46 protein-coding genes and 1 pseudogene (1 of these 47 running past the window's edge) are annotated in these 56,639 nt (G+C 63.6%); 16 read left to right on the forward strand and 31 right to left on the reverse strand.

Translation table 11 applies throughout. The annotated features are described in order from the left end of the window. Positions 1-28: 28 nt before the first annotated feature. The 11 genes from tolB to ruvA all read right to left on the reverse strand — a co-directional run bounded on the left by tolB (position 29) and on the right by ruvA (position 10,077). A complete protein-coding gene (gene tolB / locus ACWPWQ_RS18410; RefSeq protein WP_025325804.1) occupies positions 29-1,354 on the reverse strand; it encodes a Tol-Pal system beta propeller repeat protein TolB in 1,326 nt (441 codons plus the stop codon). 93 nt (positions 1,355-1,447) lie between these two features. Then, the gene (gene tolA / locus ACWPWQ_RS18415; RefSeq protein ID WP_454010465.1) at positions 1,448-2,557 is read right to left on the reverse strand and encodes a cell envelope integrity protein TolA; all 1,110 of its coding nucleotides are present in this window, start codon (positions 2,555-2,557) and stop codon (positions 1,448-1,450) included. A gap of 5 nt (positions 2,558-2,562) precedes the next feature. Further along, complete coding sequence (gene tolR, locus ACWPWQ_RS18420) at positions 2,563-3,009, reverse strand: protein TolR (RefSeq protein WP_005331545.1); 447 nt, start codon at positions 3,007-3,009, stop codon at positions 2,563-2,565. Then, a complete protein-coding gene (gene tolQ / locus ACWPWQ_RS18425) occupies positions 3,010-3,699 on the reverse strand; it encodes a protein TolQ (RefSeq protein WP_025325802.1) in 690 nt (229 codons plus the stop codon). Further along, entirely contained in the window at positions 3,689-4,096 is a 408-nt protein-coding gene (gene ybgC, locus ACWPWQ_RS18430; protein WP_005331541.1) for a tol-pal system-associated acyl-CoA thioesterase, read from the reverse strand. The genes tolQ and ybgC overlap by 11 nt, the downstream gene beginning before the upstream one ends. Before the next feature lie 208 nt (positions 4,097-4,304). Beyond that, positions 4,305-4,616, reverse strand: coding sequence for a cyd operon YbgE family protein (locus tag ACWPWQ_RS18435; RefSeq protein ID WP_454010466.1), 312 nt, complete (start codon positions 4,614-4,616; stop codon positions 4,305-4,307). Beyond that, a complete protein-coding gene (gene cydX, locus ACWPWQ_RS18440; protein ID WP_005331536.1) occupies positions 4,603-4,719 on the reverse strand; it encodes a cytochrome bd-I oxidase subunit CydX in 117 nt (38 codons plus the stop codon). Before cydX ends, ACWPWQ_RS18435 begins: the two co-directional genes overlap by 14 nt. A 14-nt stretch (positions 4,720-4,733) precedes the next feature. Beyond that, on the reverse strand, positions 4,734-5,870 hold the full coding sequence (gene cydB / locus ACWPWQ_RS18445; RefSeq protein WP_454010467.1) for a cytochrome d ubiquinol oxidase subunit II: 1,137 nt from the start codon (positions 5,868-5,870) through the stop codon (positions 4,734-4,736). A gap of 12 nt (positions 5,871-5,882) precedes the next feature. Next, positions 5,883-7,439: a cytochrome ubiquinol oxidase subunit I gene (gene cydA / locus ACWPWQ_RS18450; RefSeq protein WP_454010468.1), complete on the reverse strand. Its 1,557-nt coding sequence runs from the start codon at positions 7,437-7,439 to the stop codon at positions 5,883-5,885. A 937-nt stretch (positions 7,440-8,376) separates the two neighbouring features. Next, positions 8,377-9,387 carry a Holliday junction branch migration DNA helicase RuvB gene (gene ruvB / locus ACWPWQ_RS18455; protein WP_043128861.1) on the reverse strand — a complete coding sequence of 337 codons (1,011 nt, stop codon included), beginning with the start codon at positions 9,385-9,387 and terminating at the stop codon, positions 8,377-8,379. Positions 9,388-9,462: 75 nt separating this feature from the next. Then, positions 9,463-10,077, reverse strand: coding sequence for a Holliday junction branch migration protein RuvA (gene ruvA / locus ACWPWQ_RS18460; protein ID WP_454010469.1), 615 nt, complete (start codon positions 10,075-10,077; stop codon positions 9,463-9,465). A gap of 256 nt (positions 10,078-10,333) precedes the next feature. Here ruvA and ACWPWQ_RS18465 point away from each other — a divergent pair, with 256 nt between their 5' ends. Continuing rightward, the gene (locus ACWPWQ_RS18465) at positions 10,334-12,058 is read left to right on the forward strand and encodes a proline--tRNA ligase (RefSeq protein WP_454010470.1); all 1,725 of its coding nucleotides are present in this window, start codon (positions 10,334-10,336) and stop codon (positions 12,056-12,058) included. Positions 12,059-12,253: 195 nt separating this feature from the next. Continuing rightward, positions 12,254-12,883 (forward strand): 3'-5' exonuclease, encoded by a 630-nt coding sequence (locus ACWPWQ_RS18470; protein WP_371159738.1) that lies wholly within the window; start codon positions 12,254-12,256, stop codon positions 12,881-12,883. A 201-nt stretch (positions 12,884-13,084) separates the two neighbouring features. On the opposite strand, the gene ACWPWQ_RS18475 is transcribed toward ACWPWQ_RS18470, so the two are convergent. From ACWPWQ_RS18475 to ACWPWQ_RS18485, 3 genes are all read right to left on the reverse strand, one after another. Beyond that, positions 13,085-13,765, reverse strand: coding sequence for an SDR family oxidoreductase (locus ACWPWQ_RS18475; protein WP_454010471.1), 681 nt, complete (start codon positions 13,763-13,765; stop codon positions 13,085-13,087). Between the two features lie 66 nt (positions 13,766-13,831). Next, positions 13,832-14,461 carry a TIGR04219 family outer membrane beta-barrel protein gene (locus ACWPWQ_RS18480; RefSeq protein ID WP_139439071.1) on the reverse strand — a complete coding sequence of 210 codons (630 nt, stop codon included), beginning with the start codon at positions 14,459-14,461 and terminating at the stop codon, positions 13,832-13,834. Between the two features lie 92 nt (positions 14,462-14,553). Further along, the gene (locus ACWPWQ_RS18485) at positions 14,554-14,994 is read right to left on the reverse strand and encodes a copper chaperone PCu(A)C (RefSeq protein ID WP_454010472.1); all 441 of its coding nucleotides are present in this window, start codon (positions 14,992-14,994) and stop codon (positions 14,554-14,556) included. An 89-nt stretch (positions 14,995-15,083) separates the two neighbouring features. On the opposite strand from ACWPWQ_RS18485, the gene ACWPWQ_RS18490 reads away from it, so the two are divergent. Further along, complete coding sequence (locus tag ACWPWQ_RS18490) at positions 15,084-15,839, forward strand: enoyl-CoA hydratase-related protein (protein ID WP_454010473.1); 756 nt, start codon at positions 15,084-15,086, stop codon at positions 15,837-15,839. Here the strand turns inward: ACWPWQ_RS18490 and ACWPWQ_RS18495 are convergent. Next, a complete protein-coding gene (locus ACWPWQ_RS18495) occupies positions 15,832-16,260 on the reverse strand; it encodes a DUF2753 family protein (RefSeq protein WP_106884927.1) in 429 nt (142 codons plus the stop codon). The genes ACWPWQ_RS18490 and ACWPWQ_RS18495 overlap by 8 nt on opposite strands. A 291-nt stretch (positions 16,261-16,551) precedes the next feature. On the opposite strand from ACWPWQ_RS18495, the gene ACWPWQ_RS18500 reads away from it, so the two are divergent. Continuing rightward, the gene (locus ACWPWQ_RS18500) at positions 16,552-17,217 is read left to right on the forward strand and encodes a CatB-related O-acetyltransferase (RefSeq protein WP_454010474.1); all 666 of its coding nucleotides are present in this window, start codon (positions 16,552-16,554) and stop codon (positions 17,215-17,217) included. 35 nt (positions 17,218-17,252) lie between these two features. Here the strand turns inward: ACWPWQ_RS18500 and ACWPWQ_RS18505 are convergent, their stop codons facing one another. Further along, a complete protein-coding gene (locus ACWPWQ_RS18505) occupies positions 17,253-17,960 on the reverse strand; it encodes a ParB-like protein (protein ID WP_454010475.1) in 708 nt (235 codons plus the stop codon). Positions 17,961-18,134: 174 nt separating this feature from the next. On the opposite strand from ACWPWQ_RS18505, the gene ACWPWQ_RS18510 reads away from it, so the two are divergent. The 5 genes from ACWPWQ_RS18510 (at position 18,135) to ACWPWQ_RS18530 (ending at position 24,179) form a co-directional block, all read left to right on the forward strand. Next, positions 18,135-19,739: a peptide ABC transporter substrate-binding protein gene (locus tag ACWPWQ_RS18510; protein ID WP_454010476.1), complete on the forward strand. Its 1,605-nt coding sequence runs from the start codon at positions 18,135-18,137 to the stop codon at positions 19,737-19,739. 109 nt (positions 19,740-19,848) lie between these two features. Further along, positions 19,849-20,148 (forward strand): hypothetical protein, encoded by a 300-nt coding sequence (locus ACWPWQ_RS18515; RefSeq protein WP_454010477.1) that lies wholly within the window; start codon positions 19,849-19,851, stop codon positions 20,146-20,148. 167 nt (positions 20,149-20,315) lie between these two features. Then, entirely contained in the window at positions 20,316-21,875 is a 1,560-nt protein-coding gene (locus ACWPWQ_RS18520; protein ID WP_454010478.1) for a methyl-accepting chemotaxis protein, read from the forward strand. A 205-nt stretch (positions 21,876-22,080) separates the two neighbouring features. Beyond that, a complete protein-coding gene (locus ACWPWQ_RS18525; protein ID WP_454010479.1) occupies positions 22,081-23,397 on the forward strand; it encodes a sphingomyelin phosphodiesterase in 1,317 nt (438 codons plus the stop codon). Next, complete coding sequence (locus ACWPWQ_RS18530) at positions 23,394-24,179, forward strand: hypothetical protein (protein ID WP_404837761.1); 786 nt, start codon at positions 23,394-23,396, stop codon at positions 24,177-24,179. Before ACWPWQ_RS18525 ends, ACWPWQ_RS18530 begins: the two co-directional genes overlap by 4 nt. A gap of 73 nt (positions 24,180-24,252) precedes the next feature. Here the strand turns inward: ACWPWQ_RS18530 and ACWPWQ_RS18535 are convergent, their stop codons facing one another. Beyond that, complete coding sequence (locus tag ACWPWQ_RS18535) at positions 24,253-25,755, reverse strand: alkaline phosphatase D family protein (protein WP_454010480.1); 1,503 nt, start codon at positions 25,753-25,755, stop codon at positions 24,253-24,255. 88 nt (positions 25,756-25,843) lie between these two features. After that, on the reverse strand, positions 25,844-27,064 hold the full coding sequence (locus tag ACWPWQ_RS18540; protein WP_454010498.1) for a DEAD/DEAH box helicase: 1,221 nt from the start codon (positions 27,062-27,064) through the stop codon (positions 25,844-25,846). Between the two features lie 184 nt (positions 27,065-27,248). Between ACWPWQ_RS18540 and ACWPWQ_RS18545 the strand changes: the two genes are divergently transcribed. Both ACWPWQ_RS18545 and ACWPWQ_RS18550 read left to right on the forward strand, forming a co-directional pair. Further along, complete coding sequence (locus ACWPWQ_RS18545) at positions 27,249-29,231, forward strand: alkyl/aryl-sulfatase (RefSeq protein WP_454010481.1); 1,983 nt, start codon at positions 27,249-27,251, stop codon at positions 29,229-29,231. Positions 29,232-29,242: 11 nt separating this feature from the next. Beyond that, entirely contained in the window at positions 29,243-29,773 is a 531-nt protein-coding gene (locus tag ACWPWQ_RS18550; protein ID WP_265436898.1) for a hypothetical protein, read from the forward strand. Positions 29,774-29,850: 77 nt separating this feature from the next. Here ACWPWQ_RS18550 and tpx read toward each other — a convergent pair whose 3' ends face one another. Beyond that, a complete protein-coding gene (gene tpx, locus ACWPWQ_RS18555) occupies positions 29,851-30,354 on the reverse strand; it encodes a thiol peroxidase (RefSeq protein ID WP_113069638.1) in 504 nt (167 codons plus the stop codon). Between the two features lie 223 nt (positions 30,355-30,577). Here tpx and ACWPWQ_RS18560 point away from each other — a divergent pair, with 223 nt between their 5' ends. Beyond that, positions 30,578-32,974, forward strand: a complete 2,397-nt coding sequence (locus ACWPWQ_RS18560; RefSeq protein ID WP_454010482.1) for a zinc/cadmium/mercury/lead-transporting ATPase — start codon at positions 30,578-30,580, stop codon at positions 32,972-32,974. Between the two features lie 197 nt (positions 32,975-33,171). On the opposite strand, the pseudogene pulA reads toward ACWPWQ_RS18560, so the two are convergent. Then, positions 33,172-37,233 (reverse strand): annotated as a pseudogene (pulA, locus tag ACWPWQ_RS18565) (pullulanase-type alpha-1,6-glucosidase). A 266-nt stretch (positions 37,234-37,499) separates the two neighbouring features. Between pulA and ACWPWQ_RS18570 the strand changes: the two are divergent. Beyond that, the gene (locus ACWPWQ_RS18570; RefSeq protein ID WP_247627867.1) at positions 37,500-37,913 is read left to right on the forward strand and encodes a hypothetical protein; all 414 of its coding nucleotides are present in this window, start codon (positions 37,500-37,502) and stop codon (positions 37,911-37,913) included. A 22-nt stretch (positions 37,914-37,935) separates the two neighbouring features. Here ACWPWQ_RS18570 and dmeF read toward each other — a convergent pair whose 3' ends face one another. After that, complete coding sequence (gene dmeF, locus ACWPWQ_RS18575; protein ID WP_454010483.1) at positions 37,936-38,925, reverse strand: CDF family Co(II)/Ni(II) efflux transporter DmeF; 990 nt, start codon at positions 38,923-38,925, stop codon at positions 37,936-37,938. Positions 38,926-38,996: 71 nt separating this feature from the next. Here dmeF and ACWPWQ_RS18580 point away from each other — a divergent pair, with 71 nt between their 5' ends. After that, on the forward strand, positions 38,997-39,272 hold the full coding sequence (locus ACWPWQ_RS18580; RefSeq protein WP_106884936.1) for a metal/formaldehyde-sensitive transcriptional repressor: 276 nt from the start codon (positions 38,997-38,999) through the stop codon (positions 39,270-39,272). Positions 39,273-39,300: 28 nt separating this feature from the next. Here the strand turns inward: ACWPWQ_RS18580 and bcsC are convergent, their stop codons facing one another. From bcsC to bcsG, 7 genes are read right to left on the reverse strand one after another with little or no spacing between them, the layout of a single operon-like run. Further along, positions 39,301-42,744, reverse strand: coding sequence for a cellulose synthase complex outer membrane protein BcsC (gene bcsC, locus ACWPWQ_RS18585; RefSeq protein ID WP_454010484.1), 3,444 nt, complete (start codon positions 42,742-42,744; stop codon positions 39,301-39,303). Further along, positions 42,729-43,838 (reverse strand): cellulose synthase complex periplasmic endoglucanase BcsZ, encoded by a 1,110-nt coding sequence (bcsZ, locus tag ACWPWQ_RS18590; RefSeq protein WP_454010485.1) that lies wholly within the window; start codon positions 43,836-43,838, stop codon positions 42,729-42,731. The genes bcsC and bcsZ overlap by 16 nt, the downstream gene beginning before the upstream one ends. 3 nt (positions 43,839-43,841) lie before the next feature. Further along, positions 43,842-46,067 carry a cellulose biosynthesis cyclic di-GMP-binding regulatory protein BcsB gene (bcsB, locus tag ACWPWQ_RS18595; RefSeq protein WP_454010486.1) on the reverse strand — a complete coding sequence of 742 codons (2,226 nt, stop codon included), beginning with the start codon at positions 46,065-46,067 and terminating at the stop codon, positions 43,842-43,844. Then, a complete protein-coding gene (gene bcsA / locus ACWPWQ_RS18600) occupies positions 46,064-48,625 on the reverse strand; it encodes a UDP-forming cellulose synthase catalytic subunit (RefSeq protein WP_454010487.1) in 2,562 nt (853 codons plus the stop codon). The genes bcsB and bcsA overlap by 4 nt, the downstream gene beginning before the upstream one ends. Then, positions 48,619-49,287, reverse strand: a complete 669-nt coding sequence (gene bcsQ, locus ACWPWQ_RS18605; RefSeq protein WP_429110424.1) for a cellulose biosynthesis protein BcsQ — start codon at positions 49,285-49,287, stop codon at positions 48,619-48,621. The genes bcsA and bcsQ overlap by 7 nt, the downstream gene beginning before the upstream one ends. Next, positions 49,284-49,484: a cellulose biosynthesis protein BcsR gene (bcsR, locus tag ACWPWQ_RS18610; protein WP_041998134.1), complete on the reverse strand. Its 201-nt coding sequence runs from the start codon at positions 49,482-49,484 to the stop codon at positions 49,284-49,286. Before bcsR ends, bcsQ begins: the two co-directional genes overlap by 4 nt. Positions 49,485-49,498: 14 nt before the next feature. Next, on the reverse strand, positions 49,499-51,151 hold the full coding sequence (gene bcsG / locus ACWPWQ_RS18615; protein WP_454010488.1) for a cellulose biosynthesis protein BcsG: 1,653 nt from the start codon (positions 51,149-51,151) through the stop codon (positions 49,499-49,501). A 396-nt stretch (positions 51,152-51,547) separates the two neighbouring features. Here bcsG and ACWPWQ_RS18620 point away from each other — a divergent pair, with 396 nt between their 5' ends. Then, a complete protein-coding gene (locus ACWPWQ_RS18620) occupies positions 51,548-52,744 on the forward strand; it encodes an amino acid aminotransferase (protein WP_454010489.1) in 1,197 nt (398 codons plus the stop codon). 115 nt (positions 52,745-52,859) lie between these two features. Next, the gene (locus ACWPWQ_RS18625) at positions 52,860-53,786 is read left to right on the forward strand and encodes a LysR family transcriptional regulator (RefSeq protein WP_454010490.1); all 927 of its coding nucleotides are present in this window, start codon (positions 52,860-52,862) and stop codon (positions 53,784-53,786) included. Positions 53,787-53,800: 14 nt separating this feature from the next. Here ACWPWQ_RS18625 and ACWPWQ_RS18630 read toward each other — a convergent pair whose 3' ends face one another. The 3 genes from ACWPWQ_RS18630 to ACWPWQ_RS18640 form a co-directional block, all read right to left on the reverse strand. Then, the gene (locus ACWPWQ_RS18630; RefSeq protein ID WP_139439607.1) at positions 53,801-54,124 is read right to left on the reverse strand and encodes a DUF1820 family protein; all 324 of its coding nucleotides are present in this window, start codon (positions 54,122-54,124) and stop codon (positions 53,801-53,803) included. Positions 54,125-54,242: 118 nt separating this feature from the next. Continuing rightward, on the reverse strand, positions 54,243-55,145 hold the full coding sequence (locus ACWPWQ_RS18635) for a YjjW family glycine radical enzyme activase (protein WP_454010491.1): 903 nt from the start codon (positions 55,143-55,145) through the stop codon (positions 54,243-54,245). Then, positions 55,135-56,639: the 3' portion of a YjjI family glycine radical enzyme gene (locus ACWPWQ_RS18640; RefSeq protein WP_454010492.1), read on the reverse strand. Its footprint extends 22 nt past the window's final position; 1,505 of the gene's 1,527 nt are visible here — the last part of the coding sequence; its start codon lies beyond the right edge, outside the window; its stop codon occupies positions 55,135-55,137. Before ACWPWQ_RS18640 ends, ACWPWQ_RS18635 begins: the two co-directional genes overlap by 11 nt.

A 56,639-nucleotide genomic window follows, 5' to 3' on the forward strand; every position in this document is an offset into this window, starting at 1 on the left:
ACAAAACAAAAAACAATCGATTTTTTTATCAATTCAAGAAGGGCGACCAAGCTGGTGCACGAATTTCACCGCTACTGGTCGGAAGCACTGCCTTGAAGCGACCATCGGTCGATACCAACGCAAGACTCTTACGACCCTGATAGATGGTGGCATAAATGATCATGCTGCCATTGGGTGCCACACTTGGCGACTCGTCCAGAGCACTCTGGGTCAGTACCAACATGGCTCCGTTCTCCATATCCTGGCGAGCGATGCGATATTGTCCCTGAACCCGGGTCACCATCACCATGGACTTGCCGTCCGGCGTGATGGATGCCCCCTGGTTGGAATCCCCTTCCCAGGTCATCCGGCGAGTGACGCCAGTCGCCAAATTTACGCTATAAATCTGGGGTTTGCCACCACGTTCAGAGGTGAACAGCAAAGTTTGACCGTCCGGCATCCAGGAGGGTTCGGTGTCTATGGTACGGTTATTTGTGACTCGAGTGAGTTGCTTGCTAGCAACATCAACAACATAGAGATCAGGCTGCCCATCTTTGGACAAAACAATAGCCAAACGGCGACCATCTGGTGACCACTCGGGGGCACCGTTGATGCCGCGGAAACTGGTGATCAGGCTGCGTTGCTGGGTATAGATGTCCTGCACATAGATCTCGGACTTCTGGTTCTCGAAGCTCACATAGGCCAGCTTGCTGCCATCCGGCGACCAGGCCGGTGACATCAGCGGCTCGCGGGAGCGCAGCAGGGTCTTCTCGTTGTAGCCATCGTAATCTGAGATCCGCAGCTGGTACGGGAACTGGGTGCCCTGCTGGACGGAGACATAGGCCAGACGGGTAAGGAAGGCACCACGCTCACCGGTCAGACGCTCGTAGACGATGTCGGAGATGCGGTGGGCGAACTGGCGCATCTGGGCACCCGGTATGGTCGCCATGCGGCTGTCGAGGATGTAGCCGTTCGCTTCCCCGCCCTGGGTCTTGGCCAGCTGGCCCTTCAGCACGTCGACCAGCTCGAAGTTGATCTTGTAGGTGCCATCACCGACCGCCGCGATGGAACCGACCACCACGGCCTCCACACCCTGGGACGCCCAGGGGGCGAAGTTGATCTCGCCGCTGGTGCTCGGGGTCTGCGGCATCTGGCCACGGGCCAGCGGCTTGAACTTGCCGCTGCGCATCAGGTCGTTGGAGACCACCTCTGCGATGTCCTGTGGCAGTTGACCATTGCCTTCCCACTTGAAGGGGGCGATGGCGATGGGGCGCGCACTGTCAATACCGCCGGTGATGACGATGTCCAAGGCCGCCTGAGCGCTCTGGCCTAGCAGAAGGCAGCCAACCAAAGCAAAAAACACTTTTCTTATCATGGCTTAAATACTCTGTTCCAATAAAAATGAGAGGTGAAATTCCTTTATCAGCAGATGCTGCCAACCACGGTCAATGACCCCGTTTTATCACGTCTAGATGCTCGGTTCTAACTTGAGGTTAAACTCCTTCAACATCTCGAACGCCGCCGGATCCTTCGGCACCGGCAACTGATTCGCCTTCAGCACAGCCGCCTTGCCGGAGCGGCAGACCGCCGGGTCACCCTGGCCGTTGTCCACCGAGATGACGAAGCCGGTACTGGCCAATTTGACACCGATAGTACAGGTTTTGCCCCGCATGGTGGGATCCAAAATCATGTAGCGCTCGACCGTTGCCTTGATGAGGGCGGCGTACTTGTCGACCTCCCCCTTGGCGGCAGCCGATGCGGCCTGGCTGCGGGAACTGGCCTCAGCCTCCAGCTGCTGCTGCATCATGGCTTCCATCTCTTTCTGCAGCTTGGCCTCCTCGGCCGCCTTGCGTTTGCGCTCCGCCTCTATCTTGGCCTTCTTGTCAGCCTCGGCCTTCGCCTTCTTCTCTGCGTCAGCTTTTGCCTTCTTGGCGGCTTCATCTGCAGCCTTTTTCTCTGCCTCAGCCTTGGCCTTCTTCTCGGCTTCCGCCTTGGCCTTCTTGTCGGCTTCAGCCTTCTTGGCCGCATCCGCCTTCGCCTTGGCTTTCTCTTCGGCCTGCTTCTTCTCCAGCTCTTCTTTCTTTTTCTTGAGCGCCAGCGCCTTGGCGAGTTCCTCTTCCTGGCGCTTGGCTTCAGCCTGCTTGGTCTTCTGCGCCTCCAGCTTGCGGGCCTCCTCGGCCTTCTGGGCCTGCTCTTCCGCCTGCTTCTGCTCGGCTACCTTCTTCTGCTTCTCGGTCTCGGCCTTGCGGGTGGCCTCCTCGGCCTCCTTGCGCTTGGTCTCGGCGATGCGCAGACGCTCCTGCTCCTTCGCCAGCTCGCGCCGGGCCTGATCGGCGTCTTCCTTGTCCTTCTCTTTCTGCTGCTGGGCAGCCTTAGGCTGAGCTTTCTGCTGCTGGATCTGCTGTGCCTGTTGCTCCAGGAACTCGCTGTCCAGCATCACCGCATTGACGATCTGTCCCTTCGACTCGGGGCGCTTGGGCTTGCTGAAGTCGACCCCGACCAGCAGTATGATGCCGATGATCAGATGCAGCAGCAGCGACGCGACGAGATAACCGGAAATACCACGCTTCACATCCATCTCCGTCAGTTCACCGGATCCGTCATCAGGCCAACCTGAGGCACACCGGCTTTCTTGAGGGCCACCATCAGCAGGATCACCTCTTCGTAACGCACGGACTTGTCACCCGCCACTACCACGGGAGCATTCTGGTTGATGGCCAGATAGCCCATGGCCTTCTCGGTGATGTATTGCTGCATCGCCTCGGGCGTGCCGCTTGGCACTGGTTCGTCATCCGCCTCACCAGCCTTGATGACGTACTCACCCTCGGTGTTGACGCTGACGATGAAGGGGGGCTTGGCGTCCTCGGGCAGTTGCTCGGACTCCGCCTGGGGCAGGTCCACCTTGACCCCCTGCGTGATCACCGGCGTTACCGCCATGAAGATGATGAGCAGCACCAGCATGACGTCGATATAGGGCACCACGTTGATCTCGGCGACCTTCTTGCGCCGGATCCGCTGATAGGTTTGCATTTACTTGTCACCCTGCTGCTGTGCAATCTGACGGTTCAGTATGGTGGTGAACTCGTCCATGAAGTTGGCGTAGGCGTTCTCCAGCTTCTCCACCTTGTTGGTGAATCTGTTATAGAAAATAACCGCGGGAATGGCCGCGAACAGACCCATGGCGGTGGCGATCAGCGCCTCCGCGATGCCCGGTGCCACCATCTGCAGGGTCGCCTGCTGCACCTGGCCCAGGGCGATAAAGGCGTTCATGATGCCCCATACGGTACCAAACAGGCCGATATAGGGGCTGATGGAGCCGACGGTCGCCAGCACTGGCAGGTTGGATTCCAGCTCGTCCACCGCACGGGACAGAGAGACGCGCATGGCGCGGTAAGTACCGTCCATCACCGCATCCTGGCCACGGGCACCGGCCTTGAGCAGGCGGGCATACTCCTTGAAGCCGGAATAGAAGATGTCTTCCATGCCTTCGATGTCATCGCGGCGGGAGGAGGACTCCTGATAGAGACGGTTGAGGTCGACGCCAGACCAGAATCTGTCTTCAAACTGCTCCGAGGCGAGGTTGGCCGCCTTGATGACCTTGGAACGCTGGATGATCAGCGCCCAGGAGACGACCGACATGCCCATCAGGGTCATCATGACCAGTTTCACCAGCAGACTGGCTTGCCAGAACAGACCAATAAACGAAATTTCAGCGTGCACTTAACAGCACTCCCTTGATTTTTTCAGGTATTGCAACAGGTTTCATTTGCGGATGACTGACACAGGCAATCTGTACCATGGCCTGGGTGATCAGTCGTCCATCGGCCGCCAGGATCTGCTGTGAAAAGCGCATGGAAGCACGTTTCACTTCAGTCACTTGCGTCAATACGGTCAGCAGTTCATTGAAGCGGGCCGCGGAGCGGAAATCGATCTCGGTGCGACTCACCACGAAGGCGATCCCCGCCTGCAACAGGACATCTTGCTCGATGTCGCCGGCGCGCAGGAACTCGGTGCGAGCCCGTTCCATAAACTTGAGATAATTGGCGTTGTAGACGATGCCTCCGGCGTCTGTGTCTTCGTAGTAGACACGTACCGGAAACTCAGAGACTTCCCCCATAAAAATCTGTGATCCATTCGACAGTCAGATGGGGGGCTATCATAGCGCAGGGCTGAATAGGAAAGAAGCAGGGGGAGACAGGGAAATCCCATCTCCCCCTGTTTTTTATGGCAGGCAATAACGGCCCATCCGCCGGGGGCAAAACCACGGCCGCACTGCGGGGTACAAAAGCAGAGGGAGGCAGAAAATGTCTGGCCTCCCTCTGTGTTTATGGCAGGTAATAACCGCTGGTCAGCCAGAGCCCGTACAACAGGCTTGGCAAGGCGAGCCAGGGGAAAAACAGCAGGCGCCCGACCAGGCTGCGGGGGTGGAATCCCAGTCCGTGCATGACGCCGCAGCAGACCGCCCACATCAGCCAGGGGGCCAGCCAGAGACCGTGGTCACTGGTGTTGGTGGCGACCAGATTCGGTGCCTGCAAGATGGCGACGCCCAGCAGGGCCGCCGCCAGCAACATCAGACCTTGCCATGGCTGGCGCTCCAGGGGAGCGGCCAGCCGGGCGAGCCTGTCACTTGTCTTCATCGATCTGACGATCCAGGTTCTCGGTGTGCTCCAACCAGAGCGCATTGATGATCCCAAACGCACAGGCCAGCAACAGCCCCAGGATCCAGGTGAAATACCACATATCAGGGCACCTTCTTAGTAGAGCGATTGTTGGTTGTCTTCGATGTGCTTGTTACTCACCCGGCCAAACATCTTGATGTAGGTCCAGATGGTGTAAGCCAGCACTGTCGGTACGAAGACGACTGCGACTACCGTCATCACCTTGAGGGTGTTGAAGGAGGCGGTGGCATCCCACATGGTCAGGCTCTGGGACGGCTCCAGGCTGGAGGGCATCACGAACGGGAACATGGAGAAGCCCGCGGTCAGTATGATGCCGGCAATGGCCAGGGAGGAGAACAGGAATGCCATCCAGCCCTTGCCCAGCTTGGCCGCAAGCGCGGTCAGCAGGCTCATCACCAGACCCAGTACGGGGGCGGCAATCATCCAGGGGTAGAGGTTGTAGTTCTGCATCCAGGCTCCGGCCTGCACCACCACTTCCTTGTGAAGCGGGTTGGTGACGGCGTCGGTAGCGACGGCGCCCACGATCACATAGCCATCCATGCCGCTCACCCAGACACCGGCCAGGGCAAACAGCACCAGGGTCAGCAGGGAGAAGATCATGGCGGCGGTGCGGGAGCGGGCCAGCACTTCACCTTCGGTCTTCATCATCAGCCAGGCAGCGCCCTGGGTCACTATCATGAACAGGCTCACCAGGCCAGCCAGCAGACCGAACGGGTTGAGCAGGCCGAAGAAGTTGCCGTGGTAGGTCAGCATCAGGAACTGGTTGAAGCTGAAGGGAACCCCTTGCAGCAGGTTGCCGAAAGCCACCCCGAAGATGACGGGGGGAATGGCACTACCGGCGAACAGCGCCCAGTCCCAGCTGGTGCGCCACTGGGCGCCTTCCAGCAGGGAGCGGTACTTGAAGCCGACCGGACGGAAGAAGAGCGCCATCAGGGTCAGGATCATGGCGATGTAGAAGCCGGAGAAGGCCGCCGCATAGACCATGGGCCAGGCCGCGAACAGGGCACCGCCCGCGGTGACCAGCCAGACCTGGTTGCCTTCCCAGTGCGGCCCCATGGTGTTGAGCATCACCCGACGCTCCACATCCTTCTTGCCGACGAAGGGGAGCAGGGCACCGACCCCCATATCGAAGCCGTCGGTGATGGCGAAGCCGATCAGCAGCACGCCGACCAACACCCACCAGACCAGACGCAACATTTCGTAATCAAACATGGGTTACTCTCCTTATGCCTTGCTCTGTTCGAAGTGGTACTTGCCCGTCTTCAGGCTGCTTGGGCCCAGACGCGCATACTTGAACATCAGGTACATCTCGATGATCAGCAGTACGGTGTAGAACAGGCAGATCCCGATCAGGGAGAACCAGATCTCGGACGCAGGGATATTGGATGCGGAGACTGAGGTCGGCAGCATCTCGGCGATGGTCCAGGGTTGGCGACCGTACTCGGCGACAAACCAGCCTGCCTCGATGGCGATCCAGGGCAGCGGGATGCCGTACAGCAGCGCCTTGAGCAACCACTTGCGCTCACCGATCTTGTGGCGAGTGCTGTCATAGAAGGCCAGACCGATCAGCACCAGCATCAACATGCCGCAGGCAACCATGATGCGGAAGGCGAAGAACAGCGGCAGCACCTGCGGGATGGAGTCATCCACGGCGGCCTTGATCTGATCGTCGGTCGCGTCGGTCACGTTGGTGGTGTAACGCTTGAGCAGCAGACCGTAGCCCAGATCCTGCTTCACCTCGTCGAAGCGAGCGCGGGTCTCGTCTGACTTGTCGCCGGATTGCAGCTTGGTCAGCAGATCGTAGGCGGTCATGCCGCTGCGCACGCGCACTTCATGCTCGCTCTTCAGATCCTTGAGACCGGTCACCTGACCGTCCAGGGAACGGGTCGCTATGATGCCGAGGGCATAAGGGATCTTGATGGCGTAGTCGGTGCGCATCTCTTCCTGGTTCGGAATGCCGAACAGGGTGAAGGACGCGGGGGCCGGCTCGGTGTTCCACTCGGCCTCGATGGCCGCCAGCTTCACCTTCTGCACTTCTCCGGTCTCGTAGCCGGACTCGTCACCCAGCACCAGCACGGAGAGGATGGAGGCCATGCCGAACGCGGCCGCAATGGCGAAGGAGCGACGGGCGAAGGCCACATCACGATTCTTCAGCAGGTAGTAGGAGGAGATGCCCAGCACGAACATGGCGCCCGTGGTATAGCCCGCCGCCACTGTGTGGACGAACTTGACCTGCGCCACCGGGTTGAACACCAGATCGGCGAAGCTCACCATCTCCATGCGCATGGATTCGAAGTTGAACTCGGCGCCGACCGGGTTCTGCATCCAGCCGTTGGCGACCAGGATCCAGAGGGCGGAGAGGTTGGTCCCGAGTGCCATCAGCCAGGTTGCCGCCAGATGCTGGCGCTTGCTGAGGCGATCCCAACCGAAGAAGAACATGCCGACGAAGGTGGACTCCAGGAAGAAGGCCATCAAGCCTTCGATGGCCAGCGGGGCCCCGAAGATATCGCCGACATAGTGGGAGTAGTAAGCCCAGTTGGTACCGAACTGAAACTCCATGGTGAGCCCGGTGGTAACCCCAAGGGCAAAGTTGATACCAAACAACTTGCCCCAGAACTTGGTCATGTCCCGGTACACTGTGTTGTTGGTCATCACATAGACAGACTCCATGATCGCCAGGAGGAAGGCCATTCCCAGCGTCAGGGGTACAAACAGGAAGTGATAAAGGGCCGTCGCAGCGAATTGGAACCGCGATAGGTCTACCACATGCTCAGCAATCATGATGTTTCCTCACCGATTATTGGCACGGCTATTTTAAGTTTTAAGGACAAAGCTTCCATTGGAAGTCCCCGAATGGTCGATCACCCCTCGCGGACTGACCGGATTCGACTGCCACCATATTAACAACAAGGCAATATAGAGGAACAAAAAAAGCTAATGTTTAACATCTGGTAAACATTAACTGCAGTTCTATTCTCGCCTATAATGATGGCTGTTTTATATCATCTTTATTTGATTGAAATCAATGTAAACCCATCATCAATACATGCCTTTTCAAGGCAACTTACAAGCCGTTTCCCATTAATTTTGGGAGCTTGCTCACAAAAAACATTAAACCGTAAACACTTGATTTAAATCAATTTTAACTCTCGTCAAAATAGTTTCAATTCTGTTAAACAAATAGACGAGATGAGCAGGCAAGCCCTTATCAATCCGATATTTCAAGAATGGTGCAGGCCATCATGAAATCAATTTAAAACCAACAAAAACACATGTTTATGCGGATAGGGCTATCTCGCAAAGTCATTAATTTATCTAATCCGAAACACATAGATTTTCTTGTTTGTCCGACCCGGCAAGAGCTCCTACAATGCGCCTCGCAGTGAGGGCACACCTCTGGATACAGGCCGGTCATTCCGGGTTCCCGGTACGTATTCGATGAACATTTCGAACCTGTTTGTTGGGATTAATGATGAAAAAGTTTGTTGCCAAGACCATCCGTTACTACAAGCTTTCGTTCGTTCAACTCTATCAAATGAACCGACTCTGAGGCCTCGCGACGGCTCCTCTGTTTTTTCCCGACCGGTCTGCAGACGCACTCACTGTCTGTGAACATCCATCCTGAATTGTCTTTGCCCACCGCATCCGCCGTGGGCTTTTTTTTGCCCGGATAATAAAAAACCGCCCTGGGGGCGGTTTGTCGTTCAAAAGGCTGCTTTTACTGCTCATCTGGCCGTTGCAGGCCAAAGTGCGCATAAGCTCTCGGTGTCGCGATCCGCCCTCTGGGTGTACGTTGCAGATAGCCTTGCTGGATCAGATAAGGCTCCAGCACGTCCTCTATGGTGTCCTTCTCTTCCCCTATGGCGGCGGCCAGGTTGTCGAGACCCACTGGCCCCCCCATAAACTTGTCGATGACGGCCAACAATAGCTTGCGGTCCATGAAGTCGAACCCCTCATTGTCCACGTCCAGCATGTCCATGGCACGGGCCGCTATGGGTCCATCAATGCGACCATCGGATTTCACCTGGGCGAAATCCCGCACCCGTCTTAACAGACGGTTAGCAATCCGCGGGGTCCCCCGGGAGCGACGAGCCACCTCCAGCGCCCCGTCCCCCGACATGTCGAGCCCGAGGCAGCGGGCGCTGCGGGAGACGATGTCGGTGAGATCCTTGACGTTGTAGAACTCGAGGCGCTGGACTATCCCGAAGCGGTCACGCAAGGGGCTGGTCAGGGAGCCGGCCCGGGTGGTGGCCCCGATCAGGGTGAAGGGAGGGAGATCGAGCTTGATGGAGCGGGCGGCAGGCCCCTCTCCTATCATGATGTCGAGCTGGTAATCCTCCATGGCCGGATAGAGCACCTCCTCCACCACGGGGCTGAGGCGGTGGATTTCGTCGATGAACAATACATCGTTCGGTTCGAGGTTGGTGAGCAGGGCGGCGAGATCGCCGGCCTTCTCCAGCACCGGGCCCGAGGTGGTCTTGATGTTAACCCCCATCTCGTTGGCCACGATATTCGCGAGCGTGGTCTTGCCAAGCCCGGGTGGGCCGAAGATCAGCAGATGATCGAGGGCCTCCCCGCGCTGGCGGGCGGCCTCGATGAAGATCTCCATCTGGTCGCAGACGTGATCCTGCCCGGTGTAATCCGCCAGCTTCCTGGGCCGGATGGCCCTATCGATGACCTCGTCCTCGCGGGCGGCACCGGCCGAGATGAGACGATCCGCTTCAATCATGCACAACCTCACGCTCTGCATCCCCGCGCTCACAGTCCAGTGACCCGGGATGGTCCGCTTGCTTCATTGTCATCCTCACACCAGGCTGCGCAGGGATTCACGGATGATGGCTTCCACCGACATGCCCTCGCTGGCCACCTTGGCCACGATCTGGCTCGCCTGCTGCGGCTTGTAACCGAGCGCCACCAGGGCGCTGGCCGCCTCTTCGCTGGCATCGGGGGCACGCAGCTGGCTCTCCTGGGCGGGCGGGCTGATGGCGGCAGGGGAGAAGAGATCGTGGCTGACCCAGCCCTTGAGGCGGTCTTTCATCTCCACCACCAGTCGCTCGGCGGTCTTCTTGCCCACACCGGGCAACTTGACCAGGGAGCTTATCTCCTCGCGCTCGACGCTCATCACGAACTGGGTGGCCGTCATGCCGGAGAGGATGGCCAGCGCCAGCTTGGGGCCGACCCCGTTGGTCTTGATCAGCTCGCGAAACAGCGCCCGCTCCTGCTTATGATTGAAGCCATAGAGCAGCTGGGCATCTTCGCGCACCACGAAGTGGGTGTGAATGACAGCTTCCTTCCCGAGCTCGGGCAGATCATAGAAGCAGCTCATGGGCATGTGCACTTCATAGCCCAGGCCCCCCACTTCGATCAGCACCTCAGGGGGTTGTTTCTCGATGATGACGCCTCTCAAGCGACCGATCATGTTCTCTTCCTCGCCACGCAGACTCTTGCAAATTGGGTCATAGCATAAAGAATAACTGGATAAGTATCCAGCATAGGGCTTGTCCCGCGATCTGCCGCTCCCCCTCCCCTGCCCGGTGGGACAAGGCCCGTGCCAGCGCGGCCCTTCCCCCCTGCCTGGCTGAATTTAGCCCTTGGGCCACGGGGCTCGGCCTGTTAAAATTCCGCACTTGAAATTTTCCAGGGCCAAGGGCCCGAACTAGCGAAGGTCTACCGCGATGCGTACCAGCCAATATCTGCTTTCCACTCTCAAGGAAACCCCCTCCGACGCTGAAGTCATCAGCCACCAGCTGATGCTGCGCGCCGGGATGATCCGTAAACTGGCCTCCGGCATGTACGCCTGGCTGCCAACCGGTCTGCGGGTACTGAAAAAGATCGAGAACATTGTTCGCGAAGAGATGAACAATGCTGGTGCCATCGAAGTTTCCATGCCGGTGGTACAACCCGCCGAGCTGTGGCAGGAGTCCGGTCGCTGGGATGACTACGGCCCCGAGCTGTGCCGTCTGACCGACCGTCACAACCGCCCCTTCGTGCTGGGCCCGACCCACGAAGAGGTGATCACCGCCCTGATCCGTTACGAAGTGAACAGCTACAAGCAGTTGCCGCTGAATCTGTACCAGATCCAGACCAAGTTCCGCGACGAGGTTCGCCCCCGTTTCGGCGTGATGCGCGGTCGCGAGTTCCTGATGAAGGATGCCTACTCCTTCCACATCGACAAGGCCTCGCTGATCGAGACCTACGAGAAGATGCACGCCGCCTACTGCGCCGCCTTCACCCGCATGGGTCTGAACTTCCGTCCGGTGCAGGCCGATACCGGCTCCATCGGTGGCACCGGCTCCCACGAATTCCAGGTGCTGGCCGAGAGCGGTGAAGACCTGATCGCCTTCTCCGATACATCAGATTACGCCGCCAATATCGAGATGGCCGAAGCGTTGGCACCGGCCGGTGAGCGCGCTGCCGCCACCGCAGCCCTGACCAAGGTCGCCACCCCGGCCGTTCACACCATCGACGAGGTTGCCGCCTTCCTGGCCGTGGCACCGACCGCCATCGCCAAGACCCTGCTGGTACTGGCCGAAGCGGACGAGCACGGCAAGCAGGCGGTCATCGCCCTGGTGTTGCGTGGCGACCACGAGCTGAACGAAATCAAGGCAGAGAAGCTGGCTGGCGTCGCCAACCCGCTCACCTTCGCCAATGACGAGCAGATCAAGGCTGCCGCCGGTTGCGATGCAGGCTCCATAGGCCCGGTCGGCTTTGCCGGTCGCATCATCGTCGATCGCAGCGCTGCCCATCTGAGCGATTTTGTTTGCGGCGCCAACGAGACCGGCTTCCACCTGACCGGTGCCAACTGGGATCGCGACATCGCCGCTTACGAGGTTGCCGACCTGCGCAACGTGGTGGAAGGCGACCCCAGCCCGTGCGGCCAGGGCAAGCTGCTGCTCAAGCGCGGCATCGAAGTGGGCCACATCTTCCAGCTGGGGACCAAGTACTCCGAAGCCATGAAGGCGAGCGTGCTGAACGAGGGCGGCAAGTCCGTCACCATGGAGATGGGTTGCTACGGTATAGGTGTTTCCCGTCTGGTGGCCGCCGCCATCGAGCAGAACAACGACCAATACGGCATCATCTGGCCGGAAGCCATAGCGCCGTTCGAAGTGGCCATCGTGCCGATGAACATGCACAAGTCCGAGCGCGTCGCCGAGCAGGCGCAGCAGTTCTACGCCGAGCTGAAGGCCGCCGGTGTGGACGTCTTGTTCGACGACCGTAAGGAGCGTCCTGGCGTGATGTTCGCCGACATGGAGCTGATCGGTGTGCCGCACGCCATCGTCATCGGCGATCGCGGTCTGGACAACGGCGTGGTGGAGTACAAGTGCCGCCGCACCGGCGAGAAGCAGGAAGTGGCGATCAGCGAGATCGTCGCCCTGCTCAAGGCCAAGCTGGGTCGCTGATAACGCCGACACCACCTTTCGCTTTTCATAAGAAAGCCCCGAGTGCCACGGCACTCGGGGCTTTTTATATGGCTTTCAGCCATGATGCACAAAAATGCGTCTCCAGCGTGAACCAATGAGATAACTGTATTGCCCTGTACACGGCACGGCTGATTTCCTAGACTGACGCTCTTTACCCAGCTTGCCCGAGAAGTTATGTCCATCGCCTCAGCCAATACCGTTGTCGTGCTCGACTTCGAGACCACAGGGCTTTCACCCGGACAAGGGGATAGAGCCATCGAGATCGGTGCCGTCAGAATCAAGGATGGCCATATCAGTGAGCGTTTCTCGGCATTGATGAATCCGGGCTTCAACGTGAGCAGCTTCATCGAGCAATATACCGGGATCAGCAATGCCATGCTGAAACAGGCTCCCCCCTGCAACGAGGTGATGGCGGATTTCGTCGACTTTATCGGTGATGACAATCTGGTCGCCCACAACGCCTCCTTCGACAAGCGCTTTCTGGATGCGGAAATAGAGCGATTGCCGGCGCAATACTGCGGGCAGTTCGCCTGTTCCCTGCTGCTGTCGAGGCGCCTGTTTCACGATGCCCCGGATCACAAGCTGGGTACCCTGGTGCAATACCGGTGTCTGCCCAATGACGGGGTGTTTCACCGCGCCCTGGCGGATGCCGAGGTGACGGCCCACCTCTGGCTTGCCTTGTTGGAAGAGCTGGCGTGTCGATATGGCATTATCGACCCGGATTTTGAATTGCTGCTGACCCTTGGCAAGAAGCCAAAACAGGTGATCCCATCCTTCCTGCGGGAATATGCGGCTCGGAAATAATATGTGCCGACATGCATCATCACTCATTCATGCCATGTCGGCATTAAATTTACCCGCCTTCAAATCCATGATGGCCCGGCGTAAAGACAGGCAGGCAAGAAGATAATTTAGCACTGCACATCAATGAAAAAAGCGCGCCAAATGGCGCGCTTTTTGTTTCTGCTTTCGTGAACGACGGGAGCCTGCTGGCAGGACATCGCCTCAGGCGTTGCGACCGATAAAGAGATCGGTCACATGGCAGCTGCTTCTCGCTTCCAGTGCGTCGAGCATGTAGGCCGCCGCATCTTCCGGAGTCATGAAGCCGCTCGGGTCCAGGTGATCCGAGTTGTCCCAGAATTCGCTGCGGATCCCGCTCGGATAGAGGTTCACCAGCCGCAGCGGCGAGCCTTTCAGCTCGGCCCGCAACGACTCCAGAAAACCGCGCATCCCCCATTTGGAGGCGCAGTAGAGGCTCTCGTTGGCCTTGCCGGTCTGGGCCGCGGAGGAGAGCACATTGGCCAGCACCCCGCCTTGTTCGCCGATGAGGCGCACCGTCTGCTGGGCCACCAGTATGGTGGAGACGAGATTGCTCTCCACCACCCGGCGCACCTGCTCGGCGGTGTAGACACCGACAGGGCCGAATTCCCCGACGCCGGCACAGTGGATCACGAGGGAAGGCAAGCCACCCCAGGCCACGGCGGCACCGAAGGCCATCTCCACCTCTTCGTGGTGGGCCAGATCGGCGGCGATGCCGACCACGGCGCTGCCGAGCCGCTGTTCCTGCTCCTGCAACTTGTGATAACGGCGCCCCATCATGGAGACCCTATGACCGCGCTCAACCAGTCCGATTGTCAGAGCGCGCCCAAGGCCGGAGCCCGCGCCAGTCACTATGATATGGCCCATTATCTCTCCTTCCTCACCCTTTCCCGTCAAACACGTCCGGGTGGCCCATCGCCACCCTTCGTCAGATTAGAAGGTGAATTCGCCACCGATGAACCAGCCGTCGATGCTCTGGTCGACACGATCGAAGTCCATCTCGGCCTCACGCCAGCCGGCACGGATCTTGAGCGGCACTGTGGAGAACTTGTAGGAACCACCCAGGCGGTAGTCATAGTTGTCCGCATCCTGCACACGCAGATCACCAAAGGCGGCAAAGCCGGTACCCGGGATGCGCACTTCACCACCGGTGTAGGCCATCAGCACGTCCTTGTCGTAGGAGTAATGCTGGGTGTTGAAGTCGCCATCGTAGCGACGACCGGTCAGACCCAGATCGAGCTGGAACAGGTCGTTGTTCATCAGGCGGTAGTAGAGGCTCAGATCATAGGCCAGCAGATCGTTGCTGAAGGAGCCGCCGCTGGTGCTGAAATCGGACATCTCGAACTTGGCGTTCGGCAGCAGGAAGATGCCGTGCTCCAGTTGCAGGTAGCCGCTCCAGTTGTAGTTGTCGTCATAGCTGCCATCGGCACCGACACCGCTGACCTGGCCGCTCCCTTGGGAGTTCCACATATCGGCACCCGCCGCGAAACGCCAGTCATCGGCGGCCATGGCTGCATGGCTGAACAGGGCAATCAGGCTGCCGGCAATCAGGGTCTTCTTCATTACATAGCTCCATTATGGACTGGAAAGACCCTCATTTTACCCGGTGAGCAAGGAATACCTAGAGCAAAAAGCTGAACAAGCGTCCATTAATGTCAGTGCTGCATGCCCTTCATCGGCTCGACCGGCTTCACCGGCAGACTCAGGCTCAGGGTCTGACCATCGTCCAGGGTTAGGGTCAGGGGGAAGGGCCTGTCCTCAGAGAGATCCCGCACCTCGAACAGCATGATGTGGAGGCTGCCGGGTTTGAGCGCCACTTCCCCTTTTGCCGGCACCTCGATGCTCTCCACCTGGCGCATCTTCATGACGCCATTCTCGTGCAGATGGGTGTGCAGCTCGGCACGGCCCGCGTCAGAGGAGGCTACCGCAGTCAGGGTCACCGGCTTGTCCGCGTCATTCTTGAGCACCATGAAGGCCGCCGTGTTGGGCGAACCCGGGGGGAGCAGGCGCACATAACCGTCGACGGCCTCGACCTTGGCCAGCGCGGGGGCGGCCAGGAGCAGGGCCAGGCTGGAATAAAACGCACGTTTAAACATGGTTGAAATCCTTTTATGATGTTGTTAAACGAAGCGAAGCTTACCCCTGTGGCAAGCTTTTGGCAGCCCCCGAACACAAGGATTCAGACATGGCCCTCACAATTCTGGCCGAGCAGCAGGATGGCTTGCTCCTCCTGACCCTCAACCGGCCGGACAAGCGCAATGCCCTCAACACAGAGATGTACCTGGCCCTCACCGAGGCCTTTCAGCAGGCCGCCCAGGACGAGAGCGTGCATGTGGTGTTGCTGCAAGGGCAGCAGGAGTGCTTCACCGCGGGCAATGATCTCGCGGACTTCATGGGCAAGAGCAGTCTGGAAGCGGATGACCCCATCCTGCAGTTCCTCCACACCCTGGCCGATTTCCCCAAGTCGGTGATCGCCGCCGTGGGTGGCCCGGCGGTGGGCATAGGCACCACCCTGCTGCTGCACTGCGATCTGGTCTATCTGGGGGAGAACGCCCGGCTGCAACTGCCCTTCGTCGAGCTGGGGCTGGTGCCGGAGTTTGCCTCCAGCCTCTTGCTGCCCCGCGCCGTGGGTCACCTGAAGGCGGCGGAGCTGCTGTTGCTGGCGGAGGCCATCGACGCCGGGGAGGCGCTGCGGCTCGGGCTGGCCAACCGGGTGCTGGCGGTGGAGGAACTGCTCCCCTTCGCCCGCGAGCAGGGGCTGAAGCTCGCGGCCAAGGCGCCCAAGGCACTGCAAAAGAGCAAGGCGCTGCTCAAGCAGGAGCTCAGGCAGGCGGTGCATTTCGTCATCGATCTGGAGGCCCGTGCCTTCTCCCTCGCCCTGCAAGGGGAGGAGGCCCAAAGACGCATCGCACGGCGGCTCGGGCGCACAACCGCTAGTTGAGGCGGAAGCGGCCTATCAACTCGCAGCCCTGCACCTTGTCCTGCACCTGGATCAACCTGGCGATCTCGGGGTTGGGGTGGCGCTTCAAGAAGGAGAGCAGGGCGGCGCGGCAGCAGCCCAGCTCGCTGATGAGGGACTCGCACTCCCGGTTCGGGCACTGGGGCACCAGGGCGGTGACCAGCTCGGAGGCGAGCTTGAGGTAGCGCAGCTCATAGGCGGGCTCCTCCATGGCGCGCCAGAAGTCGGCCATCCGGTGACAGGTGGCGACCCGCATGCTGGCCAGTTCGTCCAGATCCCCGGACGCCAGCTCATACACTTCCCCCAGGGCCTGCTGATAGAGGCAGATGGCCGTGCCAAGTGCCCCCATGCCCAGGGCATTCTCCGCCTCCAGCATGTAACGCTGCCAGTTCTGATTCGTCATTGTCCTCTCTCCTGCCGATACGAGTGGAGCCTGTATCATGGCTAATCGAGAATAAATATCAACCAGACCCTTTGTGCAGGTTTTGACCAGCAGAGCCCCTCTGCTTGGCATTGCCCTCCCCATCCCTTACCATCTGGCCTCTTCTGTCGGGAGCCCCTCCTCATGCAACGACCCCGTTCACCCCAGGCGCTGGGCTGCTCTACCCTGTGCGTGCCCCGCCTGCTGGTCTGGATCCATTAGCTGCGCCAATCCGCGCATCCAATACCTATCCATTCAACGAGGAACACAGCCATGACCCTCTGCCAGCATTGGTCGCAGGTCGAGTACCTGCACCTGACGGTGACCAATCCCAACATCTGCCTCAAGGGGCGACACAGCTACTACTCGGGCGCCTGGGACGGTCCCTTCGAAGAGGAGGCCGTGCGCTACCTGCACGGCGACCGCTGGAGCCGCTCAGCCGACACCGGCTGGGACCCCCTCTGGCACATAGACAGGCTCCATCTCGGCGACTATGTGCAAATCGCCGCCGGGGTGAAGATCATCATGGGGGGCAACCACACCCACAACACCGACTTCATCAGCACCTATCCGTTTGCCGAAGTGGCGGCGCTCAAGCGCAGCTACAGACCCGCCAGTGATACCCGCATCGGCAATGACGTCTGGATCGGCATGGAGGCCATGATCATGCCGGGGGTCACCATAGGGAATGGCGCCATCATAGCCGCCCGGGCCCTGGTCAATCAGGATGTGCCGCCCTATGCCATGGTGGCGGGTACCCCGGCCAGGGTGGTGCGGATGCGCTTTGGCGACGACGAGATTGCCCGGTTGCAGGCGCTCGCCTGGTGGGATTGGCCGGATGACAAGGTGCAGGCCCTGCTGCCGCTGATCCAGCAAGGAGAGGTGGCCCTGCTGGAACAGGCCGCCGCCCGCTGGCAAGGTGCCGGTCAGGAAGAGTGACGAGGGGCGCCTGGGTGCCCCTTCCTGATCCCGCGTCAGCTGCCGCTGCGTGGCGGGTTGAGGCGGCACTGTTTGCCGGGATAGCCGGGCAAGGCACTGGCCTTGCTGTTGCAGGCCAGGCGCTTGGCCTCGGCGAGGCGATCCGCCAGATTGGCGGCATTGACCGGCTGCCAGGCCATCTGCTGGCCGAGCCAGCTGGCCCAGGCGAACTCGACGAAGTAGACCTGATCCTGCTTGCTGAAGTAGCCCGCATCCTGCAGCAGGCCCGCCAGGGTACGGTAGGGATAGTCCGGCAGCTCGCCGATATGGCCGGGCAGCTGTTCCGGGGTGAGCGGCTGACCCCGCTCATCCTTGAGCCAGGCCCAGTGGTTGTTCTGCATCTGGCTCCAGAAACTGGCCCTGTCCTGCAAGCGGGCGATCACCTTGACACTCACCGCCTTCACCCCCTGTTGCCACAGCGCCTTGGTCAGGTGATGCCTGTCCACCAGCCAGTAGCCGCCATCGGGGGCGATGACCACGGGTATCTCTTTCTTTTTCATCAGCTTGTCGAGCTGCTTCTCGCTCTTGTCCGCCAGCTCAGCCACTGTGGTATCGACCTGCAACTGCCCCACCCCGCCCTGAGTCGGATGCAGTTGATCTATGCTCACCTCGCACCAGCTCCCCACCTGGCTGGTCTGCTCGCAAGGGGCCAGTGCCCAGGCACCCTGGCTCAGCACACAGGCCAATAACATCCATACTCTCATCGCTTGCTCCTCTTGCCCGCACTCGGGGCGGGCGTACATAGGGTTGTCGTCCCGGATATCATGGGACTCACTCTGGCGGTCTGACCAGCAAAGGGGATATCATGATTCCCCGTCTGCCGGCGATGAATTCTCGCCGAGTTTTCTCCTCGCTTCACACAATTTGAAGGATTCGCCATGAAAGGATGGAGCCCCCTGCTGGCCCTGCTGGGCTGTGTCTGTGCCCAGGCCGCCGATGTGCCGGCCGGCACCCAACTCGCCGCCGAACAGGCCGTCGTGCGTCATCTCAAGGACGAACCGACCAGCCTGAGCCCGCTCAAACTGGTCGGTCTGCCCGAGCTGCAAGTGCTCAGAGACCTCTATGAGGGGCTCTTGACCCAGGGGGCGGACGGCAAGGTGCTGCCCGGAGTGGCGGCGAGCTGGGATAACGAGGGGAACCAGAGATTCACCTTCCACCTGAGGCCGGATGCCCGCTGGTCCAACGGGGATCTCGTGCGCGCCAGCGATTTCGTCTATGGCTGGCGCAAGCTGGTGGATCCCAAGGAGGCCGCCACCTTCGCCTGGTTTGCCCAGCTGGCCCATTTCGACAAGGTGGACGAGATCGTCGAGGGCAAGCTGCCTCCCGAGGCGCTCGGGGTGCAAGCCCTGGATGAGCACACCCTGCAGGTGACCCTCTCCCAGCCAGTGCCCTACTTCCTGAGCCTGCTGACCCACCCCAGCCTCTCCCCCCTGCACAGGGCCAGCATGGAGCAATATGGCAACCAGTGGACCCAGCCGGGCAAGCTGGTGGGCAACGGCGCCTTCGTGCTGAGCCACAGGGTGGTGAACGAGAAGCTGGAGCTGACCCCTAACCCCTATTACTGGGATCGCGCCCATACGGTACTGACCCGGGTCACCTTCGTCCCCATCAATCAGGAGAGTGCCGCCACCAACCGCTATCTGGCGGGGGATCTGCACATCACCGAATCCTTCCCCAAGGAGCAGTACCACAAGCTGATGAAGCAGATCCCGGGGGAGGTCTATACCCCGGAGCAGCTCGGCACCTATTACTACGCCTTCAACACCCAGCGGGCCCCCCTGAACGACGTGCGGGTGCGTCAGGCGCTCTCCTACACCATCGATCGGGCGCTCATCGCCGACAAGGTGCTGGGCACAGGGGAAAAACCCGCCTACCACTTCACCCCGGATGTGACCGCAGGGTTCGTCCCCAAGCCCAACCTGCTCTCCACCAGCAGCCAGCAGGCGCTGGACGAGAAGGCCAAGGCGCTGCTGAAGGAGGCGGGCTATGGCCCGGACAAGCCCCTCAAGCTCACCCTGCTCTACAACACGGCTGAAATTCACAAGAAGATGGCGCTGGCCATCGCCAACCTCTGGAAGCAGAAGCTGGGGGCCCAGGTCGAGCTCACCAATCAGGAGTGGAAGACCTACCTCGACAGCCGCCAGAGCGGCCAGTTCGAGGTGATCCGCTCCTCCTGGGTCGCCGATTACAACGATCCTTCCGCCTTCCTCGGTCTGTGGGGATCCCACCACAGCGGCAACATGGCCCGCTTCGCCAACCCCGGTTATGACGCCCTGCTGACCCGGGCGGCCAGCAGCCAGGATCCCGCCGAGCGGGCACGCCTGTTCGACGAGGCCGAGACCATCTTGCAGGAGGAGGCGCCGATCGCCCCCATCTACCAGTACACCAACGCCCGTCTGATCAAGCCCTGGCTCAGGGGCTATCCCATCAACAACCCGGAAGACGTGGCCTACAGCCGCCAGCTCTACCTCGTCAAGCACTGATCCCTCGGGGGCCAGCCCGGCTGGCCCCCTCTTCCCACTGTACCCATTCAAGTTCCCGGCATAAAATGCCGCCTCTCTTCGTCCATCAGCCCGTTAGATAGATCTCCCTATGCCTTGTCTGCTCCTGCTTGCCCTGTTGTTTGCCCTCCCCGCCAAGGCCGCCAATGAAAGCCAATGCCGCCAGGCCTTCCTCGAATGGATGCTGAGCCAGCAGAAACAGTTCAGCGATCGCAAGGCCAGCAAGATGGAGCGGCGCAACGCCGAGCGGGCCATCGATCAGGCCCGTGACGAGTTCGCCAAGCAGGAGAGCTTCTGCCAGGCCATGGCCTGGGTCTCCCGCGATCAAAGCCAGGATCCCCGCTTCAAGCCCCGGACGGGGGAGATCCACGACTTCACCCCCCGCAGTTGACCCCGCCCCGACGTCGCCCTTCATCTACTCCTTTTTTCAGTCGTCATAGTGTTGATTTATTGACCCAAGCCAAGATAACCACTTGGGTCGCCCCTACAATGAAGCCGTAACGACAACACACAATAAAAACAAATTTATCAGTTACTTGGCTCATTCAGGATGCGCACATGACCACTACCCGGCAAGAAGGGGAGATCCGTTTCCCCGATCACATATCATTGATTTCGACCACGGACCCCGCCAGCCACATCACCTATGCCAACCAGCACTTCTGCGACGTGGCCGGCTACAGCGCCACCGAGATGGAAGGGGTTCCCCACAATCTGGTACGCCACCCCGACATGCCCAGGGCCGCCTTCGCCGACATGTGGCAGCGGCTGCAGCAAGGCAAGAGCTGGATGGGACTGGTGAAGAACCGTGCCAAGAGCGGCCAGTTCTACTGGGTCAATGCCTATGTCACCCCCATCCTCAACGAACGGCAGCAGATCATCGAATACCAGTCGGTCCGCACCCGCCCGCAGGATCACGACATCGCCTGGGCGGAGCGGCTCTATGCCCGGATCCGGGCGGGCAAGGCACTGCCCTGGCAGAGTCGCTTCACCCTGGAGCCGGGGCAACTCGGCCTGCTGCTCTCGGGCACCGCCCTGGTCGGCATGGGGATCAGCCTGATGACGGGTCAGGCCGCCTGGGGTGGTCTCACCCTGCTCTGCCTGCTGGCCCAGATGGGGCATGGCTGGCACCTGCAACGGCGGCTGGCCCGGCTGCTGGCCATGGCGGGGGAGGAGCTGGGCACGCCCCTCTGTCAGGTGCTCTATGCCAGACGTCAGGACAGCCTGGCGGCCATCGAGCTCTTGCTGCGCATGAAGAAGGCCGAGCTCAGGGCCGTGGTGGGGCGCAGCGCCGACACCAACCAGCAGATACTGCAGGCGGCGGAGGATGACAGGGGGCATATCCAGACCATAGACACCCACCTGCAACAGCAGCGGGCCCAGAGCGAACAGCTGGCCGCCGCCATCACCCAGATGAGCCAGTCGATCCGCGGTGTGGCCGACAACGCCCATCAGGCCAACGCCCTGGTGAGCGAGGTGCAGCAGGTGTCAGCCAGCGGCCAGCAGGCGCTGGCGACCACCCGCGCCTCGGTCAACCGACTCCACCAGGAGCTGGACGCCAGTCAGGGGGTGTTGGCGCGCCTGACCCAGGACAGCCAGAAGATCAGCGGCATCCTGGAGGTGATCGGGCAGATTGCGGATCAGACCAACCTGCTCTCCCTCAATGCGGCCATAGAGGCGGCCCGGGCCGGCGAGCAGGGGCGTGGCTTTGCGGTGGTGGCCGACGAGATCCGGGCGCTGGCCCAGAAGACCCGCAGCTCCACCGGCGAGATCAGCGACATGATAGGGGCGCTGCAGCAGAGCACCCGGCAACTCTCAGACGGCATGACCCAGGGAGCCCAGACCTCGGCCCTCTGCCAGCAGCACATGGGCGCCACCGCCGAGGTGCTCGACCAGATCAACCAGATGCTGGCCCAGGTGACCCACACCAGCGACGAGATAGCCCAGGCCGTCAGCCAGCAGGCGGACGTGACCAGCACCCTGGATCAGGGCATCCACCAGATCCACCAGCTGGCCAGCCACACCGCCGACAACAGCAGGCAGGCCCTCGATGGCATCACCCTGCTGGTGGAGCGGCTGCAGAACCTCTCCCGCCTGATCAATCAGTTCCACGACTGAGCTTGCCCCCCGTGTAGCCAGGCGCGTCTGCGGACGCGCTGCTATGTCTCGGCCGCCAACCCTATCCGAATGTGCTCCCTCCCCCCTGGTTCTTCCTCCCCATATGGGGCCTTTCATTTATTTGTAACAAAAATGTAAATGAAATAACCCCAACGCCCGCCATAACTGTCACTTTCCAGCGTGCCTCGACCAGAAGGACTTCATGATGCACAAGCCCCTCAGCTATGCCGCCCTGCTGCTGGCCAGCCAGTTTCCGTTGCAGGCGCTCGCCGATACCGATGTCTACCTCACCAACAACGGCCCCGAGCCCTTGCAACTGACGATCCACCAGAGCGGCTCCGGCGAGCTGCAGGCGGGCAGCCAGTGGACTCAGCACAGGACGGAGCTGGGCCCCTGGGAGAGCGCCATGGTGCTCAGCTTCAATCGCTACGAGGGGGTGAAGGCGGGCAAGCACTATCTGTTCGAAACCCGGGTCACCACTTCAAGCGGCGACACCTATCGCCTCAACCAGCGGATGGAGGGCACCTGGTGGAACAGCACCCTGCAGCACGGCGGCGAAACGCCGGCAGACGGCTCCGGCTGGCAGAGCGATCGGGTGATCCATCGCGTTGCAGGGCCACAGGAGCTGGCCTTCGCCGCCAAGTACACCGGCCGCTACGACGATCTGCACTATATGCTGACGCCCGCCCGGCAAGAGGAGCAGCCGGAGCCGGCGGAGGACAAGCTCAAGGTCGCCAGCTACAACGTCTGGGCCCTGCCGGTGATCGCCGCCAGTATCGGCGAGCGGCTGACCCTGCTGCCCGAGTACCTCAAGGGCTATGATGCCCTGTTGCTGCAGGAGGTGTTCGACGGCCGCCGCGAGGGCTTCCTGCAGGCGCTGGCCAAAGAGTATCCCTATCAGACCAAGGTGCTCGACAAGCCCGGGGTCAACATCCACGACGGCGGCGTGGTGATCGTCAGCCGCTACCCCATAGTACGCGAGGCCCAGCTGGTCTATCCCCAGTGCACCGGCACCGACTGCTTCGCCGACAAGGGGGTGATGTACGCCGAGGTGATCAAGGGGGGCAAGGCCTGGCACCTGTTCGCCACCCACACCGCCAGTTTCGACACCGACGAGGCGAGACGGCTGCGCCAGATCCAGTTCGGCCAGATCCGCACCCTGGCCGCCAGCCTCAAGATCCCGGCCAGCGACACCGTCATCTACGGCGGTGACTTCAACGTCAACAAGCGCAAGTTCGCCGACGACTACGCCAGCATGCTGGCCAACCTGAACGCTCATGAGCCCAGCTATGGCGGCTACACCGAGGCCACCTTCGATCCCAGGCTCAACCCCTACGCCGGCGGGCCCCTCTCCGGCGGCGCCAACGTCGAGTACCTGGACTATCTGGTGGTGAGCCGGGAGTACGGCGCCGCCAGCCACAACCTCAACAGCGTCTGGATCCCGCGCTCCAGCGATGGCAGCCTCTGGCCCGCCAGCAACCTCTCCGATCACTTCCCGGTCAAGGGAGAGATCAGCCGATGAAGCGCCGCTACGGCTTTCTGGCCCTGGCGGTGCTGGCGCTGTTGCTGCTCAACCTCGGCGGGCGGGATGATCCGGACCAGCCAGTGCCAGCAAGCAGGCCAAGCCCTGTCACCGCTGCCCCGTCGCCACAGGCATCGGCGCCGCTGGCGCCCGCTGCCGGCCAGACTGCCGCCTCAGGGCCCGTCACAACCGGGCCATTGCCCGCCAGCTGGCGGGCCATGCCGGACGAAATGAACCACCAGCTCGCCAGCGAGATAACGGACAGCGATCAGCCGCTGAGCGAGCGGCTCGCCAATCTGATCGCGCTGGAATCCCAGTGGATGAGTGAGGGGGAGAGCCTGACACTGTTGCAGGGGCGCTACGCCCAGGCACTCGAGCAGCTGGCGCAGGAGAACGAGCAGTTGCCGCTGGCCGAGCGGCTGGCGGCCCTGACCCGGCTGCAGGATGAGTGGGCGGCGGATCACCCGGATCTGACGGCGGATCTGTTCAACCCGGATGCCCGGTTGCAGCAGGCGCGCCAGCTGTGGGGGGACGAGGAGCTGGAGACATTGGCCCGCCACTTCCTGCCGACCGGGCAGGCCGAAGCGACCGTGCAGTTTGCCGCCACCCGCCAGCAGCAGCTGGATCAGCGCGGCCACTACCAGCAGCAGTTGGCCGAGCTGGAGCAGCAGTTGGTGGCCAGCCGGGGCAACATGGACGAGGCCAGCTGGCAGCAGCACAGGGAAGCGGTTCTCGGCCAGTTTCGGCGCGACTTCTTCGCCCAGACGCAGGACCAGCCCTGAGCAGGCAACGGCTTGGGGTATCTGATCTCGACAAGAAAAAGGGCCCGTCAGGGCCCTTCGCATTTTCCCGGCATCAGGCCAGCGGATAGCTGGCGGCCAACCCGTTCTCGCAATGCCAGTTGGCCCACAGCTTGTTGTCGCTGCCCATCTGCAGGGTCGCGAAGTTGCGGGTGCGCAGATAGACGGGGGCGCCGAACGGCTTGATCAGCTCGGCACGGACCAGTCGGCTCTCGTCGAGGTATTCGGGATCGTCGTTGGTCATGGCGAGGATCCCCGTCCACTGGAACTGGGTGGGGCAGGGATGCACTATGCCGGAGGAGACCAGCTGGTGCACATTCATCACCCCCTCCCCCCGCCGGTCCTGGATCACCCCGAGGCAACCCACGTGCACATCCCCGGACAGGATCAGGGTCTTGGGGATCGCCTGATTCTCTCCCTTGACGGCCTGGCGCCGCAGTCTGGCATTGTCCAGCAACCGCATGATGAGGCGGGCCCGCTCCCCCTGGTGTGACTTGGCGCGCCAGTGATCCTTGAGATCGTCGGTCAGCTCCTCCTCCCAGGGGGTCGCATCGAATGCCGCCTCGGTGAAGGAGAAATCCCGATAGACCACGGGCACCCCGGTCATGACCAACAGGTGCCCCTCACCGCAATCCGCCAGCGCCCCGTTGATCTGTTCCCACTGCTCCCGGCTCATCACCTGGTTCTGGCTGCGGGTCGCCCGGTTGTCCAACGCCAGGATCTGGTAACCCCGAAAACGCAGTCGCCAGGAGTGATGGGTCAGGTGCACAGGATCCAGCAGGGAGACATTGGCAGCGGAGCGCAGCTGGAACAGCCGGAAATACTTGGCGGCGGCGGCATAGATGGCCTGATAGACCTCGCAGCCCTGCAAGTCGGCGGGATAGCTGCCCCAGCCATCGAAGATGTCGTGATCGTCCCACATCATGACGCTCGGCACCCGGGCCAGCATGGTGGCCACCTCGGGGCGGCTCCACTGCCGGCAGTAGAGTTCGCAATAGAAGCGATCGAGCTGTTCCACCATGGTCCGGGTCGCCTTGCGCTTGACCTTGTCCACCCGATCCAGCTCGTTCCAGGCTTTCAGGGTCGGTACCGAGGTCCAGAGGGAGTCGGCATAGACCTGATCGCCTCCCATCAGCAGCAGGGAGAAAGGATGGGCCTGGTGTTCGGCAGCTAGCTTGTCCCACATGGCGTAGGGGGCCGGGGTGGAGGTGAGCAGTTTGAAATCGGAGAAACCGTTGCAGGAGGCGTAGCCTATCAGCACATTCTCTTTCTTCCCCGGCAGATAAAACTGCCATTTATCGTACCCACCGAGATCTTGTGCAGGCTTGTCGTCCAGTAGGATCTCATAGTCGATGGGGGTACCGGCCTTCTTGGGGCTCGCCTGCCAGACGAGCCGCCAGAAAGCGCCTTTCGGGGTATCCGCCTGCTTGCTGGCAGCCAGCACCTCGCCGTTTATCCTCACGGCCGCGCTCTTGCAACCGGCCTCCGTCATGAAGCAGAGGCTGTATTGGGTCTCTGATTCGAGCCCGAGCAAGGGCCCCATTACCAGACTGGTCATTCGTCATCCCTCCATGGTGAAACCCATGGAGCATAGCGAAACGGTATCTATTTGATACTGACCAGTTGGGCGAGCAGAAGGCTTGGACTTAGCCCCTGCCCTTGAACTGCTTGACGCTGCGCTTGGCCTGGGTACGGCGGTTGGCCTGCTTGTCCCGGGGGGCCCGCTTGCCCTCCCCGCTCGCAGGCTGGTCGGTCACCGGGAAGCCCTCAAGCTCCTCCAGCGGCAGCGCGCGACCGGTCAGGGTACGGATGGCCGCAAGCGTCTCGGCCTCCCCGTGGCAGACCAGGGAGAGGGCGAGGCCTTTCTGCCCGGCGCGGGCGGTGCGACCGATGCGGTGCACATAGACGGGGGCATTGGCAGGCAGATCCAGGTTGATCACCACCGGCAGCGCCTCCACGTGGATGCCCCGCGCCATCAGATCCGTGGCCACCAGCACCCGCACCTTGCCCCCCTTGAAATCGGCAAGCGCCTGCTCCCGCGCCCCTTGATCCTTCTCCCCGTGCAGGGCGGCCACTGCTATGCCCGCCTTGGCGAGTTTTCTGGCCACGGCGTCGGCATCGTCCCTGGCGCTGATAAACACCAGCACCTGGGACCACGGCTGCCCCTTGAGCAGGCTGATGAGCGCAGGCACCTTGCTGCTCTTGTTGACCAGATGGAGCCGCTCCTCGATGTCGTCGGCCACGCTGTTGCGAGGATCCGCCTCCACCCGCACCGGCGCGTTCAGCAGGCCGATGGCCAGGGTCTCGAGCTCGGGGGGCAGGGTGGCGGAGAAGAGCAGGGTCTGCCGCTCGGTCGGCATGGCATTCATCAGCCACTGGATATCGGGCCAGAAGCCCATCTCAAGCAGGCGATCCGCCTCATCCAGCACCAGGGTGCGCAGGTGGCTCAGTCCCAGCAGCCGCTGGGCCAGCAAGTCCCGCAGTCGCCCCGGGGTCGCCACCAGCAGTTGGGGTCCCTGGGCCAGCTCGGCCTGTTGCTGCTCCTGAGCCACCCCGCCGCACAGGGTCAGGAGACGCAGCCCCAGCGCCTCGGCGACCCCTTGCAGCGCCGCGCTCACCTGGGTCGCCAGCTCCCGGGTCGGCACCAGCACCAGTCCCTGCACCCGGTCGGATGCCGCGTCCAGCCCTTGCAGCAGTGGCAGGCCGAATGCCAGTGTCTTGCCGCTGCCGGTCCGGGCCAGGGCCAGCAGATCCTGGCCCGCCAATGCCGCCGGAATGGCAAGTTGCTGGATGCGGGTCGGGGTGTGCAGCTCGGCAGGCAAGGCGGCCAGCAGAGCGGGATCGAGGTGGAGTTCGTTAAAGGTCATGGGGCTACGCGGCAGGAAGAAGTGGGAGGCGAAGTCTAGCCAGTGCCGCATCATAAGTAAAAACAACCTGTTGCCTCCACTGGAATCACTCCCCATTCAGTGACGAACGAAGCCACAAAATGTTACACCACCGTTATGCACATGTATTGGAGTTGACAAGTTCTTTCATCATGGAGTGATAACGATGACAACTGCCAAAGCCCCCACTAAACGCCTGTTAACCCTGATCATTGCTACCCTCTGCCTCAACCCCAACGCGGCCTTCGCACTGGTCGACGCCAAACCGGCAACCGAGAGCACCATCAAGGCAAACGAGGCGGTCAAAAACCAGCTTCCGTTCAACGACAAGCAGGATTTTTCCGATGCCGAGCGTGGTTTCATCGCCAAGCCGGAGACATTGACCATCAAGGATGACAAGGGCAACGTCGTCTGGGATCTGGAGCAGTACAAAACCTACATAGGTCTGGACAAGGCGGCCCCCGACACCGTCAACCCCAGCCTGTGGCGCAACGCCCAGCTCACCATGCAGTACGGCCTGTTCAAGGTCACAGACGGCATCTATCAGATCCGTGGTTTCGATCTCTCCAACATCACCTTCATCAAGGGCGACAAGGGCTGGATCGTCTTCGACCCGCTGATCTCGCCAGACACCGCCAAGGCGGCACTGGCCTTCATCAACGAGAAGGAGGGCAAGCGCCCTGTGGTGGCCGTTATCTACAGCCACAGCCACGTTGACCACTACGGTGGTGCCGCCGGACTGTTCAGCACGCCGGAGGAACGCGAACAGGCGCAGATCATTGCCCCGGAAGGCTTCACCGAGCATGCCGTATCCGAGAACGTGATCGCGGGCAATGCCATGGGGCGCCGCGCCGTATACATGTATGGCGCCCTCTTGCCCCGCAATGCCCAGGGCGGTGTCAACGGCGGTCTGGGCATGACTACCTCCACCGGCCTGCCCTCTCTGATTGTGCCCACCAAACTGATCACCAAGACGGGGGAAGCGCTCGACATCGACGGCGTCAAGATGGTCTTCCAGATGACCCCAGGCACCGAAGCCCCGGCCGAGATGAACACCTGGTTCCCCCAACACAAGGCGCTGTGGATGGCGGAGAATACCACCAACACCATGCACAACATCCTGACCCTGCGCGGGGCTCAGGTACGGGATGCGTTGAAGTGGTCAACCTATCTGAATGAAACCATAGAGACCTGGGGCGACCAGGTAGAGGTCAAGTTCCAGAGCCACCACTGGCCGCGCTGGGACAACGCCAACATAGTCGATTACTTCAAGAAGCAGCGCGATCTCTACAAGTACATCCATGACCAATCGGTACGCCTGATGAACATGGGCTACACGGGCGAGGAGATCTCCGAGCAGATCAAGCTGCCACCGGAGCTCGAAAACTTCTGGCCGAACCGTGGCTACTACGGCACCTTGCGCCACAACAGCCGCGCCATCTATCAACGCTATATGGGCTGGTATTCGGGCAATCCGTCCGATCTGGACAACCTGCCGCCGGAAATGGTGGGCCCCAAATACATAGAGTTCATGGGGGGCGAAGCGGAGGTGTTGAAGAAGGCCAAAGCCTCCTTCGATAAAGGGGAGTACCGCTGGGTCGCCGAGGTGCTCAAGCATCTGGTGTTTGCCAACCCTGACAACAAGGAAGGCAAGCTGCTGCTGGCCGATACCCTGGAACAGCTTGGCTATCAGGCCGAGTCCGGCCCCTGGCGTTCAGTCTACCTGCAGGGCGCCTATGAACTGCGCAATGGGGTCCCCACTGCGGGCGGCACCAACACGGCATCACCCGACACCATTCGCGCCATGCCGCCCAGCATGTTGTTCGACTATCTGGCGGTACGGCTGAACCCGGAGAAGGCCGCAGGCAAGAAGATGACCATCAACATCGACTTCACGGATATCAACGAGAAACACTCGCTGAATATCGAGAATGCTGTGTTGAACCACAGCACCCGCTATGCCGACAAGCCGGATACCACTGTGACCCTGACCAAGAAGGTGCTGGATGATATCCAGCTTGGACAAACCACCCTGGAGCAGGAGATCGCCAGCGGCCAGGTCAAGATCACCGGGGATGCCAAGCAGTTCAGCGAATTCGTCGGCATGCTCGACAAGTTCAACTTCTGGTTCAACATTGTGACCCCCTAGGTGGTGACGCCATGAACAGACTTGCGATCAGGCTGCTGCTTTGCACCCTGGCCACGGGGCCTCTCCCCGTGGCCATGGCCTGTGGCTATGACGCCATCTACCCCAACCCTTTCGAGCAGCGCTGGCCTGGTTCCCTTGATGTTGCCATGGCCACTGCGGCAGCCATTTCGGATCGGAAGCTCGACCCTGTGCCCAAGATAACCGGGCCGAATGGGTTCAGCCGAAGCTACCAATGGCTCAACCAGCTGAAAGGCTCGCTCAAGGATGGCCAGTTACCGGGCAATGTCTCCATCCTGCTGGTGGATTCGGGGCTCTGGTCCAGGGTAAGGGGCAAGGAGGCGCTGCTGCTGCAGACCCACACCGAGGGGCCCGCCAGGCAGGACAGGATCATGCTGACCAGTGAGGCGGGCATCAATGCCCTCTTGTCCGGCCAACTCTCTGCTTCGCAGGCAACCGAATTGGGCTTGCTGGTGATCCAGGACGATCCCGATGACGCCTTCCTGAAGCGCCTGAACAAGGCCCTCGCCCTGCACAGCAGTTAGTCCAAGCCATTGACGATACATAAAAAAGGCCCGCCAATTGGCGGGCCTTCTCTTGTTCAGCGCTTGGCTGTCGGCACTTAGGCCAGCGCGGCCAGGGCGGCGGCGTAGTTCGGCTCGTCGGCCACTTCGGCCACCAGCTCGCTGTGCAGCACCTTGTCGTGCTCATCCAGCACCACGATGGCACGGGCAGCCAGGCCTACCAGGGGGCCGGAGGAGAAGGCCACGCCGTAGTCCTGCAGGAAGGAGACGCCACGCAGGGTGGAGAGGTTCACCACCTTGTCCAGACCCTCGGCGCCGCAGAAACGGGCCTGGGCGAACGGCAGATCCGCGGAGATGCACAGCACCACGGTGTTGTTCAGGGCGCTGGCCTGCTCGTTGAACTTGCGCACTGAGGTGGCGCAGGTCGGAGTGTCGACGCTCGGGAAGATGTTCAGGATCTTGCGCTTGCCGGCGAAGGTCGCCAGAGTCGCATCGGACAGATCGCCAGCAACCAGGGAGAAGGGCTTGGCCTGCTCGCCGGCAACGGGGAAGTGGCCGGAGACGGAGACGGGGTTGCCTTGCAGGGTGACGGTATTGCTCATGTTAGGTCCTTGATTATCGATGGGGGATCCAGGGTTCCCAGTATAGGCCCAGCGGCAGGGGACAAACACCCGCTAACAAGAGGGATTTGTTGCCACCCTGTCTCGTCCGCCCCGCCGAGGCGGGAAAGAGAAGGGCTTGACCTTGGACTTAACACCAAGGTTTACACTGGGTTCAGACATAGGCGATCCCGCAGGGGCGGGATCCACTCAAGAGGGACTCATCATGAGCAAATCCTGCTGCAGCCATTCCCATGCCGCCCCCATCAAGGCCATCGGCAAGGCCGCCCCCCATCAACACGAGCACGGGCACGACAGCCACTGCTGCGACAAGGTCGCCTCTGCCAGTTGTTGCGCCAGCCCGGCGCCCCAGGATCACCAGGCGCACGGGGTAGACGAGGGGCCCGGGGATGAAGACCCCCCCAGGGGCCGTGACGCCGGAGCCAAGCCTTCTCATCCACACGACCATGATCATCGCGGCCATGGAGCGGCGGCCGAGGGGCCTCTGCCCGCCCCGACCCGCGACAGTCGCCGCCACAGCTGGCAGGTGCTGGGGATGGACTGCCCCAGCTGCGCCCGCAAGATAGAGACGGCCGTCAACCGTGTCGAGGGTGTCACCCAGGCTCGCGTGCTGTTCGCCACCGAGAAGCTGGTGGTGGATCTCGCCCCCGGCCTATCCCCCGACCCCGTCACCGCCGCCGTGCTGGCCGCAGGCTTCCGGCTCAAGGGCAACACTCAGGCGACAGAGCGCGATGACAAACGGCTCAGCCCCCTGATGACGCTCCTTGGCAAGTATTGGCAGCCCCTCTCCTTGGCCGCCCTGATGGGGGTGGCCGCCCTGCTGCCGGCCCAGCTCGGCCAGCCGATCTTTACCCTGGCGACACTCTGGGGGCTCTGGCCCGTCGCCCGCAAGGCCTGGGCATTGACCAGAAGCGGCTCCCCCTTCGCCATCGAGACCCTGATGACGGTGGCGGCGCTCGGCGCCCTCTTCCTCGGGGAGACCGCCGAGGCGGCCATGGTGCTGCTGCTCTTCATGCTGGGGGAACACCTGGAGGCCTATGCCGCCGGCCGCGCCCGCGCCGGGGTCACCGCCCTGATGGCCCTGGTGCCCGACCAGGCCCTGCGCATTCGTACCACAGCAGAAGGTGACGTACGGGAAGAGGTTGCCGCCGAGATGCTGCGCCCCGGCGACATCATCGAAATTGCCCCCGGTGCCCGTCTGCCCGCGGATGCCCGCCTGCTCGACCCCCTCGGCGCCTTTGACGAGAGCGCCCTGACCGGGGAATCCATTCCGGTGGAGCGCCGTCAGGGGGACAAGGTGCCGGCCGGCAGTCTGGCGGCGGATCGGGTGTTGCGCCTCGAGGTGGTCTCCGAGCCCGGCAACAACGCCATCGACCGCATCCTGCACCTCATCGAGGAGGCCGAGAGCCAGCGCGCCCCCATAGAGCGCTTCATCGACCGCTTCAGCCGCTGGTACACCCCGGCCATGATGCTGGTCGCCCTGCTGGTGATGCTGGTCCCGCCGCTCGCCTTCGGCCAGGGCTGGGACGAGTGGATCTACCGCGCCCTGGCGCTGCTGCTCATCGGCTGCCCCTGCGCCCTGGTGATCTCCACCCCGGCGGCGGTCACCTCGGCGCTGGCCGCCGCCACCCGGCAGGGGGCCCTGATCAAGGGCGGTGCGGCCCTGGAGCGACTGGCCCATATAGACACAGTCGCGTTTGACAAGACAGGCACCCTGACCCTGGGCAAGCCGCAGCTGACCGAGCTGGTCAGCCTCAATGGCCGACCGGAAGCCGAACTGCTGGCACTGGCGGCGGCAATCGAGCAGGGCTCCCACCACCCCCTGGCCCGCGCCGTGGTGGCAGCCGCGACCAAGCAGGGGCTGACCCTGGCCACAGCAAGCGATCTGCGCGCCCTCCCCGGCATGGGGGTGGAGGGGCGCATCGACGGCGCCCTCTGGCAACTGCTGGCCCCGAGTCGGGTCCCCTCTCTGGATGAGGCGCTCGAGGCACAGATCGCCGCCCTGGAGCGCCAGGGCAAGACGGTGATCCTGCTCTGCCGGATGGGGGAGACGCCCAGTGCCCTGCTGGCGCTGCGGGATCAGATCCGGCCGGACGCGGCTGCGGCACTGCAAGAGCTCAACCAGCTCGGACTGCAGAGCATCATGCTGACCGGGGACAACCCGCGCGCTGCCGAGGCGATCGCCACCGAGCTCGGCATGGGCTGGCGCGCCAGCCTGCTGCCGGAAGGCAAGGTGGAGGAGATCAGCCTGCTCGCCAGCAGCCGCAAGGTGGCCATGATAGGGGATGGCATCAACGACGCCCCCGCCATGAAGCGGGCCAGCATCGGCATCGCCATGGGGGGCGGCACCGACGTGGCGCTGGAGACAGCCGACGCGGCCCTGACCCACAACCAGCTTGGCGGGGTTGCCGCCATGATCCGGCTCTCCCGCGCGGCGCTGGCCAACATCCACCAGAACATAGCGCTGGCGCTGGGACTGAAGGCCATCTTCCTGGTCACCAGCCTGCTCGGTATCACCGGCCTGTGGATTGCGGTGCTGGCCGACACCGGCGCCACCGCCCTGGTCACCGCCAACGCCCTGCGCCTGCTGCGCAAGCGCTAGGCCAGCCGTTAACGGCACAGCAAACAGCCGTCCCCAGCGGGACGGCTTTTTATTGCCCGTCCCCCAACGGCGACAGAGAAAAAGCGCGGCTGCCGGTCGGCAGTCGCGCTTTGCTTACTCTCTCGGCTTATCCCACCCTTGGCGAGGTGGAATTCAACCCTGGGCTGCCGAGTCAGTCCCGGGCTCGATAGGAAGGCTTACTTGGCGCTGCACTCCTGGACTATGACGGTGCCCACCTCGCCAGCGGCCTTGGTCGGATCGACCTTGACCAGGAAGCTCCACAGACCCTGGGGCAGGGTCATGCTGTTGTTGCCCATGCCGCCATCGCCGTGCTGCAGCGGATAGGACTGCTCTGGCTCCAGGGCAATCAGGGTGCCACCGGCATCCTTGACGAAGAACTGCTTGCTCCAGTTGCCGTCATCGTTGGCAAACTTGAAGTCAAAGCTGCCCGCGTAGTTGAAGGCGGCCTGATAGATGGCGAGGTTGCCCTCCATCCCCTTGTAGCTCAGCTGGTAAGCCGGTTGCGCGTTCCAGTCGCTCAGGCTGCCGCGAACATAGAGCGGGTAGCCCAGCGGGTTGCCCGCCACCGTATCCAGCACCTTGCAGCTCTGCACCGGCTCGGTGTAACTGACGCTCAGGGTGGGCTTCTCCTTGTTCATGGCGGTGAAGACGAACTTGTAGGTGCCCGCCTTCTCCAGCGCCAGCGCGACGTTGCCCGTCGAACCACCGGCACAAAGGGTCAGCGGCGTGCCCACCACCAGCTTGTCACCGGCGTTGCAGCTGCCGTAGTTGACCGGCCCCCAGCTGGCGTCGGCAATCTTCACTTCCGTCGTGCCCAGCTTGTCGGTTGCCACTTCGGTGGTGAACTCGTACATGAAGTTGGTGGTGAAGTTCATCGGGTTCGCTTCGCCCCACTCCCCGAGGAAGCCTTTCAGATAGACCGCGGTGTCACCGAAGGGAGGCAAGGTGCTCAGATCCGTCTTCTTGCCCACCGGCAGGCCCGCGCCCTGGGCGCCACTCTGCGGCTTGACGAAGACGGCGGCAGACCAGGCTCCCAGCGTCAGCTGGCCGTTGTCGTAGGCGGCACCACTGGCGATGCTGTCGACCCCGCGATGTTTCCCGCTCAGCACCATGCCGGAGAGATCGATGGGCTGATCGTCGCCGTCACGGAAGTCGCCGATGCTCTGGGGAGCATTGGTGGCGTTGATCATCACCACCAGGCCGTCGATGGCGGGATCCAGATCCGCACCGGCCTTGCTGCCATCATCCACGCTCATCACGATGAGGCCCGGGATCTGCTCAGGCCCGGTGTTGCGGAAGTCGACCCGCTTGATCACCTCGGACCCGCTGCCAAGACGCAGCAGACGGGAGGATTGACGCAGCTCGGAGAGCTCCTGGTAGAAGCTCACCATCTGCGCCATCTCGACCGAGCCCGGCTTGGCGTGCTGGTCGAGCACCTGCTCGATCAGCGCGTAGTTGGCCTCGTCCTTGTCCTTGCGCGGCAAGCCCTTGTCGAAGTTGTTGTCCCCCAGGCTGTAATCGACCCGGTTGTACCAGTCACCGGAGTCGTAGCTGTCCCGCTCCATGGACTTGGAGCGCAGCAGTTCGACCCCGGCGTGGGTGAAGGGGATCCCCTGCCCCAGCATGGCGGTGGCCAGCGACACCCCCTGCATCCGCACCAGATCGGCCCCTGCTGGCGCCTTGTAGACCAGGTTGTCGAACAGGGTCTGGTTGTCGTGCTTGTCGACGTAGTTCTGCACTTCGGTCGGATCCTGGGCATAGCCCGCCGGTTGACCGTTGTAGTCGATGTCGGACCCCTTCTTCGGCACGCCGTCCTTGTCGGTCAGCACGAACTCCTTGAGGTTGCCCGCCATGCCGAGGCGCACCAGGTCGGACTGATGCAAGGCGGTGGCGAGATCGACGCCGTCCACCTCGTTGACATCCACGAAGGCGCCGTTACCGAAGCCCTGGGTCTTGCGGATGGCGTCGCCGCCGTCGAACGGGCTGCCGCCGCGCACCGCATCCCGCAGCCGGTCGGAGAAGGAGCCGATGCCGGTGCCGGCCAGGTGTTTCTGGGTCGCCTGCACGAAGCGCTTGTCATCCTGCACTTCGCCGAAGTTCCACCCCTCGCCGTAGAAGTACATGTCCGGATTGACCTTCTTCACCTCGGCCAGGGCCTGCACCATCTGATCTTTCGGGTGATGGCCCATGAGATCGAAGCGGAAGGCATCGATCTTGTAGTCCCGCGCCCAGGTGACCAGGGAGTCATCCATCAGCTTGGCGAACATGGCGTGTTCCGGCGCCGTGTTGGAGCAGCAGGTGGAGTTTTCCACCGAGCCGGTCTCCGGATTGAGGCGCTGGTAGTACCAGGGCACTATCTTGTCGAGCACGGATTTGGGGCCGAGACCCGCCTCGTTGGTGTGGTTGTAGACCACGTCCATCACCACGTTCATGCCGATGTTCTGCTTGATGGCCTTGACCATCTCGCGGAACTCCTTGATCCGGACCGTCCCCTCCGCATTGGTGGCGTAGGAGCCTTCCGGCGCTGTGTAGTGGTAGGGGTCATAACCCCAGTTGAAGGAGTCGACGCCGCGCAGATAGCCGTACAGCTCCTGCACCACCGGGTTCTCCTTGCTGTCGCCGGCCTGCAGATCTTCCAGCACGGACGCTATGGTCTGGCCGCCGCCGCAGCGGCTGGCAAACCTGGAGTTCTTGACCTCGGCATTGACCTCGCACAGCTTGCTGAAGTCATCGCTTATGTTGGCCACCTTGGCCGGATCCTCGTTGACGGTGGCGATGTCGAACACCGGCAGCAGGTGCAGGTGGCTGACGCCGCTCTTGGCCAGGGATTTCAGGTGGGTGACGGGGACGCTGTCCGTGTCGGTCAGCCCCAGGAACTTGCCGCGGTGCTCGGCCGGGGTGGAGTCGTCGTTGCCGGTCAGATCCCGGACATGGGCCTCATAGATGGTGATGTCGGCGGGATTGGCCTGGCTGTGGGGGGCCTTGAGGCTGTCCCAGCCCTCGGGTTTGAGGGCAGGATCATCGAGATCCACCACCTGACTGAACTCGGAGTTCATCGCCAGGCTCAGGGAGTAGGGATCGGTCACCTGGTAGGATTCCAGCTTGCGACTGACCGGATGATAGACCTCGACGGCATAGCGATAGTACTTGCCCACCAGGTCGCTGCCCCCCTGCAGGCTCCAGCTGCCGCTGGCTTCATCCAGGGTCATGGCGCGCTCGCCGAGGGACTTGTGCTGCTCGTCAAAGAGCGCCAGCTTGACCGACCTGGCGGTCGGTGCCCAGAGCCGGAAGGTGACGTTGCCCCCCTCGACGATGGCGCCGTAGGCCAGCTTGGTGGCGGCCTCGGCGTAGAGGGCATCGAGGGCCCCGGCGCTCTGCACCAGGGTGGCCCCCTGCAGAATGCCGTCCGCATCGGTGCCGATGGCCACCAGCTCACCCTTGAGCAGGGGCTTGAGATCTTTACCGGCGGGCAGGGCGAAGGCGGCCGCATCCTTGAGGTGCGGGTACTTGGCCTGCTGCTCGGCACTGAGGCTGGTCGGGGTCAGCTTGAGGTAGGGGAAATCGAATACACCTTCGCTGTTGGCGGTGATGGTGCCGGACTCTGTGTAGTAGAGGCGCACATAGGGCTTGTCCTTGCCCCCTTGCCAGATCAGGGTGTTGCCGTCGATCAGGTGGGCACTGGCCCCCGCCACGCCGAAGGCGGCGGTGAAGGCCTCGGCACGGCTGCCGAAGATCTCGTTCTTGCCCGCGACTATGGCCACGGTGCGATCCGGGTGATCGCTGAAGACCACCTTCATGTCGCTGCCGGTCAGGTTCGCCAGATCGCCGTTGCGGGCGATGAAGTTGATGCAGCCCTCCATCTTGGCCAGCGGCACCACCCAGGCCGGGCCGAAGCTGTCCGCCGCCGCCGGGGTCTTGCTGGCGTCATCCCAACCTGTGTTGAGTCCGCCCTCCGACGTTGCGCCGCAGGCGTCGTTGTTCCACAGGTGCAGGCTGTGGCTGGCGAAGGGACCGGTGATCCCGCGCGCCGCGCTGCTCTGGGTATCCACCAGGGCGACCACGGCCTGGTCGGGGCAACCACCAGCAGCTCGGCCGGGGCTGGACATTGGGAAGGCGCGCGACGGGCTCATCCTGGGGGGTGGGAGGGTGGAGGGTGAAGAACTGTTGTCGTTACAGCCTGACAAAAGCGCGAGCAGTGAGGCTGTTACCAGCGCCACCTTGGTCTTTTTCATATCCATTTTTTTATAATTCCCGCTGTAGTTGGTCTCGATACTCGAGGTACCCGGTCGTAGCCGAGCGATGCCATATTAATCAGCGGAGATTGTTGTAAATGTGAGCGACCGGGCAAAAAAAACCAACCCGATTCAACAAGATAACGTTTTCATAACGAAAATTCGATCGCGCTCACAGACTCGCCCCCGCTTTGGGCCCATACCAGCAAAGAGAGGGGTGTATGCCGGAAAAATCAATTTCCGATCAAATGGATAGCAAGGAGCCATGGCCTATGAAACGGATCGAGGAGCAGGCAAAGCGGCTGGATCAGGAGTATCAGGGAATTGCCCAGCTGTTCCACCAGTTCTGCCAGCAGGCCGGGGGACTCGCCGAGCAGTATCACTTCTTCAGCTGGCCCGATTACGAAGAGACGCCGCCCCTCTGCCGGGCCTTCACCCTGCTGGGCGAGCCTCGCGAGCTGCGGCTGCGCTGTCAGCCCGGTGAGCGGGGAACCCTGGTCGGCATCATCCAGATCCTGGATGACGAGGGACAGACCCACGCCAGCCTGGGCTTTCGCGCCGACGGCCACCTGCTGCTGGAGCCGGGTCGACTGCTGGATGACCCCCCGGGGTTGCTGCTCAAGCTGATGCTGGGCTCCCTCTGGCAGGATCAGGCCAAGGGGGAACACGAGCGCCCGCCACACTGAAGCCGGGCCCCGGGGCCCGGCCTCATCCCTGCGCTATCTCTATGGTCAGATGCACCAGCTCCTCGTGGATGGCGAGGCGCTCGCGGATCGCCTGTGCCGGGATGGGGGCCGCCATCCGCAGGGAGAGCACGGCCGCATACTGCACCTGCCCCACCCGCCAGACGTGCAGATCGCGGATCTCGACGTCAGGCAGCTCGGCTATCACCTCGCGGATCTCCGCCACCAGGGGAGCGTCCATCTCCGCATCCAGCAGTACCCGTCCCGTGTCCCGCAGCAACCCCCGGGCCCAGACCGCCACCAGCACGGCCCCCACTATGCCCATCAGGGGATCCAACCAGTCGGCGCCCCACAGCATGCCCCCCACCAGCGCCAGGATGGCCAGCACAGAGGTCGCCGCATCCGCCAGCACATGGAGGTAGGCGGCACGCAGGTTCAGATCCTGATGGCCATGACCCTGGGTGTGAGCATGGGAGTGAGCATGGGAGTGAGCATGGGAGTGAGCATCATGGTCGTGACCCTGGTGATGATCGTGATGATGAGCATGACCGTGGTGATGGCCGTGATCGTCCTTGAGCAGCCAGGCGCAGGCCAGGTTCACCAGCAGGCCGACAGTGGCGATGCCGATCGCCTGCTGATAATGGATAGGGCTGGGATCCAGCAGCCGGGCCACCGACTCGAACAGCATCAGGCCCGCCACCCCCACCAGCAGCAGGGCGCTGCTGAAGCCCCCCAGCACCTCTATCTTCCAGGTGCCGAAGCTGAATCTGTGATCCCGGGCGAAGTGGCGGGCGGCGCGATAGGCCACGACGGAGAGACCGAGGGCCAGGGCATGGGAGCTCATGTGCCAACCATCCGCCAGCAGCGCCATGGAGTTGTAGAACCAGCCGCCACCTATCTCCGCCACCATCATGACGAGGGTGAGCAGCACGGCCCAGCGGGTCTTCTGTTCCGCCAGCGGATTCCCTTCATGAACGACGGGTTGGTGGCAGTGGGATGAGGCGAGGGATGACATGGATTTCTCCTGAGAGCGACAATGCAATATACTATACCCCAGTATAGTTTTATCGCGCGAGAGGATCCTGCATGTCACACACGGTTCACGACAAGAAGAAGCTGCTGGCCAGGGTCAGACGCATCAAGGGACAGACCGGTGCCCTGGAGAGTGCCCTGGAGCAGGAGACTGACTGCGCCGCCATCCTGCAGCAGATTGCCGCCATCCGCGGCGCCGTCAACGGCCTGATGCTGGAGGTGCTGGAAGGCCATATGCGCGAGCACCTGGGGGCGCCGGAGGCGACCCCGGCCGAGCGGCTGGAGGATCTGGATCAGGTGGTGAGGGTGCTGCGCTCCTACCTGAAATAAGGGCGCCCGGGCAAGCCGGGCGCAGGAGTCAGTCGAAGTCCGCGTAGGGGGTCAACGGCCTTGGCGGCATGTCGAGATCCCCCTGCCAGGGCTTGAAGGTGTAGCGCAGGAAGAGGGTGGCATGGCTGGGGGCATAGTCATCCGCCTGCTGGATGTCGATCCGCCCCCCGATGCGCCAGTGCTCGGTCAGGCGGTGCTCCACCACGGCATTCAGGGTATAGCCGAAGCCGCTGCTGCTGCCCCCCTGCACCGGCTCGTTCCTGTCCGGCAAACCGGCGGGCAGCAGGCCTTCCAGGGGGTAGCGACGGCTGTCGTCGGTGCGGGAACGGGACCAGGATCCCGAGCCTCCCAGCTCCCATGACCAGTCGGGGGAGCGCTGCCGGTAGCTGACCGGCACCGAGACAGAGAAGTACCCTTGCGGACTGTAATAGCCCCCCTGACCCAGGGTATAGCCGCTCAGATCCTGCTGGTAATGCCACAGCATGCTGCTCAGCCCCACGCTGGCCCGGCGGTTCGTCTCGTTGATGAGCTTGTAGTAGCCACCCCCCATGAGCCGGGTGCGCCAGTTGTCCGGCACGTTCTTGCCCGTCAGCAGGTGTTGCTGGGCGCTGCCCCAGAAGCCGACGGCGCCCCCGAGATCATGGCTGAGATCGAGGCGGACCCCGTTCGCTCTCACCCCACCCCAGCTGATCCCGGTCCCCGGATCCACCGTGCCCGCATAGGAGAGCAGCGAGCTGCTGACGGGCCGCCGGGAGAGGGTGAGCCCCCACCCCAGATCGCGCCAGTCTCCCTTGACCGTCGCGCCGCCGACCCAGTCCACCACCTCGAAGCCGAGGGGCGTGGTGCCGAGATCGAAGGCCCAGGCCCCCTTGTGCCAGCCCGCCGCCAGGGTGGTGCCCCGGCTCTGCTGGTGCTCCCCTCCCCGGCAGTCGCGGGCGGCGCAGGTGCCGAACTCCTCCCGGTAGGGGGAGGCCGGCAGCTGGCCCGCATCCATGTCCACCAGCTCGAGGCGACCAAAGGCGGTGCCGCCGGCCAGGGGGGTGTCCAGTTGCATCATCTGGGTCAGGGCCCGCAGATCGGAGACGCCGCCGGTGCCGCTGGATCCCCAGTAGTCACTGTCGAGGGAGACAGTGGTCTGGCTCTGCCGATAGTGACTGTCCAGATCCCCGCGCAGCCCGGAGGCCAGCCACTCCTCGCCGTCGCGGCTGCGGGCGAGCGCGGTCAGGGCGCCCCCATCCAGATCCTCCCCGGGGGCCAGGCCCGCAGCCACCAGTCCCTTGCGATCCCGCGCCAGGGCCCCCTCGGCGTCGCCGTTGGCGAAACGCTGACGGGCGGCGTCCCGCCAGAACAGGGCTGTCTGCTGGGAGGCTGGCTGCGTCGACACCAGGGGCTCGTAGCCGGTGAAGATGGCCCGGGCCGTCTCCCCCTCCCCCAGCGCCTGATAGAGGTTTGCCACCCGGCGGTAGTAGTTGAACTCCTCCGGGGGCAAGGGGCTGACCGGCCAGGCCGGCAGCCAGTGGCGAGCCTCTGCCGGATCGCCTCTGGCCTGCGCCAGTTCGGCCATGCCGAGCCTGGCCTCGGGATGCTGGGGGGCGTGCGCCAGCACAGCGCGGTAATGGCGCTCGGCCCCGGCGACGTCCCCGCGCTCCGCGGCCCATTCGGCCAGCATCAGGGTCACCTCGTCATCGGGTTGCAACGGCTGAAGCAGGCGCTCGGCGCCCGCCTCATCCCCCTGCTGGTGCAATTGCCTGGCGTTGGCCAGCAGCTCGCCACGGGCGAGGCGGCGATCCAGCGCCTGCATGTCCGCCGACCAGCGCGTGGCCGGCACCTCGGCCAGCACGGCGCGGGCCTGGGGCGACTGATCCTGCCCCGACAGGTAGAGGGCAGTGGCGTAGCGCAGGCTGTCGTTCTGTGGCTGCGCCGCCAACCGCCCCCGCAGCAGCCGCTCCCCGCCTGCAACATCCCCGAGTCGGGCCTGGGTAGTGGCGACCCGGTAGGCCAGCCAGACATCATCCGGCATCAGCCGCAGCGCCTCCTGGCGTTGAGCCAGGGCCTGGGGCAGCTTGCCGGCCTGGTCGAGCTGATCGGCCTGCTCCTGCAACAGCTCGGCCTTGAGCCGCTTGCCCTCGGCCTGCATGGCCGGGGTGCCGTGTTGATCCAGCAGGGCCAGCGCCCGCGCCGGATCCTGCCCCTTGTAGAGATCGAACAGCCGGGCCAGGGCCCGATCACGGGCTCCCGGCATGGCGAAGGCCTTCTGATAGGCAAGCTCGGCCTCGCCGTCGCGATGACGGCCCCGCTCGCTGTCCCCCAATCCGAGCCAGGCCTCCGGCTCCTTGCCGTCCAGGGCGATGGCGCTGCGATAGCGGGTCGCCGCCACCTCCCATTGCTGCTGCTCCAGGGCCTGGGAGCCCTGGTTGACCAGCAGCCAGTAGCGGTTGGTGGCCAGCAGGCTGGCCCACTTGTCCTTGTCGGTCACATCGGGATGGCGCAGCACCCGCTCGAACTGGGCGATGGCGAGCGCGCGCTGATCGTTGCGGGAATAGGCCTGACCCAGGGCCCCCATGAGGTCGGGATCCCCGGGATTGGCGGCGAGGGCCCGCTGCAGCTCGGCTATGGAGGCTCCGCCGCTGGCGGTCCGGGCCAGTGCCAGCTGTCGGGAGCGATAGGCCGGAGAGGCCCACTGCGCCTCCTGGGTGGCGAGCAGCGCCTCGGCCTTGTCGGCCTCCATCTCGGTACTGAAGAGGGCTATGTATTGCTTCAACTCGTCGATGCTCCGGGGCCCGACCGGCATGGCCTCGATGTCCGCCAGCCAGATCTCCGCCGCCTCCCCGCGGCTGTTGTCATCCTTCGCCATCTCCCGCAGCAGCCCCAGGGCCTGCTGGCGCCGACCGTCGGCCAGGTAGTGGCGGGCCAGCCCGCTGCGCACCCGTGGCTCACCCGGATATTGCCGGTTCAGGCTCTCCAGCGAGGCCATGCCCTTCGCCTTCATGGCGGGCATGCGCATCTGCAGCAGGGCATATTCCACCGCCACGTCGAGATTCGGGGGCAGATCCCCCACGAACAGGGAGCGATAGAGGCGCTCGGCCTCCTCCAGCCGGCCGGCATTGGTCAGCAGCCGCGCCTGTTGCAGTTGCTGGCGCTGGGCCGAGTCGCTCAGGGCGAGATTGGCCATGCCCTGGCGGTAAATCGGGGAGTCCGGCGCCAGCTTGCCGAGCCGGGCCAGCAGCGCCTTCGCCTCCCTGATCTTGCCCTGACGCAGGGCCTGGCGCGCCTGGGCCGCCAGCAGCTCCGGGTGATTGGGCTCCACCAGGGAGAGGGAGTAGAGGCTGTTGCTGACGAGATCCTCACGCCCGCTGGCCTCCCCTATCCTGACCTGCTCGAGCAGCCAGTCCACAGGCTGCACGGCCCCCAGCGCCAGGTTGCCGCTCATCAGGCAGGCGAGCAGGCAAGCCAGGGTCAATCTGCTTGGCATGACTCGCTCCAGCCTGGCTGCAGGGTGCCGTCCGCGGCGAAGCGATAGCGGCCCTGATCCCAGCCTGCGCCAAACAGGGTCAGGACGCTGCCGTAATAGGCGTCGGCCTGCTCGCCATGCTGTTTCACCTGCTCACGCAGGCTGGCCAGCATCAGCTGCCCCTGGGAGAGGGGCAGCAGGGCGGCGGCAAAGCCGACCGGTCCCCGTCCCTGGGTCTGGCCACTCTGGGTGTCGACCCGCTCGGGGACGGCGCCGAGGGCCGCCGTGCTCTCCAGCATGGGGGCGAAGTGCGCCACCAGGGGCCCCTTGGCGGGATCCTCGTCGTTCAGCATGCCGAGCCAGAGGTAGACGCGGATGGCGTCGTAGCTGCCCTGGGGCCCCTTGTCGGCCGTCACCTGCCACCCCTTCTCCCCCTGCCAGTCCACCCAGTCGGGGGCAAAACCACGGGGGGCGCTCTCCTGCAGCAGCCTCGGCAGTTGTGCGCGCATCTCGCGCCAGGGCCCCTGCAGCGCCGCGAAACGGGCCAGCAGCTGGGGCGGCAGGTAGCTCGGGTTCAGGGTCCAGCGCCCCTCCCCCGTATAGCCGTGAGCGCCGGGCAGCAGCACCGGGCCCAGACCGGGGACGGTGGCGACCTCTTCCCGGGCGATACGCCGCAGCAGCAGGGTGCCGATGGACTCGTAGCTGTGGTTGTCCCACAGACGCCCCGCCTCGAGCAGGCTGTAGGCTATCCAGAGATCCGAGTCGGACGCGCTGTTCTCATCCAGCACGCCCCAGCTGCCATCCTCCTGCTGGCCCCACAGCCAGGATGGCAGGAAGCCGGTCAGATCCCCCCGGGCGAGCCGCCGCTCGGTCCAGTCGAGCAGGCGGGCGAAGGTCTCCCTGTCGTTGTTGACCAGGGCGAAGAAGAGGCCGTAGCTCTGGCCCTCGGAGGTGGTGATCCGCCGACCGTCGGCCGGGTCTATGACCCTCCCCTCCTCGCTGATGTAGTGCTGGCGAAAATGCTGCCACGCCGGCCAGTCACAGGCCGCCAGGGCAGGCAGGGTACAGAGGGCCCAGAGCAGCAGGGCACCACAGGCTTTTTTCATCTGAGTCATCTCTTAATCTTCCTTCAGGCGGCTACGGCTGGCACCGGCCAGCAGCACCCGCAGGCCCCAGCCCAGCACCAGCATGCAGAGCAGCGTCAGCCCGGCGAGGCGCAGCGGATACTCGGCAAACAGCTGCCAGACTCGCTCCCACCAGGGCAGATAGCCCACCTCATAACGCTCCCCGACCTCCAGGCTCTTCACCCCGGACTCCCGGATGATGGCCACAGAGCCCGCGACCTGACCGCGCAGGGTGGCGTTTTGCAGGGTGTTGTTGAGCAGCCTGACCCCGGCCGGACCGTCGGCCAGCAGGGCCACCAGGCTGCGCTGCTCGTGGGTCGGGGACTGCAGGCCCAGGATGACGGCGATGGCGCGGTTGCCCGTCATGCCGACCCTGGCCTGGGGCTGGCGATCGGCCATGCTGTGCAGCAGATCCCCCTGATGCTGGCGGGTCGGCTCGTTGACCCAGCTGCGGGTGGCCTGCAGCAGTGCGTCTGGCGCCAGATCCCCCTGAAACTCCTCGGGCAGGGTGCCGATGAGCAGGGTATCCAGATCGGCGGTGCGGGCCTGCGCCCAGTCATCCAGGACTCGCAGGGAGAGAGCCGGATAACCGGTCTCGGCCCCGATGGCTCCCACCGCATCGAGCAATGTGGTGATCTGCGCCGGGTGCGCCCTGGCGGGCATGACCACCTGGCTGTCGGCAAGATCCGCCATCCGGCTGAACGGGAAGCCCGCATAGGCGAACGCCTTGAGGTTCGGCATCTCGATGAAGTGGCGATAGCCGCTGAAGTCGATGGTGGAGCCCTCGTCGATGCGCACCTGATGGGCGGGGGGCAGCACCAGATCGCAGCGGCCGTTCTCATTGCCCCCCTTCATCTCCCTGGCATATTCAAACGAGAAGCTCAGGCTGTTGGACTGGGTAGTCTTGAGCCCGGGCATGCGCAGCACAGTGGCGTCGTCATCGGCGGCGAACCAGAGCGGCAGGGTGAGCAACTGCTCGCTCTTGGCCTCACCCGGCTCGAGCGGGAACGACTTCATGAACTGGCCGTTGACCGCCACGTCCAGGCGGGAACCATCCCGCTGGATCGGTGCCGTGTTGTGGTACTTGAGATCCGCCTTGATGCCGTTGGCGCCCAGCAGATAGAGATCCGGCGGCAGCCGCAGCGTCAGGCTCATGGGCCAGAGCCGGCTGCCCGTCGCCTGCAGCTGGCCCGGATAGTCCGTCAGCTCGTCGAACCGCATCTTGCGATCGAGCCGCACCCAGTTGGGGGCATCATAAGGCTGGCGCGGGGCCAGGGGTTTCACCTCGTCCACCAGCACGCTCTGGCCGCGCAGCAGCACCTCTCCCTGAGCCAGCCCCTTGGCCGCGGTCAGCAGATCCTGCTGATCCCGTCCCAGGATCAGCAGCAGCTTCACATAGGGGTTGTCCGGGGAGCTGATCATGTCGATGGTGGGCCCCTTCACCTTGGGGTAGTCGACCAGGAAGTCGGGACGGGCGTCGTTGGTGGCGAAGATCACCCCGTTGCGATCCGGCAGCTGGTTGATAAGCACCGGGAAGTGCTGGCCCCGCCACTGGGCCTTGGTGCCGAACCAGGAGGCCAGCACGGCCGCCGCCTGCTGCTGCAGGAGCGGAACTGCGCCGCTGAACACCATGGGCAGGATCAGCTTGCCATTGTCCCGCACGTCGAGGAACGGCATGGGGAAGAAGGAGAGCTCGTTGCGCACCGGCAGGGTCTGCAGTTGCAGGCTCAGCTTGCTGTCCCGGTTGACGTTGAGCCACAGGGTATCGCTCGCCGGGTTCTCGCACACCTTCTGGTAGTGGCCGACGAAGCTCACCTTGATCCGGTTGAAGTCCTTGGCGTAGCGGGGATCCAGCTCGATGCGGGCATGGGTACGCTCCCCCATCTGCTCCTTGGTGAGGGCGGTGACCCCCATCAGCTCGTCATTGAGGTAGACCTTGATCTGGGAGAGCAGCGGCAGCAAGGAGGGGGACGGGGTGAAGTCGAGATCCAGGCTGGCCCGGGTGACCACTTCGTCCCGCCGCACCGTGAAGTCCGCCTGACCGTCAGGGGCATTGCCACGCAGGGAGAGGGTGCCCGGAGAGGAGGACATCTGTTCGAAACTCAGGTCCTGACTGCGCACCGGTGCGGGCACCGGTGGCAAGGGGCCGCTGGCCTCGGCGGCCAGCGCACTCTGCGTCATCAGCAGGAGAGGGATAAGGTAGCGTTGTGGTTTCATCATCCTTTCACTGTCTGTGTGGTCGGAGCCCCGGACCGGAAATCCGGCGAGACGCGACGAGGAACGAAAGAGAGCAGCCAGCGAGCCAGCTTCTCAAGCAGGATACAAACAAAGCCGATGGGTGAGGAGCGCGCCAGGCGCCAGTAGGCTCCCCAGCCGAGCAGCGTGATGTCGAGCAGGCTGTGGAGCGGGCGATCCTTGCCCAGGCGCTGCTGCCACAGGGACCAGGTGTCGGCCCGGGCGAAGGTGCACTGGATGAAGGCGATGTGCTGGGCCTGCTCCATGGGCTCCAGCTCCAGCCCCAGCTTGCGGCCGAACACCCGCTGCACCTTGGCGGCGAAGGCCTGCTCCCGCTGGCCGTGGCGCAGCAGCAGCCAGACCCTCTCCTTGTCGGCCAGGGGCAGGGCGTCCTCGAGCAGGACGCCGACCCCGCCATTGGAGTAGTCCTTGACGGTGCAGGGATAGAGGTGGCCGTTGGCCAGCTTGATGGCCGCCGGCATCACCATCTCCACCCTGGGGTTGGTGCGCACCTGTCGCGACTCGAACGCCACCGCCAGCGCCCCGCCCAGTATGGTCATGTTGTAGAGGGTCCACAGCATGCTGAGGATCAGGGTCAGCACCTCGTCGGCCGGGCCGGTGCAGATGCGCCAGATGCCGAAGCCCAGCCCGCACAGGTTGAGCAGGATCAGATAGGGCCTGGAGACCGACAGATCCAGATAGACCTCCTCCGTCATGCCCCCCTTGGCGGTGACGTTGAACTTGCCCTTGTGGGGGGCAAACAGCGCCACCGTGGTCGGCCTGGCTATGTACCAGGCCAGCACGGTCTCGTAGACCTCGCCCCAGAAGGAGTGGCGCACCTTGCCCTGCAGCCGGGAGTTGGTCAGGGCGCTGTGGAAGATGTGCGGCAGCATGTAGAGGGCGATGGCCGCCGCCGGGGCATAGATGATGTAGGCGTGCAGGATCAGGAAGGCGAGTGGCGCCGTCAGGAAGATGAGCCGCGGTATGCCCGACAGGAAGTGCAGCATGGCGTTGAAGTAGCAGAGCCGCTGCCCCAGATTGAGCCCCTTGCCAAACAGGGGGTTGTCCAGGCGCAGGATCTGCACCATGCCGCGCGCCCAGCGGATGCGCTGCCCTATGTGGGCGGAGAGGCTCTCGGTGGCCAGCCCCGCCGCCAGGGGGATGCGGATATAGGCGGAGGTGTAGCCAAGGCGGTGCAGCCGCAACGAGGTGTGGGCATCCTCGGTGACCGTCTCCACCGCGATGCCGCCGATCTCGTCCAGGGCAGAGCGCTTGATGACGGCGCAGGAGCCGCAGAAGAAGCTGGCGTCCCACATGTCGTTGCCATCCTGCACCAGGCCGTAGAACAGCGCCCCCTCGTTCGGCATCTTGCGAAACCGCTGCAGGTTGTGCTCGAACGGATCGGCGGAGAAGAAGTGATGGGGCGTCTGCACCACCCCCAGCCTGGGATCCCGGTAGAACCAGCCCACCGTCATCTGCAGGAAGGATCGGGTCGGCAGGTGATCGCAGTCGAAGATGGCGACCAGATCCCCGCTCGCCTGCCTGAGCGCATGGTTGATGTTGCCGGCCTTGGCATGCTCGTGGGTCGGCCGCGCCACATAGCGGATCCCCGCCTCTTCGGCGAAGGCGCGAAACGATGCTCTGTCCCCGTCATCGAGCAGCCAGACGGTCAGCTTGTCGGCGGGCCAGTCGAGGGCCAGGGCCGCGTAGACTGTGCCCTTGACGATGGCGAGATCCTCGTTGTAGGTGGGGATCATCAGATCCACGCTGGGCCACTGTGCCGGGTCCGCCGGCAAGGGCGCCGGGGGGCGATTCAGCGGCCAGGCCGTCTGCCAGTAGCCAAGCAGCAGCACTATCCAGGCATAGGTCTCGGCGGCCAGCAGCAAGAGGCCGCAGGTGAGGCTGACGGGATCGAACCAGTCCAGGGTGGAGGTGTAGCGCCACCAGATGTAGCGGCAGGAGACGGTGAGGGAGAGCACCATCATCATCAGCATGGGGTAGCGGCCCGGCACGGCGCGCAGGATGAAGGCCATCCCCATCAGCATGATGACGAACACCAGCTGGGCCTCGAGGGTGAATGGCTGGGTGATGCAGAGCAGGGAGAGGGTGCCGGCCACTGCGCACAGCAGCACGCTCTTCCAGCGCGCCTCCCTGGGGGTGGCCCTGGCCGCCGCCAGCCCCTTCTCTTCCTGCCGGATCAGGAAGCGGCCGAGGGCCTGGGTGCCCCACTGCCAGGCGCGCTGCCAGGAGGCGGGCCAGCGCAGGGGAATCGGCCTGGGGCGGCGCACTATGATCCAGACACTCTGCAACAGGATGCGCAGGGGATCCCCGACCCGGGGCCGGGCCAGGTGGGGATAGAGCTCCTCTGCATGGCTCAGCACCCACTGCCAGCCATGGCGCTCCAGGGGAAACAGGGTCCAGGCCAGCAGCCACACCAGGGTCAGACCGGCGGATCCCAGCCGGGAGCCACCCTGGCGGCGCAGCCCCTGGTAGTGCCGGGAGCACCAGAGGCTCGCCGTCGGCGTCAACAGCCGGGCTAGCATGGGTCGTCGCCCCCGGCGCCCAGGCACCAGCTGGCCAGGGAGGCCAGCTCGTGGGCGATCAGGCTGGTGGGGGCATAGCGGCCCACCGGCTGCTTGGCGGCCATGGCTTCGGCCATCGCCTCGTCCCGGTGCAGCCGCAGGCCGAGCAGGGGCAGGCCGGCCGCCTGCCAGAGATCCAGCAGATCCTGCTGCAGGGCCCGGCGGCTGCTGAACTGGGTCACCAGCAATCGCTCCCCGGCCGCCCAGGCATGGCGGTGGAGCCGCACATGGCAGTTGGCATCGGCATTGACTATGGTCAGCAGTCGGCAAGGGATCGCGGGAACCGGGCCCAGGGGCAGATCCAGCAGCACCAGATCATAACCGTCGAGGGCCTGCAGCCACTCCCCTGCGGATGCTCCCGGCTGGCCACCATGGGGCAGCAGATCCAGCCCCTCCTCATAGTGATAGAGTGCCGAGCGCCACTCCCGGGCTGGATCCGCCAGCCGGCTCCAGCCCCTGGCATCGGCATGGGGCAACCCCAGATGGATGCCAAGCAGGTTGTCATGGCACAGATCCACCGCCAGCACCCTGGCCCCCTGCTCCCGGGCCGCCAGCGCCAGGCCGGCGACGAGGGAGCTGGTGCCCACGCCGCCACGGATCCCTTGCAGGGCAACGCAATTCATTCAGGCCCCCTCATCTCCAGCTCCGCCAGCAGGGGGAAGCGCTCGCGCAAGGCGACGAGCCGCTCCCTGAAGGCGATGTCCTGATAGGAGAGGCTCACGCCGAAGGCCTGCTGCACCATGGCCACATCGCTCATCATGCCGCCTTCGACCGGCACACCGAAGGGGGTGGGCGTCACGGGTCGCCGTTCACTCTGCATCTCAGCCTCCGGTGTCATAGGGGATAGGGAACCCAGTCCCCCTCCCCCAGCTTGATGTGGTACTTGCCCTGATATTCGAGCACGACCGAGCCCTGGTTCTCCGAGACCGCAGGGGTCTCGGGCAACCCCTTGAGCAGCTCGTCCCAATCTATGGTGGCACTGCCGAAGGTGTTGCCGCCGACCAGGCGCGAGATGAGCTCAGAGATGGCCAGGAAGCTGCTGGGTGTGTCTATGGCCTTGGTCGCTCCATGGCCGCCCTTGGCACCGATCAGGGCAACCCCGACCGGCACCTGGGTGATGCTGGGACTGGGAATGTCCCGCAGACCGGCCATCTGCATCTTGTCGCCGGCGATGGCCGCCCCGTGCTCGGGCACCAGGATCACCGCCACCTTGCGACCAGACTGCTCCAGCGAGGTGAGGAACTGATCCAGTTGATCGAGCAGGGTCTGCAGTCGCGCCTTGTAGGGGGCAATCTGGCGGGTGGCCGCGTAGCGGTTGCCGTCGTGCAGGGCGATGAGGTTGAAGAAGGTCACATTGCGTTCGGCCTTGCTCTTCTGCCGCTCACTCAGCCAGCGGGCGAACAGGGCATCATCCCGATAGATGGGCTCCCCATCGAAGGAGGCGAGATCGTGGGGCATCCCCTCCTTGCTCATGAGGGGGACATCCAGGCTGGCATACTGCTGCAGATCCTTGAGGTAGTTGCCGAATGCCCCCGAGTGATCCATGGCGACCTGCTTCTCAAACCCGAGCTGGGCCAGGTTGTCGAACAGTAGGCACTGGCTGGGCGCTGTCGTGTAGAGCCCCTGATGGCTGGTCTGTCCGCAACTGGCCCGCAGCAGCCGGATGGAGCTCGGGCCGCTGTAGGAGGTGGCCGAGTTGAAGTGCTTGAACATCAGGTCCAGGTGGCGACCTATGGGGTGAGCCATCAGATCGCTGGCCGTCACGTCGCTCCAGGCCAGGGAGCAGATGTTGATGATGAGCACGTCGAAGGGGGCTGCATCCGCCGGCAACTGCTGCGGGAAATCCACGACCCTGTCCCGCTCCTGCGCGTAGAAGCTGTCGAGGTAGGCATTGAGATTCTGGTTGGTCGGCGGCGCGCTCTGATCCAGCTGCTCCGCCATGGATACCTGCTTGTCCTCAGGCTCGGCCGCCGGCTCGCTGCCCTTGTCGGTGCTGGCGACCCGGGTTGCCTGCGAAGCAAAGGGATCCCCCACCAGGGGCGAGAGCCACAGCCAGAGCAGGGCCAGCAGGATCCAGGGGGTGAAGCGCAGCCACTGGGCGATGAACAGATAGAGGGTCAGCATCACGAAGCCGGCGCCGACCATCTCCCAGTTGATGAAGCGGCCGAGCAGCTCAAGCCAGTAATCCAGGGTGAAGGAGAAGACCTGCGCCCCCTGGGCGCGAATGCTCTCCATGCCCGGCAGCCAGGTGTCGTGATAGAAGATCCCCACCCCGACAGGCAGTGCCAGCCAGTGCCGGATGCGCCGCAGCCCAGCCCGGGGCAGAGGGAAGATCAGGAAGGCGGCAAACACCAGATTGATCAGGGGATGGAAATTGAGGTAGCCCGCCCAGAGCAGGGCAAACTTGGCAAGGAAATAGATATTCCAGTCACCCAGGCCGTGCCAGTCCAGCCAGGGGGAAGAGGCATTAGAAACGTGTCGAGTCATCGGCGATGGGTCACCCGTTATGGTGGGCCCCGCAATGGGACCCAGGCACACTGCAATGTGTTGTCAGAAAATTCTCGGTTTATTATGCAACTGATCACTTGTCTCAGGTGGCCCTGCATGAGCTCCTGGCAACCGGGTGACTCTCATGATTGAGTGCCATATGCACGACAATGTTATCCAAGTGACACTATAAAAGGCATCCTCAGCGGCCAAAATGGGGGGGATTAATGTCATGGCTGGCAGATTCTGCAGGAACCACGCCGCCCGCTTGCTACGACAACAGCTGTCATCCTTGCCGCCATGCCGAACAACTTGAGGCCACTTCCAGATTACGCCATGATAACGGCCCCGGCCCAGGGCCGGCGAAAATTGGACAGTCAACTTCAAGGACCCCCCATGTTTGAACACGTCGATGCCTATGCTGGCGACCCCATACTCACGCTCGTCGAGACCTTCCACAAAGACACCCGCGAGCAGAAGGTGAACCTGGGGATCGGCCTCTATTACGACGAGCAGGGCCGCATTCCTCTGCTGCCCTCGGTGCAGCAGGCCGAAGCCCAGCGCGCAGCCGCGCCGGCGCCGCGCCCCTATCAGCCGATGGAAGGGGCCGCCAACTACCGCACCGCGGTACAGCACCTGCTGTTTGGCGCCGATCACGAGGCGGTCAAGGCGGGTCGCATCGCCACCATCCAGACCATAGGCGGCTCCGGCGCCCTGAAGATCGGCGCCGATCTGCTCAAGCGCTACTTCCCGACCTCCGAGGTGTGGGTCAGCAATCCGACCTGGGACAACCACAAGGCCATGTTCGAGGGGGCCGGCATCAAGGTGCACGACTACCCCTACTACGATGCAACCACCGGCGGCGTGCAGTTCGACGCCATGATCGACTGCCTCGGCACCCTGCCGGCGAAAAGCATCGTGCTGCTGCACCCCTGCTGTCACAACCCGACCGGGGTGGATCTCTCCCGCGCCCAGTGGGATCGGGTGATCGCCCTGGTGGTCGAGAAGAACCTGATCCCCTTTATGGACATCGCCTATCAGGGCTTCGGCGACGGGCTGGAAGAGGATGCCTACGCCATCCGCGCCATGGTGGCCGCCGGTGTCAGCTTCTTCGTCAGCAACTCCTTCTCCAAGAACCTCTCCTTCTACGGCGAGCGCTGCGGCGGCCTGTCGGTCATCTGCCAGGATGCCGAAGAGGCGAGCCGGGTGCTGGGCCAGATGAAGGCCACGGTGCGCCGCAACTACTCCAGCCCCCCCACTCACGGTGGCCAGGTAGCCGCGGCCGTGATGAGCCAGCCCGAGCTGCACGCCCTCTGGGTCGGCGAGGTGACCGAGATGCGCACCCGCATCAAGGCCATGCGCCAGAAGTTGTTCGAGGTGCTTAGCGCCAAGGTGCCGGGCCGCGACTTCGGCTACTTCATCAGCCAGCGCGGCATGTTCAGCTACACCGGCTTCACGCCGGAGCAGGTGGATCGCCTGCGCGAGGAGTTCGCCGTCTATCTGGTGCGCTCAGGCCGCATGTGCGTGGCGGGCCTCAACAGCCGCAACGTCGACTATGTGGCGGACGCCATGGCCGCCGTGCTCAAGGGCTGATCCCCGCAAGCCCCGCTCAGGCGGGGCTTTTTGTTTGCTCCGGCTGGAGGGGCAATCCCTGCGGCCGGACGCCCCCCTCATCCTCGCCCGCACGGGCTTCATCCCGGGAGGTTTCATGGATCTCATCGCGCTCTCACGCCTCGGCGGCCGCCATCTGGTGACCCTGCACCTGCTGCTGGACACCCAGAGCGTCACCCGCAGCGCCGAGCGCCTCTGCACCACCCCCTCCACCGTCAGCAAGACCCTCAACCAGCTGCGGGAGCTGCTGGGGGATCAGCTGCTCTACCGCCAGGGCAACCAGCTGTTGCTGACCCCCTTTGCCGAGCGGCTCGGCCCCAGCCTGCGCCGGCTGTTGAGCGAGCTGAACGGCCTCACCAGTCCGGAGGGCTTCAACCCCGCCAGCTGGCAGGGGGAGCTGAATCTGGCGATGCGGGAAAGCAGCATGATCTGGCCCATGGGGCCCGTGCTGGGGAAGTTGATGCGGGAGGTGCCCGGGCTGGTGCCCGTCATCTGGAACAAGGATCAGCAGGGACTGGCGGCGCTGGCGGCGGGCAAGCTCGACTTTGTGATCCTGCCCCACGATCAGAGCCAGCCCCTGCCCAGCCAGCCTGGCCTGGTATGGGAGACGCTGCGGGAAGACAAGCTGGTCTGCCTGCTGCGCGCGGATCATCCGGCGCAGGATCAGCCCTGGGATCTGGATGCCTACTTAAGCTGGCGCCATATCGTCATTCGCGACAGCGAGCTGGCCGACCCCTTCTTCGAGCAGAGCCTGGCCCAGCGCCAGGTAAGGCGCCTGATTGGTGCCACCCTGCCGGACTTTGGCAGTGCCGCCGCCCTGCTGCGCCAGAGCGATCTCATCCTCACCGCCATCGACGGCTGGGCCGGGCAGGCCAGGCCGTCCGGGCTGGTGAGCCGGCCCGTCCCCTTCGATTACGGCGCCGTGACCCACAGCCTGGTGTGGTACGGCCCCCTGGGGGAAGATCCAGCCCTACAGTGGTTCCGCCAGCGGATCCTGCAGCTCGCACGGGAGCTGGATGCCTGAGAGTGCCGGGCGGCTCAGGGCTTCTTGGTGTAGATGGGGCTCGGGAAGGAGGCGACGTTGTTGCCAAGCTCAGTGATGCGGGCAGCCCCCTGCTTGCGCACCTGATCGATGCGCAGCACCTGGTGCATGGGGATCAGGGTGCGGTTGACGTCGGCAAACTCACTCTTGAGCTTCTCGTGGCTGGGATCGACGATGAGCGCAGTGTGGTTGTCCCACACGAAGTTCGCGATCTCGATGAAGCCAAACAGCTGGCCCTGATTCACGTCCCTGACATAGACCTCGTAACGCTCGTTGTGACAAATAAACTGCACTCGATAAATGGCGTTGGCTTCACTCATGGGTATCTGTTGATGGTGGGCGGTTTTCCCATTCTAGCCGCCACGTTGCGCACACCAAATAGACAGACTTCACAGTTGCGTCATATCGGGTCTCAGGAGGCAGAACATTCGGTTCCCGTCACAGCGGCGGCAGGGAAACAGGGCCAAATCCTTTCACCTTCAATGCGTTGGACAACCTCTCAAGCTCCTCCATGGCGGCCTCCTGCCAGAGCGTCGCCTCCCCGCGCACCCCGTGATGGCGAAAGCCGTTGAGACGAATGGGCACGGGTCCCAGGCTTTGCAGAAAGCTGGCCAGGCCCGCCCCCAGCTTGCCATCGGCATCGATGAAATCAGTGCGCCCCGGTACCTGGAGCAGCCGCAATTCCGCCAGCTTACCCGCCCGCGCAAGCAGTTGCAGCGAGGCCAGCACCCGCTCGCGGCCCTGACCGGTGAGAGAGTGATGCACCGACTCGCGCCACCCCTTGAGATCGATCATGGCGCCGTCCAGCACCGGCAGCAGCCGCTGCCAGCCCGTTTCGCCAAGGGAGCCATTGCTGTCGAGCAGGCAGCTCAGGTGGGCCAGATCCGGCGCGGCCTTGATGGCCGCAAACAGGTCGATCACGAACGGCAGCTGGGTGGTCGCCTCGCCGCCGGAGACTGTGATGCCGGTGAGCAGCGGGCCGTAGCGACGCAGCAGGGTCAGCACCTCTGTCACCGACATCTGGTGGGTCTTGGGGCTGGCGCTGCGGGGACAGGCATCCAGGCAGCGGTCGCAATGGGTGCAGAGCGACGCCTGCCAGCGCACTCTTCTCTCGCCAGGGCGGCCCTCGACCAGCGTCAGGGCCCCGCTCGGGCAGCCGGGCACGCAGTCGCCACAGTGATCGCACAGCCCTATGGTGTGGGGGTTGTGGCAGCCAGGGCAGCGAAAGTTGCACCCCTGCAGGAAGAGCACCAGCCGGTTGCCCGGCCCGTCCACGCAGGAGAAGGGCAGCCAACGACTGACCGTCGCCACGCGCCTCCCCTTGTCATCCTCAGTAGTCACACAGGCTTGCCTCAAGGCCCAGCACCCGCGGCGCCCGCTGGCGGATCCCGGTCAGCTCGCTCGCCTCGGCGCCGAGGCAGGTGGTCTGCAACCGCGACCCTTCGGCGGCGAAGCGGGCCAGGTCGCTCTTGCGGATCATGTAGCCGGTCACCCGCACCAGATCGCTGTCCGCCACGTTGGCACTGAATTCGCGCATGCCGAGGACGAAGGCCCCCTTGCAGAGCTGCAGCAGCGCCTGCGGGTTCTGGCGGATACTGGAATCCAGGGTCAGGATCTCGCTGATCCCGGAGTGGTAGTAGCCGTGGTGCGGGGCCAGGGCCAGCAGGTGGCTGGCGGGATCCGGCTCCTCCCCATAAGGGATGCGCACCCCGGGGGTGACCCCCTTGTCCAGGCTGAGCCCGCCCTGGGAGTGCAGCAGGGCACGCCCGCCCCAGGCGTGGGGCTGGGGCCGGGCCGTCACCCAGGCCGAGAGCCGGGCCGAGATGCGATGGCCGAGCTGGTTAGCCCCCTCGTCGTGGCCATAGCGTCCGGGCAGCCCCGCCTTATCCATCAGCAGGTTCACCGCCTCCGCCATGCCAAAGATGCCGAACATGGGGACGAAACGCGCCTCCTCGATCAAGCCCTCCTCCACCAGGAAGCTGGCGAAGAAGCCGGACTCTTCGTGCAGGAAGGCGGCCCTTGCCTCGATGAGCCGGGAGGCCTGCTCGCAGTAGTGGGGGAGCCAGCGCGTCATGAACTCCTCGAGGTCGGCGCTCTGTTCGGCCATCCCCTTGAGGGAGAGGCGCACCAGGGTATTGGCGCCGCCCCCGAGCGGCAGGGCGTTGTAGCAGCTGACGATGCCAAAGCCGCGCTCATCGAAGGTCTCCCTGTGGATCGGGTAGTTGACTATGTGGGGCTTGCCGCACAGGGCGATGTTCTGCACCCCCTGCATCAGCAGGCTGTCCGGGGTCTGTGCGGGATCGTGAAACAGGCTGAGGTTCGGCGCCACCTGCCTGAGTTCGCCGTCGATGCGCAGGATCAGGCGGCAGAGACGGTTGTCGTCAGGGCCTATGTTGACGTGCATGAAGGCATCCGGCAGCACCCTGTCCAGATAGATCCAGAAGCCTTTCAGCTTGCGATACAGCGTCTCGTCATCCAGCTCCCCGACGAAGGGCAGCAGCAGGTGATCGAGGCGCCCCAGCCAGACCGGCATGCCGGTGACCGAGGGCACATGGTGATAGAGGATGCGCAGGGCATCCAGGGCTTCGTCGAAATCCCGTGGCGGCGCCAGCTCCAGCCAGGGGGAGCCCTGGCGCAGGAACTTCTGGTAGTCCGGCAGCACATAGCGCGGCTTGTAGGGGGCATGTCCCTCGAACATGTCGCACAGCACCCCTTGCGCCATCGCCTCGGCCACCTCGGCAGGCAGCGCGGGATAGGGCAGCGCATTCTCGGCGGCGAGCGCCAGGGCATGGCTCTTCTGAGCGGGTGAGAGCAGGGGGTCGCGCACGATGCGCT

Source organism: Aeromonas sp. Marseille-Q7275, assembly GCF_965119515.1.

Excerpts from the sequence above, each read along its gene's own strand:
- tolB (WP_025325804.1), bottom strand. The coding sequence starts at position 1,354 with ATGATAAGAAAAGTGTTTTTTGCTTTGGTTGGCTGCCTTCTGCTAGGC.
- tolA (WP_454010465.1), bottom strand. The coding sequence starts at position 2,557 with ATGGATGTGAAGCGTGGTATTTCCGGTTATCTCGTCGCGTCGCTGCTG.
- tolR (WP_005331545.1), bottom strand. The coding sequence starts at position 3,009 with ATGCAAACCTATCAGCGGATCCGGCGCAAGAAGGTCGCCGAGATCAAC.
- ybgC (WP_005331541.1), bottom strand. The coding sequence starts at position 4,096 with ATGGGGGAAGTCTCTGAGTTTCCGGTACGTGTCTACTACGAAGACACA.
- ACWPWQ_RS18435 (WP_454010466.1), bottom strand. The coding sequence starts at position 4,616 with ATGAAGACAAGTGACAGGCTCGCCCGGCTGGCCGCTCCCCTGGAGCGC.
- cydX (WP_005331536.1), bottom strand. The coding sequence starts at position 4,719 with ATGTGGTATTTCACCTGGATCCTGGGGCTGTTGCTGGCCTGTGCGTTT.
- cydB (WP_454010467.1), bottom strand. The coding sequence starts at position 5,870 with ATGTTTGATTACGAAATGTTGCGTCTGGTCTGGTGGGTGTTGGTCGGC.
- cydA (WP_454010468.1), bottom strand. The coding sequence starts at position 7,439 with ATGATTGCTGAGCATGTGGTAGACCTATCGCGGTTCCAATTCGCTGCG.
- ruvB (WP_043128861.1), bottom strand. The coding sequence starts at position 9,387 with ATGATTGAAGCGGATCGTCTCATCTCGGCCGGTGCCGCCCGCGAGGAC.
- ruvA (WP_454010469.1), bottom strand. The coding sequence starts at position 10,077 with ATGATCGGTCGCTTGAGAGGCGTCATCATCGAGAAACAACCCCCTGAG.
- ACWPWQ_RS18465 (WP_454010470.1), top strand. The coding sequence starts at position 10,334 with ATGCGTACCAGCCAATATCTGCTTTCCACTCTCAAGGAAACCCCCTCC.
- ACWPWQ_RS18470 (WP_371159738.1), top strand. The coding sequence starts at position 12,254 with ATGTCCATCGCCTCAGCCAATACCGTTGTCGTGCTCGACTTCGAGACC.
- ACWPWQ_RS18475 (WP_454010471.1), bottom strand. The coding sequence starts at position 13,765 with ATGGGCCATATCATAGTGACTGGCGCGGGCTCCGGCCTTGGGCGCGCT.
- ACWPWQ_RS18480 (WP_139439071.1), bottom strand. The coding sequence starts at position 14,461 with ATGAAGAAGACCCTGATTGCCGGCAGCCTGATTGCCCTGTTCAGCCAT.
- ACWPWQ_RS18485 (WP_454010472.1), bottom strand. The coding sequence starts at position 14,994 with ATGTTTAAACGTGCGTTTTATTCCAGCCTGGCCCTGCTCCTGGCCGCC.
- ACWPWQ_RS18490 (WP_454010473.1), top strand. The coding sequence starts at position 15,084 with ATGGCCCTCACAATTCTGGCCGAGCAGCAGGATGGCTTGCTCCTCCTG.
- ACWPWQ_RS18495 (WP_106884927.1), bottom strand. The coding sequence starts at position 16,260 with ATGACGAATCAGAACTGGCAGCGTTACATGCTGGAGGCGGAGAATGCC.
- ACWPWQ_RS18500 (WP_454010474.1), top strand. The coding sequence starts at position 16,552 with ATGACCCTCTGCCAGCATTGGTCGCAGGTCGAGTACCTGCACCTGACG.
- ACWPWQ_RS18505 (WP_454010475.1), bottom strand. The coding sequence starts at position 17,960 with ATGAGAGTATGGATGTTATTGGCCTGTGTGCTGAGCCAGGGTGCCTGG.
- ACWPWQ_RS18510 (WP_454010476.1), top strand. The coding sequence starts at position 18,135 with ATGAAAGGATGGAGCCCCCTGCTGGCCCTGCTGGGCTGTGTCTGTGCC.
- ACWPWQ_RS18515 (WP_454010477.1), top strand. The coding sequence starts at position 19,849 with ATGCCTTGTCTGCTCCTGCTTGCCCTGTTGTTTGCCCTCCCCGCCAAG.
- ACWPWQ_RS18520 (WP_454010478.1), top strand. The coding sequence starts at position 20,316 with ATGACCACTACCCGGCAAGAAGGGGAGATCCGTTTCCCCGATCACATA.
- ACWPWQ_RS18525 (WP_454010479.1), top strand. The coding sequence starts at position 22,081 with ATGCACAAGCCCCTCAGCTATGCCGCCCTGCTGCTGGCCAGCCAGTTT.
- ACWPWQ_RS18530 (WP_404837761.1), top strand. The coding sequence starts at position 23,394 with ATGAAGCGCCGCTACGGCTTTCTGGCCCTGGCGGTGCTGGCGCTGTTG.
- ACWPWQ_RS18535 (WP_454010480.1), bottom strand. The coding sequence starts at position 25,755 with ATGACCAGTCTGGTAATGGGGCCCTTGCTCGGGCTCGAATCAGAGACC.
- ACWPWQ_RS18540 (WP_454010498.1), bottom strand. The coding sequence starts at position 27,064 with ATGACCTTTAACGAACTCCACCTCGATCCCGCTCTGCTGGCCGCCTTG.
- ACWPWQ_RS18545 (WP_454010481.1), top strand. The coding sequence starts at position 27,249 with ATGACAACTGCCAAAGCCCCCACTAAACGCCTGTTAACCCTGATCATT.
- ACWPWQ_RS18550 (WP_265436898.1), top strand. The coding sequence starts at position 29,243 with ATGAACAGACTTGCGATCAGGCTGCTGCTTTGCACCCTGGCCACGGGG.
- tpx (WP_113069638.1), bottom strand. The coding sequence starts at position 30,354 with ATGAGCAATACCGTCACCCTGCAAGGCAACCCCGTCTCCGTCTCCGGC.
- ACWPWQ_RS18560 (WP_454010482.1), top strand. The coding sequence starts at position 30,578 with ATGAGCAAATCCTGCTGCAGCCATTCCCATGCCGCCCCCATCAAGGCC.
- ACWPWQ_RS18570 (WP_247627867.1), top strand. The coding sequence starts at position 37,500 with ATGAAACGGATCGAGGAGCAGGCAAAGCGGCTGGATCAGGAGTATCAG.
- dmeF (WP_454010483.1), bottom strand. The coding sequence starts at position 38,925 with ATGTCATCCCTCGCCTCATCCCACTGCCACCAACCCGTCGTTCATGAA.
- ACWPWQ_RS18580 (WP_106884936.1), top strand. The coding sequence starts at position 38,997 with ATGTCACACACGGTTCACGACAAGAAGAAGCTGCTGGCCAGGGTCAGA.
- bcsC (WP_454010484.1), bottom strand. The coding sequence starts at position 42,744 with ATGCCAAGCAGATTGACCCTGGCTTGCCTGCTCGCCTGCCTGATGAGC.
- bcsZ (WP_454010485.1), bottom strand. The coding sequence starts at position 43,838 with ATGACTCAGATGAAAAAAGCCTGTGGTGCCCTGCTGCTCTGGGCCCTC.
- bcsB (WP_454010486.1), bottom strand. The coding sequence starts at position 46,067 with ATGATGAAACCACAACGCTACCTTATCCCTCTCCTGCTGATGACGCAG.
- bcsA (WP_454010487.1), bottom strand. The coding sequence starts at position 48,625 with ATGCTAGCCCGGCTGTTGACGCCGACGGCGAGCCTCTGGTGCTCCCGG.
- bcsQ (WP_429110424.1), bottom strand. The coding sequence starts at position 49,287 with ATGAATTGCGTTGCCCTGCAAGGGATCCGTGGCGGCGTGGGCACCAGC.
- bcsR (WP_041998134.1), bottom strand. The coding sequence starts at position 49,484 with ATGCAGAGTGAACGGCGACCCGTGACGCCCACCCCCTTCGGTGTGCCG.
- bcsG (WP_454010488.1), bottom strand. The coding sequence starts at position 51,151 with ATGACTCGACACGTTTCTAATGCCTCTTCCCCCTGGCTGGACTGGCAC.
- ACWPWQ_RS18620 (WP_454010489.1), top strand. The coding sequence starts at position 51,548 with ATGTTTGAACACGTCGATGCCTATGCTGGCGACCCCATACTCACGCTC.
- ACWPWQ_RS18625 (WP_454010490.1), top strand. The coding sequence starts at position 52,860 with ATGGATCTCATCGCGCTCTCACGCCTCGGCGGCCGCCATCTGGTGACC.
- ACWPWQ_RS18630 (WP_139439607.1), bottom strand. The coding sequence starts at position 54,124 with ATGAGTGAAGCCAACGCCATTTATCGAGTGCAGTTTATTTGTCACAAC.